Annotated in this window: 40 protein-coding genes and 2 pseudogenes; 17 read left to right on the top strand and 25 right to left on the bottom strand. The window is 74.1% G+C overall.

The window, feature by feature from the left end; translation table 11 throughout:
* Positions 1 to 53: 53 nt before the first annotated feature.
* Both ctaD and ACFXGA_RS19225 read right to left on the bottom strand, forming a co-directional pair.
* Positions 54 to 1,841 (bottom strand): cytochrome c oxidase subunit I, encoded by a 1,788-nt coding sequence (ctaD, locus tag ACFXGA_RS19230; RefSeq protein ID WP_378089645.1) that lies wholly within the window; start codon positions 1,839 to 1,841, stop codon positions 54 to 56.
* 196 nt (positions 1,842 to 2,037) lie between these two features.
* On the bottom strand, positions 2,038 to 2,826 hold the full coding sequence (locus tag ACFXGA_RS19225) for a hypothetical protein (RefSeq protein ID WP_378089643.1): 789 nt from the start codon (positions 2,824 to 2,826) through the stop codon (positions 2,038 to 2,040).
* A 253-nt stretch (positions 2,827 to 3,079) separates the two neighbouring features.
* Here ACFXGA_RS19225 and ACFXGA_RS19220 point away from each other — a divergent pair, with 253 nt between their 5' ends.
* Positions 3,080 to 3,688, top strand: a complete 609-nt coding sequence (locus tag ACFXGA_RS19220; protein WP_378089641.1) for a hypothetical protein — start codon at positions 3,080 to 3,082, stop codon at positions 3,686 to 3,688.
* On the opposite strand, the gene ACFXGA_RS19215 is transcribed toward ACFXGA_RS19220, so the two are convergent.
* The 7 genes from ACFXGA_RS19215 to ACFXGA_RS19185 form a co-directional block, all read right to left on the bottom strand.
* Positions 3,663 to 4,235, bottom strand: a complete 573-nt coding sequence (locus ACFXGA_RS19215) for an acireductone dioxygenase (RefSeq protein ID WP_378089639.1) — start codon at positions 4,233 to 4,235, stop codon at positions 3,663 to 3,665. The genes ACFXGA_RS19220 and ACFXGA_RS19215 overlap by 26 nt on opposite strands.
* Before the next feature lie 5 nt (positions 4,236 to 4,240).
* Positions 4,241 to 4,828 carry a methylthioribulose 1-phosphate dehydratase gene (mtnB, locus tag ACFXGA_RS19210; RefSeq protein WP_378089637.1) on the bottom strand — a complete coding sequence of 196 codons (588 nt, stop codon included), beginning with the start codon at positions 4,826 to 4,828 and terminating at the stop codon, positions 4,241 to 4,243.
* Positions 4,825 to 5,490, bottom strand: a complete 666-nt coding sequence (gene mtnC / locus ACFXGA_RS19205) for an acireductone synthase (protein ID WP_378089635.1) — start codon at positions 5,488 to 5,490, stop codon at positions 4,825 to 4,827. Before mtnC ends, mtnB begins: the two co-directional genes overlap by 4 nt.
* Entirely contained in the window at positions 5,483 to 6,490 is a 1,008-nt protein-coding gene (locus ACFXGA_RS19200; protein WP_378089633.1) for a s-methyl-5-thioribose-1-phosphate isomerase, read from the bottom strand. The genes mtnC and ACFXGA_RS19200 overlap by 8 nt, the downstream gene beginning before the upstream one ends.
* A complete protein-coding gene (locus ACFXGA_RS19195) occupies positions 6,490 to 7,614 on the bottom strand; it encodes an acyl-CoA dehydrogenase family protein (protein WP_378089632.1) in 1,125 nt (374 codons plus the stop codon). The genes ACFXGA_RS19200 and ACFXGA_RS19195 overlap by 1 nt, the downstream gene beginning before the upstream one ends.
* Before the next feature lie 93 nt (positions 7,615 to 7,707).
* Positions 7,708 to 8,844 carry a hypothetical protein gene (locus ACFXGA_RS19190; RefSeq protein ID WP_378089630.1) on the bottom strand — a complete coding sequence of 379 codons (1,137 nt, stop codon included), beginning with the start codon at positions 8,842 to 8,844 and terminating at the stop codon, positions 7,708 to 7,710.
* A complete protein-coding gene (locus ACFXGA_RS19185; RefSeq protein WP_378089628.1) occupies positions 8,841 to 9,935 on the bottom strand; it encodes an XRE family transcriptional regulator in 1,095 nt (364 codons plus the stop codon). Before ACFXGA_RS19185 ends, ACFXGA_RS19190 begins: the two co-directional genes overlap by 4 nt.
* Before the next feature lie 199 nt (positions 9,936 to 10,134).
* Between ACFXGA_RS19185 and ACFXGA_RS19180 the strand changes: the two genes are divergently transcribed.
* Positions 10,135 to 10,371: a hypothetical protein gene (locus tag ACFXGA_RS19180; protein ID WP_378089626.1), complete on the top strand. Its 237-nt coding sequence runs from the start codon at positions 10,135 to 10,137 to the stop codon at positions 10,369 to 10,371.
* Positions 10,372 to 10,438: 67 nt separating this feature from the next.
* Complete coding sequence (locus tag ACFXGA_RS19175) at positions 10,439 to 11,266, top strand: hypothetical protein (protein WP_378089624.1); 828 nt, start codon at positions 10,439 to 10,441, stop codon at positions 11,264 to 11,266.
* Positions 11,267 to 11,343: 77 nt separating this feature from the next.
* On the opposite strand, the gene ACFXGA_RS19170 is transcribed toward ACFXGA_RS19175, so the two are convergent.
* Complete coding sequence (locus ACFXGA_RS19170; protein WP_378089622.1) at positions 11,344 to 13,119, bottom strand: family 20 glycosylhydrolase; 1,776 nt, start codon at positions 13,117 to 13,119, stop codon at positions 11,344 to 11,346.
* Between the two features lie 515 nt (positions 13,120 to 13,634).
* The gene (locus ACFXGA_RS19165) at positions 13,635 to 15,842 is read right to left on the bottom strand and encodes a germacradienol/geosmin synthase (RefSeq protein WP_378089620.1); all 2,208 of its coding nucleotides are present in this window, start codon (positions 15,840 to 15,842) and stop codon (positions 13,635 to 13,637) included.
* A gap of 228 nt (positions 15,843 to 16,070) precedes the next feature.
* Here ACFXGA_RS19165 and ACFXGA_RS19160 point away from each other — a divergent pair, with 228 nt between their 5' ends.
* From ACFXGA_RS19160 to ACFXGA_RS19145, 4 genes are all read left to right on the top strand, one after another.
* Complete coding sequence (locus ACFXGA_RS19160; protein ID WP_378089618.1) at positions 16,071 to 16,529, top strand: SRPBCC family protein; 459 nt, start codon at positions 16,071 to 16,073, stop codon at positions 16,527 to 16,529.
* Between the two features lie 90 nt (positions 16,530 to 16,619).
* Positions 16,620 to 17,438, top strand: coding sequence for an ABC transporter ATP-binding protein (locus tag ACFXGA_RS19155; RefSeq protein ID WP_378089615.1), 819 nt, complete (start codon positions 16,620 to 16,622; stop codon positions 17,436 to 17,438).
* A 36-nt stretch (positions 17,439 to 17,474) separates the two neighbouring features.
* Positions 17,475 to 18,443, top strand: a complete 969-nt coding sequence (locus ACFXGA_RS19150) for an ABC transporter substrate-binding protein (protein WP_378089613.1) — start codon at positions 17,475 to 17,477, stop codon at positions 18,441 to 18,443.
* Complete coding sequence (locus tag ACFXGA_RS19145; protein WP_378089611.1) at positions 18,443 to 20,473, top strand: iron ABC transporter permease; 2,031 nt, start codon at positions 18,443 to 18,445, stop codon at positions 20,471 to 20,473. The genes ACFXGA_RS19150 and ACFXGA_RS19145 overlap by 1 nt, the downstream gene beginning before the upstream one ends.
* Positions 20,474 to 20,475: 2 nt before the next feature.
* Here ACFXGA_RS19145 and ACFXGA_RS19140 read toward each other — a convergent pair whose 3' ends face one another.
* Positions 20,476 to 21,741, bottom strand: coding sequence for a hypothetical protein (locus ACFXGA_RS19140; protein ID WP_378089610.1), 1,266 nt, complete (start codon positions 21,739 to 21,741; stop codon positions 20,476 to 20,478).
* A 126-nt stretch (positions 21,742 to 21,867) separates the two neighbouring features.
* Between ACFXGA_RS19140 and ACFXGA_RS19135 the strand changes: the two genes are divergently transcribed.
* Positions 21,868 to 22,410, top strand: coding sequence for a nuclear transport factor 2 family protein (locus tag ACFXGA_RS19135; RefSeq protein WP_378089608.1), 543 nt, complete (start codon positions 21,868 to 21,870; stop codon positions 22,408 to 22,410).
* On the opposite strand, the gene hisS is transcribed toward ACFXGA_RS19135, so the two are convergent.
* The 3 genes from hisS to ACFXGA_RS19120 form a co-directional block, all read right to left on the bottom strand.
* On the bottom strand, positions 22,407 to 23,705 hold the full coding sequence (hisS, locus tag ACFXGA_RS19130; RefSeq protein ID WP_378089606.1) for a histidine--tRNA ligase: 1,299 nt from the start codon (positions 23,703 to 23,705) through the stop codon (positions 22,407 to 22,409). The genes ACFXGA_RS19135 and hisS overlap by 4 nt on opposite strands.
* 63 nt (positions 23,706 to 23,768) lie before the next feature.
* Positions 23,769 to 25,142: a serine hydrolase gene (locus tag ACFXGA_RS19125; RefSeq protein ID WP_378089604.1), complete on the bottom strand. Its 1,374-nt coding sequence runs from the start codon at positions 25,140 to 25,142 to the stop codon at positions 23,769 to 23,771.
* Positions 25,139 to 26,818 (bottom strand): sulfatase-like hydrolase/transferase, encoded by a 1,680-nt coding sequence (locus ACFXGA_RS19120; protein ID WP_378089602.1) that lies wholly within the window; start codon positions 26,816 to 26,818, stop codon positions 25,139 to 25,141. Before ACFXGA_RS19120 ends, ACFXGA_RS19125 begins: the two co-directional genes overlap by 4 nt.
* Positions 26,819 to 26,954: 136 nt before the next feature.
* Here ACFXGA_RS19120 and ACFXGA_RS19115 point away from each other — a divergent pair, with 136 nt between their 5' ends.
* The gene (locus ACFXGA_RS19115; protein ID WP_378089600.1) at positions 26,955 to 27,626 is read left to right on the top strand and encodes a RibD family protein; all 672 of its coding nucleotides are present in this window, start codon (positions 26,955 to 26,957) and stop codon (positions 27,624 to 27,626) included.
* Here ACFXGA_RS19115 and ACFXGA_RS19110 read toward each other — a convergent pair.
* Positions 27,608 to 28,009 carry a DoxX family protein gene (locus ACFXGA_RS19110; protein WP_378089598.1) on the bottom strand — a complete coding sequence of 134 codons (402 nt, stop codon included), beginning with the start codon at positions 28,007 to 28,009 and terminating at the stop codon, positions 27,608 to 27,610. The genes ACFXGA_RS19115 and ACFXGA_RS19110 overlap by 19 nt on opposite strands.
* Positions 28,002 to 28,718 carry a CDP-alcohol phosphatidyltransferase family protein gene (locus ACFXGA_RS19105; protein WP_378089596.1) on the bottom strand — a complete coding sequence of 239 codons (717 nt, stop codon included), beginning with the start codon at positions 28,716 to 28,718 and terminating at the stop codon, positions 28,002 to 28,004. Before ACFXGA_RS19105 ends, ACFXGA_RS19110 begins: the two co-directional genes overlap by 8 nt.
* A 32-nt stretch (positions 28,719 to 28,750) precedes the next feature.
* On the opposite strand from ACFXGA_RS19105, the gene ACFXGA_RS19100 reads away from it, so the two are divergent.
* Both ACFXGA_RS19100 and ACFXGA_RS19095 read left to right on the top strand, forming a co-directional pair.
* On the top strand, positions 28,751 to 29,728 hold the full coding sequence (locus ACFXGA_RS19100) for a dehydrogenase (protein ID WP_378089594.1): 978 nt from the start codon (positions 28,751 to 28,753) through the stop codon (positions 29,726 to 29,728).
* Positions 29,715 to 30,398 (top strand): creatininase family protein, encoded by a 684-nt coding sequence (locus ACFXGA_RS19095; protein WP_378089592.1) that lies wholly within the window; start codon positions 29,715 to 29,717, stop codon positions 30,396 to 30,398. The genes ACFXGA_RS19100 and ACFXGA_RS19095 overlap by 14 nt, the downstream gene beginning before the upstream one ends.
* Before the next feature lie 82 nt (positions 30,399 to 30,480).
* On the opposite strand, the pseudogene ACFXGA_RS19090 reads toward ACFXGA_RS19095, so the two are convergent.
* The 4 genes and pseudogenes from ACFXGA_RS19090 to ACFXGA_RS19075 form a co-directional block, all read right to left on the bottom strand.
* Positions 30,481 to 31,239: pseudogene (locus tag ACFXGA_RS19090) on the bottom strand (lysylphosphatidylglycerol synthase domain-containing protein); the annotation flags it as partial.
* Positions 31,240 to 31,393: 154 nt separating this feature from the next.
* Entirely contained in the window at positions 31,394 to 32,179 is a 786-nt protein-coding gene (locus tag ACFXGA_RS19085; protein ID WP_378089590.1) for a class I SAM-dependent methyltransferase, read from the bottom strand.
* A complete protein-coding gene (locus ACFXGA_RS19080; protein WP_378089588.1) occupies positions 32,176 to 33,195 on the bottom strand; it encodes a glycosyltransferase family 4 protein in 1,020 nt (339 codons plus the stop codon). Before ACFXGA_RS19080 ends, ACFXGA_RS19085 begins: the two co-directional genes overlap by 4 nt.
* Positions 33,192 to 33,287 (bottom strand): annotated as a pseudogene (locus tag ACFXGA_RS19075) (6-carboxytetrahydropterin synthase); the annotation flags it as partial. The gene ACFXGA_RS19080 and the pseudogene ACFXGA_RS19075, both read right to left, overlap by 4 nt.
* A gap of 157 nt (positions 33,288 to 33,444) precedes the next feature.
* Here ACFXGA_RS19075 and ACFXGA_RS19070 point away from each other — a divergent pair.
* A complete protein-coding gene (locus ACFXGA_RS19070) occupies positions 33,445 to 33,753 on the top strand; it encodes a hypothetical protein (RefSeq protein ID WP_378089586.1) in 309 nt (102 codons plus the stop codon).
* On the opposite strand, the gene ACFXGA_RS19065 is transcribed toward ACFXGA_RS19070, so the two are convergent.
* Entirely contained in the window at positions 33,754 to 34,056 is a 303-nt protein-coding gene (locus ACFXGA_RS19065; RefSeq protein WP_378089584.1) for a SelT/SelW/SelH family protein, read from the bottom strand. It abuts the gene before it with no gap.
* Positions 34,057 to 34,214: 158 nt separating this feature from the next.
* Between ACFXGA_RS19065 and ACFXGA_RS19060 the strand changes: the two genes are divergently transcribed.
* Entirely contained in the window at positions 34,215 to 34,820 is a 606-nt protein-coding gene (locus ACFXGA_RS19060; RefSeq protein ID WP_378089582.1) for a phosphoribosylanthranilate isomerase, read from the top strand.
* 10 nt (positions 34,821 to 34,830) lie between these two features.
* A complete protein-coding gene (mmuM, locus tag ACFXGA_RS19055; RefSeq protein ID WP_378089580.1) occupies positions 34,831 to 35,742 on the top strand; it encodes a homocysteine S-methyltransferase in 912 nt (303 codons plus the stop codon).
* Here the strand turns inward: mmuM and ACFXGA_RS19050 are convergent.
* From ACFXGA_RS19050 to ACFXGA_RS19040, 3 genes are all read right to left on the bottom strand, one after another.
* Positions 35,726 to 36,469, bottom strand: coding sequence for an SDR family oxidoreductase (locus ACFXGA_RS19050; RefSeq protein WP_378089578.1), 744 nt, complete (start codon positions 36,467 to 36,469; stop codon positions 35,726 to 35,728). The two genes, mmuM and ACFXGA_RS19050, sit on opposite strands and share 17 nt — an antisense overlap.
* Positions 36,470 to 36,575: 106 nt before the next feature.
* The gene (locus tag ACFXGA_RS19045; protein WP_378089576.1) at positions 36,576 to 37,217 is read right to left on the bottom strand and encodes a hypothetical protein; all 642 of its coding nucleotides are present in this window, start codon (positions 37,215 to 37,217) and stop codon (positions 36,576 to 36,578) included.
* 231 nt (positions 37,218 to 37,448) lie between these two features.
* Positions 37,449 to 37,961, bottom strand: a complete 513-nt coding sequence (locus tag ACFXGA_RS19040; protein WP_378089574.1) for a DUF6630 family protein — start codon at positions 37,959 to 37,961, stop codon at positions 37,449 to 37,451.
* A gap of 208 nt (positions 37,962 to 38,169) precedes the next feature.
* Between ACFXGA_RS19040 and ACFXGA_RS19035 the strand changes: the two genes are divergently transcribed.
* The 3 genes from ACFXGA_RS19035 (at position 38,170) to ACFXGA_RS19025 (ending at position 47,822) form a co-directional block, all read left to right on the top strand.
* On the top strand, positions 38,170 to 41,109 hold the full coding sequence (locus tag ACFXGA_RS19035; protein ID WP_378089572.1) for a BTAD domain-containing putative transcriptional regulator: 2,940 nt from the start codon (positions 38,170 to 38,172) through the stop codon (positions 41,107 to 41,109).
* A gap of 345 nt (positions 41,110 to 41,454) precedes the next feature.
* Positions 41,455 to 44,052 (top strand): rifamycin-inactivating phosphotransferase, encoded by a 2,598-nt coding sequence (gene rph, locus ACFXGA_RS19030; protein ID WP_378089570.1) that lies wholly within the window; start codon positions 41,455 to 41,457, stop codon positions 44,050 to 44,052.
* Positions 44,053 to 44,480: 428 nt separating this feature from the next.
* A complete protein-coding gene (locus tag ACFXGA_RS19025) occupies positions 44,481 to 47,822 on the top strand; it encodes a beta-L-arabinofuranosidase domain-containing protein (RefSeq protein ID WP_378089568.1) in 3,342 nt (1,113 codons plus the stop codon).
* Positions 47,823 to 47,894 lie beyond the last annotated feature (72 nt).

Raw genomic sequence — 47,894 nt, 5'->3', positions numbered from 1 at the left:
ACCCGGGACGGTCGTCGGGGCTCGCCGGTGAACCTGCGTCCAGGTTACAAGCGCTACTTGTGGTCGCCCTCGGTCCCTTCCGACGCTGTGCCGGATTGCACAGCGGCGGCGGCCGCCTCGGACGGGGCCTTCGGGGCGTCCTCGTGCGCGATCGCCTTGCCGGTGAACGTCACGTGCGCCTCGCTGTGCAGCCGCTCGATCATGTGCGGGTAGTGCAGCTCGAAGGCCGGGCGGGCGGAGCGGATGCGGGGAAGCTCGGTGAAGTTGTGCCGCGGCGGCGGGCACGAGGTGGCCCACTCCAGCGAGTTGCCGAAGCCCCACGGGTCGTCCACGTGCACGGTCTCGCCGTAGCGGTAGCTCTTGAACACGTTCCAGATGAACGGCAGCGTGGACGCGCCCAGGATGTACGCGCCGATCGTGGAGATCGTGTTCAGCGTGGTGAAGCCGTCGCTGGGCAGGTAGTCCGCGTACCGGCGCGGCATGCCCTCGTTGCCCAGCCAGTGCTGCACCAGGAACGTGGCGTGGAAGCCGAGGAACGTGGTCCAGAAGTGGAGCTTGCCCAGGGGCTCGTCCATCATCCGGCCGGTGATCTTCGGGAACCAGAAGTAGATGCCCGCGAAGGTGGCGAACACGATCGTGCCGTAGAGCACGTAGTGGAAGTGCGCGACGACGAAGTACGTGTCCGACACGTGGAAGTCGATCGCCGGCGCGGCCAGCAGGATGCCGGACAGGCCGCCGAAGAGGAACGTGACGATGAAGCCGATGCTGAACAGCATGGGCGTCTCGAACGTCAGCTGCCCCTTCCACATCGTGCCGATCCAGTTGAAGAACTTGATGCCGGTCGGCACGGCGATCAGGAACGTCATGAACGCGAAGAACGGCAGCAGCACCGCGCCGGTGGCGTACATGTGGTGCGCCCACACCGCCACGGACAGCGCCGCGATGCCCAGCGTCGCGTAGACCAGGCCGTTGTAGCCGAAGATCGGCTTGCGGCTGAACACCGGGAAGATCTCCGACACGATGCCGAAGAACGGCAGCGCGACGATGTAGACCTCCGGGTGGCCGAAGAACCAGAACAGGTGCTGCCAGAGGATCACGCCGCCGTTGGCCGGGTCGAACACGTGGGCGCCCAGGTGGCGGTCGGCCAGCAGGCCCAGCAGCGCGGCGGTCAGGATCGGGAACGCCAGCAGCACGAGCACCGAGGTCACCAGGATGTTCCAGGTGAAGATCGGCATGCGGAACATGGTCATGCCGGGCGCGCGCAGGCACACCACGGTGGTGATCATGTTGACCGCGCCGAGGATGGTGCCGAGACCACCGACGACCAGGCCGGAGATCCACAGGTCGGCGCCGACGCCGGGCGAGTGGATGGCGTTCGACAGCGGGGTGTAGGCGAACCAGCCGAAGTCGGCCGCGCCACCCGGCGTGAGGAAGCCCGCCATCACGATCAGGCCGCCGAACAGGTACAGCCAGTACGAGAAGGCGTTCAGGCGCGGGAACGCCACGTCCGGCGAGCCGATCTGCAGCGGCAGGACGAAGTTGGCGAACCCGAAGACGATGGGCGTCGCGTACAGCAGCAGCATCACCGTGCCGTGCATGGTGAAGAGCTGGTTGAACTGCTCCTGCGACAGGAACTGCATGCCCGGTCGGGCCAGCTCGGTCCGCATCAGCATGGCCATCGCGCCGCCCACCATGAAGAAGGCGAACGAGGTGACCAGGTACATGATCCCGATCTGCTTGTGGTCCGTGGTGCGGAACATCCGCAGCAGGAACGAACCCTTGACCGCCTGGCGAGTCCCGAAGGGCCGCGTTGCGATCGGCTGCGGGGCTACGGCCGTCACGGTGCCTCCTGCACTGTCTGGTTCTGGCTTCGCCGGCGGGTGGCGCCGCCGGCTCATCGGATCGTAGACGGCTGCGTTCCGGGGGTCTGCGCTGGGCCGGCCCCTGGATCAAGTGAGGTAGCGCAGGTCACAACCGTCGTGAGCGCCGAGGGCCGCCCCCGCGGGGGTGCGGGGGCGGCCCTGTGCGGCGGCGGGGTCAGCGGCGCAGCAGGCCGCGCAGCTTCGGCGAGGCGACGAACGCCGCGCCCGCGGCGACCAGCCCGAGGCCGACGACGAGCAGCCAGCCGCCGTCGAAACCGGTGTTGGCCAGGTCGTTGTCGTCGGCGACGGGCGCCGCGACCGGGGCGGAGGTGCTGGTCGGGGTGACCGCGACCGAGGTCGTGGACGTCGGCGTGACCTCCACCGTCTCCTCACCGGGGTTCTCCCCGCCGGGGTTCTCGCCGCCCGGGTTCTCGCCACCGGGGTTCTCCCCGCCCGGGTTCTCACCACCCGGGTTCTCGCCGCCGGGGTTCTCGCCGCCGGGCTCCTCCGACGTGGTCTTCTCGGCGCAGAAGAACCAGTGGCTGATGCCCGCCGGCTTGCCGTTCGGGTTGAGCGGCGAGTGCAGGCCCTCCCACGGCAGGTCGCCGAGCGGCTTCGTGCCCTCCGGCGGGGTCGTGAAGTAGACGTTGTAGCCGTCGCCGCCCTTCACCACGACGCCCGTCACGGTGTAGCCCTCCAGGCCGCCCGTGATCGTGACGTGGGTGTCGGTCTGGGTGCTCGGCAGGGTCGGCGTGCCCTCCTCGTCGAACGCCTGCCCGGCCAGGCCCGCCCTGGCGCACGCGTTCTCGTGGTTCCACTCCAGGTTCTTGGCGTGCGGGACGGCGCGGTCGTCCCCCGCGGCCGGGGTGCCGCCGGAAGGGGACGCCGTGGCGGTGCCGCCCAGGAGGCCGGAGGCGCCCAGGGCCAGGAGGGTCGCTGCTCCGAACAGGCGACGGGAGGTCATGCGCATGGTGCTGCTCCGCAGGTGTCGAGGGCTGACCGGGGGATCGAACTACACCGGCTGTCCCTCTATCGAGGTAGCCCATTCAGATGACTTGGGTTGCGGTCCATTCGTTATGCGGTGGTGACGTTACCGATCGGTAACGGCTCGGCGACGTCAGTGCGCACCGCTGTCGGGTCGTGGCGCACGGCCACCGGGATGGCACGATCCAAGGCACGCGTCCGACGACGGCGCGACCGGCACGGTGGGGGGTGCGATGCTGACCGAGCGCTGGCACGAGGCGGTCCGCGTGCTGGGCGGCACGCACGGTCCCGGCGACCTCGCCGAGCGGTACGCCGAGCCGCACCGCCGCTACCACGACGCCGATCACGCGCTGGCCGTCGTGCGCGACGCCGACGCGCTCGCCGAGGCCGACGGCCGCACGGCACGGGAGCGCGCGGTGCTCACGCTCGCCGCCCTGGCGCACGACGTCGTCTACGACGGCCGCCCCGGCGAGGACGAGCGCCGCAGCGCCGAGTGGGCGCGGGCCCGGCTCGCCGGGCTGGCCGAGGCCGACGCGGTGGCCGGGCTGGTGCTCGCCACCGCGGACCACACCTCGGACGACCCGTTGACGTGCCTGCTGCTGGACGCCGACCTGGCCGTCCTCGGCGCGGACCCGGAGACCTACGAGCGGTACCGGTCCGCCGTGCGGGCCGAGTACGCGCACGTGCCGGACGACGCGTGGCGGGCCGGGCGCGCCCGCGTGCTGCGGTCGCTGGCCGGGCGCGACCGGCTGTACGTCACGCCGCGTGCCCGCGCCCGCTGGGAGGACCGGGCCAGGGCCAACCTGGCGGCGGAGCTCAGCTCGCTCGGTGACCCGCCATGAGCGCGTCGAACGTCGGGAACGCCTTGGCGATCTCGCTGCCGGTGAAGTTGCCGACCCAGCCGTCGTCGTCGTGGAAGAACCGGATCGACACGTAGTCGGGCCGGGTGCCCATGTCGAACCAGTGGGTGGTGTTCGCCGGCACGCTCAGCAGGTCGCCCGCCTCGCACAGCACCGCGTGCACGCGCCCGTTGACGTGCAGGTAGAACACGCCGGCGCCGCGCGCGAAGAACCGGTCCTCGTCGTCGTCGTGGGTGTGCTCGGCCAGGAACTTCAGCCGCGCCTGCCCCGCCGACTCCAGCCACTCCGGGTCGTCCGACGGCGTCATCTCCATCGCGTCGACCAGGGTGTAGCCCTCGGTCTCCGTCACCCGGGCGACCTGCTCGGCGTAGACCTCCAGGGCGTTCTCCTTCGTCACCCCCGGCGCCACCGGCCACCGCTCGTAGCGGACGCCGAGCTGCTTCAGCTCCACCGCGATCTCGGCGGGGTCGGCGGTGCGCACCAGAGCGGTCCCCGGGTCGGTGTCCGACCACACGGTCAGCAACGTCATCGCGCCTACCTCCTGTGGGTTTCGGCCTTGAAGCGGAGCAGCCACTCCAGGCACTCCAGCCGGTGCCGCGCCTGGTAGAGGTCCTCACCCCACACGTACACCCCGTGCCGGGCCACGATCAAGGCGGGCACGTCCTCGGCGTAACCGGCCTCGAACGCGTCGCCCAGCACCTTCATGTCCTGGCTGTTCGGCACCACGGGGACGACGACCACGTCGTCGTGCGCCCGGCGGCCGAAGCCCTTGAGCATCTCCAGGTCGCGCAGCTCGACGCCGTCAGGCCACAGCTCGCCCGCGACCACGGGCGCGAGGGCGTGCACGTGCACCACCGCGCCCGCGCCGGACACCGCCGCGATCCGCCCGTGCAGGCCCGCCTCGGCCGACGGCACGCGCACCGGGTCGTCGGTGCGGCCCTCGGCGTCGACCAGCACCACGTCGTCGGGGGTCAGCTCGCCCTTGTCCTTGCCGCTGACGGTCACCGCGAGCCGCAGCGGGTCGCGGTCCACGACCACGGACAGGTTGCCCGACGTGCCGCGCATCCAGCCCATCGCGGTGTACCGGGCGCACTCGGCGGCCAGCGCCTCGCCGGGCGTCACAGGGACCGCACCGTCCGGTGCGGGCCGAAGTCGGCGTCGCCGTAGGGCTCGCCGGGGCGCGCCACGCCCACCGTCGCCCAGCCGGCCTCGGCGGCGGCGTCCAGCTCGGCGGGCACGTCGGAGTAGAACGTGATGTCGGTCGAGCCGAGCACGGAGGCGATCTTGAGGTACGACCCGGCCTCGCGCTTCGGGCCGGCGTTGGCGGTGTCGAAGTGGTGCTCGAACAGCGGCGTGAGGTCGCCGTCGGTGGTGTGGGCGAAGAACGCCACCTGGCCCGCCACCGAGCCGGACGAGAACACGGCGAGCCGCACGCCGTCCGCGTGCCACCGGCGCAGCGCCGGGACCACGTCCGGGAAGAACTCGGCCACCAGGTCGCCCACGGCGTAGCCGCGCTGCCAGATCAGGCCCTGCAACGTCTTGAGCGGGGTGGCCTTGCGGTCGGCGTCCATCCAGCCGTGCAGCACGCGCACCAGCTCGTCCGTGCCGCCGTCCACACCGGACAGCTCGCGGATCTGCGCCACGGCCTCGACCACGGCCGGGTCGTCGGCGTGCGCGTCGAGCCACGGGCCCAGGCGCGGCCGGGCGTAGTCGTACAGCGTGACCAGGACCTGGTCGGTGGCGCTGAGCGTGCCCTCGATGTCCAGCACGACCCACTTAGTCATGAACGTCCCCAACGTAGTAATCGGCCAACCCGTGCGGAGCGTACGCACCGCGGTCGGTCACCACCTGCGTCACGAACCGCGGCGGCGTCACGTCGAACGCCGGGTACAGGCCCCGGGCGCGGTCGGTGGCCGTGCGGCGGCCCAGCGTGTGCCGCACCTCGTCGCCCGGCCGGTGCTCGATGGGCACGTCGGCGGCGGTCGGGGCCAGGCGGTCCGGGGCCTGCACCATGGCCAGGAACGGCACGTCGAACGCGTGCGCGGCGACCGCGAGGCCGAGCGTGCCGACCTTGTTGACCACGTGCCCGTCCATGGTGACCCGGTCGGCGGCGGTGAGCAGCACGTCCACGTCGCCGGTGGACATGACGGCCGCGCCCATGCCGTCGGTGATGAGGGTGGTGTCCACGCCCATCTCCCCCAGCGTCTCCGCGGTGAGCCGGGCGCCCTGGAGGTACGGGCGGGTCTCCGTGCAGACGAACCGCAAGCGCTTGCCCATCGCGCGGGCGGCGGTGACGGTCTCGGTCAGGTACAGGTCGGCCCAGCAGTGCGTGAGCACCGCGCCGTCGTCGGGCAGCAGCTCGGCGGTGTGCGTGCCGAGCCGGCGGCTGCGGTCGCGGTAGCGCCGGTCCCCCGCCTCCGCGCCGGCCAGCGCCCCGGCTTCGAGGTCGTCGTGCGCGTCCACGCCCGCGAGCACCGCGGCGACCGCCTTGCGCAGGTGGTTGTTGGTGGGCCGGGTCGCGACCAGGAGCCGGCCCGCCCGGTCGAGGCGGGCGCGGGCCTCGTCGCGCGGCAGGCCGCGGGCCTCCCGGGCGGCCAGCACCATGCCGTACAGCGCGGCGAAGTACGGCCCGGAGGACTGGGTGACCATGTCCTCGATGGCCTTGGCGACCTCGGCGACCGTGGCGCACCGCACCCACGTCTTCTCGAACGGGAAGTTGCGCCGGTCGAGCACGTGCACGCCGTCGTCCTCCAGGCGCACGCTGCGCGCGAGCAACGGCTCCATCAGCTGTACCCGGTCAGCGGGGCGCGCTCGCCGGTCAGGTAGTGCGCGCCGACCTCGCGGGCCTTGTACGACACGGGGTCGTGCAGGGTGAGCGTGCGGGCGTTGCGCCAGAACCGGTCGAAGGCGTAGCCGGCGGCGGTGGCGCGCGCGCCGCACAGCTCGAACACCCGGCTGGTGGTCTGGTTGGCGACCCTGGTCGCGACGACCTTGGCCGACGAGATGGCGGCGGCGGTGTCGGCGCGTTCGTCGGCGGTCAGCGCGGCGCCGCGGGCACTGGCCCGGTCCAGCCGGTCGGAGGCGTGGTCGGCGAGGAGGCCGGCGGCCTGCGTCTCGGCCACCAGCTCGCCGTAGGCGGCGAGGATGTACGGGTCGGCGGTGGCGCTGTCCACGCCGCTGAGGAACCACGGGCGGGTGGTCGTGCGGGTGTAGCGGGCGGCCTCGGCCAGCGCGCCCTCGGCCATCGCCACGTACAGCTGGGCCAGCACGGCCTGGAAGCCGAGCGCGGCCAGCGACAGGCGTTGGTCGTTCTCGTCGTGCGCGCCCAGGACCTGCTCCTCCGGCACGTGGACGCGGTCGAACACGACGCCGCCGCTGGCGGTGAGGCGTTGGCCGATGTTGTCCCAGTCGCCGGCGTAGGTGATGCCGGCGGCCTTCGCGTCGAGGGTGAAGGTCACCTTGCCGCCGGTGTCTGTGCGGGTGGCGCTGACCACGAGCCGGTCGGCGACCGACGCGCCGGTGGCGAACGTCTTGCGCCCGGACATTTCGAACCCGCCGGTCACGGGCCGCAGCTCCAGGGCGGCGTCCAGCGGGTTGCTGACCCCGGCCCAGAACAGGTTGTCGCCCGCGTCGAACGCGGGGTTGTCGAACAGGCCGCTGCGCCAGACCTGGAGGTAGTGGTAGCCGAGCAGGTGGCCGACGTTGGCGTCGGCCGCGCCGACGACCCGGGTCACGGCCTGCTGCGTGCCCCAGTCGGCGACGGTCAGCAACCCGGACCGCCGCAGCGCCTCCACCTCGGCCACGGGCTCCGCACCGCGCCGGTCCCGTTCCGCCGCGTCCACCCGCAGCGCCTCGGCCAGCTCCTCGGCGACGGTCAGCCACTTCCGCCGACCATCGGTGCTCGTCATGCGCCCTGCCTCCCGCTCGTCCGCGTCCCAGCAGGCGAGCCTAATCGCCGGCGCGGGCGGCGGGCTGAGCGTTCCGCCACATGGGAGGCGCGGTCAGGGCGCGACGTAGGTGGCGTGCCCGACCAGCCGCAGCTCCGTCACGGCGCCGCGCAGGTCGGCCGCGCCGCGCGGGAAGGTCCCGACGTGCGCGGCCCACGCGCGCCGGTCCTGGGCCAGCGCCTTCAGGTACCGCACGCACAGCGACGGCGGGATGGCCTCGCACCGCTTGCGGGCCGCCCGCAGGGCGATCTCCATCAGCATCGCCTCGTCGTCCGGCCGCCCCCGCGACCGGATGCGGCCGAGGATGCCGTCGATCAACGCCACCCGGCTGTGCAGGAACTTCTCCCAGTAGCCCTCGTCCCCCGCCGCCTCGAAGCCGCCGTCGTCGTCCAGCAGCGCGAACACGCCCTCGGCGAGGCAGTCGCCGAACTCCTCCATCTCGGCCCGCTGCTCGGTGGCGAAGGGGTCGTACGGCTTCTGCCGCACCCGGCCCGTGACCGCCGAGCGGCGCAGACCGGCCTCGTCGAGCAGGAAGAACCAGTCCTCGTTGTAGATCGTCGGGAAGAACGAGGTCATGGACTCGCGGCCGATCACCAGCGCGCCGCCGCCGATGAACGTGCCCTGGTCGCCGCCGGTCTCGCGGTGCGCGTGGCAGACCACCGAGTTGTCCGGGAAGCCGCCGACCTCCAGCCCGACGGCCGCGTAGCCCTCCGAGACCAGGCCGGCCGCCGCGTCCAGGTCGGCGGGCGCGGGCACGGTGATGTCGTCGTCCAGGAACGCCACCCGGTCCCACCCGACCACCCGGGACACGAGCAGGCCGAGGTTGCGCTTGAAGCTCGTGTCGGTGTGCCGCACGAACTCCGTGGGGCTCAACACCTTCGCGGTGGCCGACAGGCGGGGCATCAGCGAGGCGGGCAGCGCGCGGACGTCCACCACCAGCGCCTCGACGCCCCGGGTGCGGGCGAGCTTCGCGGCCCGGTCGGGCGCGGCGGCGCCGCTGGCGAGCACGACGAGGGGCCGGCCGAGGTCGGCGGCGACCCCGACGGCCTTCTCGAGGTGGCGCCACGGGCGGTTGGTCGGCACGACGATGGCGTCGACCCGGCCCGGCGGGCAGTCGGCGACGTCCACTCTGGTCAGCAGCTTGCCGTGCGACGCGTGGTGCGCCACGGGGGCGGGCGCGGTGGTGTTCACCCGGTGTTCTCCGGCCATTCGAAGAGGCGGGACTCGGGCAGGTTCCAGTCCGGGGTGACCACCCGGCCGTTCACCACCAGCACCCGGGTGAGGACGCTGTAGGAGTCGAGGCCCGGGAATCGCCGGGTGAGGTACTCCGCGTTGCGGTCGCGGAACCTGCCGTCGGTCAGTGCCCGCACGACGCCGAGGGTCCCCCGACCGTACTGGCCGTTGCAGATCGTCACCGTTCGCTTGTGGTTGAACGGGTTCGTGCCGCGGTAGAAGTGGGCGACGTCCTCCAGCAGGACCTCGCGGTCGCCCTTGCGGGCCAGCCTGGGCGCGTAGAGGCGTTCCTCGCCGCCGGGCGTGCGCACCACGAACCCGCCCGCCTCGGACTCGTCGTGGCGGGCGACCTGCGTGACGGGGAGGTCGACGCGGTCGAGCAGCTCGCGCGTGACGAGGTTCCAGTCGACGCCGCCGAGCAGCACGAGGTGCGTGGTGTAGTCGTCGGGCGCGAGGTCGGACGCGATGCGGAAGTTGACCTGGCTGCGCGGGTTGACCGAGCGGATGTGGCCGTGCAGCTCGATCAGGGCGTCGAGGTCGGCGTAGGTGTACAGCTCGACGTAGTCCGGCTGGGTCGGGTCGGAGTAGGGCATCCGGGCGCGCATGTCGGCCGGGAGCTGGGCGACCACGATGGTGATGTCGTGCCGGTCGTCGAAGTACCAGAAGCCGCGGTTCGCGCGGTCCCCGACCGGGGACGTGCCGTCCTGGCGCTGGTCGGCGGCGCGCAGGTCGGTCAGCTCGCGCAGCAGCTCGTCGCGGTGGCGCAGCTCCTCGGGCGTCAGCTCTTCGACCGGCAGCAGGCGGTAGGGGCGGGTGGCGACGGAGCGCCGGGTGGCGAAGAACGTGGCGTAGGCGGCGAGGCGGTGCAGCGGCGGGGTCTTGGGCTTGCCGCGGCTCTCCCACGACGACAGCAGGGGCACGCTGGCGGGCTTCTCGGCGCTGAACGCCTGCGCGAGGTCGCTCTGGGTGATCGTGACGTCCGGCCAGCGCTCCTCGCGCAGCGCCCGCAGGCGGTGCGCCAGGCGGTGGGAGTCCTCGGAAACGACCACGTCCGCGCGCCCTTCAGTGAACTTCAGCGTATCCGCTGAAGCGTGAAACATACACGATGGCGACGAAAAGTCACGAGCTGATACGCCCGGACGGGCCTTGTCAGTGAAGTACAGCGCCACTTACCCTCATCTTGCTGAGGTTCAGTCAACTTCAGTGAGTCAAGGTGAAGTCCACCCAGGAAGCCATCCGGGGGTCGCCATGTACCTGCTCACCGCGTTAGCCCAATCCTCCGAGACCGCCGAGTGGACGCCGGTCGCGCTGGTGGTCCTGATCGGCGCGTTGGCGCTGGTCATGGGCCTGGCCAGGCTCCTGCGCCGGATGCTCGGCCTGGTGACCAAAGTCCTGCTGTCGGCCGGGGCGGCCATGACCGGGATCGCCTCGATGCTCATCCTGTGCACCGCGCTGACCACGGTCCTGCTGGTGTACGCCCGGTGAACCACCGCGTGCGGAGCACCCCCTTCGTCTACGGTATGCGGGCCTGTACCGAAGGGGGAGCCGCACGATGGACCTGTCGCGCAGATCGTTCTCCGGGGGGACCGCCGTGGCCGCGGGGGCGCGGCCGACCCCCGGTGCGACCGCCGCGCCGGCTCGGGCGCTGCCGCGTCCACACCGGACGTCCACACCGCACCTGCTGGAGGCGGAGCAGCTCGTCGGCTACCTGTCGCTGCCGACGTGCCCGCTGGCGAACAACACGTACAAGGAGCCGGACCAGCCGAACGTGGTCCGGTGGGGCACGCCGGGCGACGCGTCCGACTGGGTCAACCGGAGCCAGTGCGCGTCGTTCCTGACCGCCGTGCTGAAAAGGACGTACCGGTGGGCGACGTCGGCGTTCTTCACCGCCCACTTCGGGGTGGCGAGCCCGTTCGCGCGCGACTACCGGGCGGCGTTCGCGGAGCGGGAGATCCCGCACTTCGAGCGCGTCACCAGGGTGGCGGACCTCCGACCGGGCGACCTGATCGCGATCGACTACCGCAACGACCAGGACACCAACACCGGGCACGTGGTGATGGTGCGGTCGGTCAAGGGCGTCTACACCGCGCCCGGCTCCGGCCTGAACTTCCCCGGCGAGACGCAGTACGCGGTGGAGGTCGTGGACTGCACGGCCGTGCCGCACGGCGTGTACGGGGTGGGCAACTACTTCCGGTTCCCGGACAACCGGATCTTCAACGCGACCGCGTCGACCGACGGCGCCGGGTACGGGCACATGATGTTCTACGCGTCCGACGCGACCGGCGCCTTCAGCCGGTACCGGTGGAGCGTGAACACGTCCTCCGCGGGGGCCTACACGATGGCCCAACGCCCCGTGTCGGCCGCCCGCGTCACGTCCTGAGCGTTCAACTCGGGGTACCTGGACGTAGGACACACGCGACCTGGACGTAGGACTCACGCGCGTGTCCTACGTTCGGGTCAGAGGCGCTGCCAGAGGGCGGGGACGTTCGGCGGCTCCCAGCCGGGTTGGGACGTGTGCGCCTGGCGGCACTGGTAGGTGACACCGTTGTAGGTGACCTGGGCACCCACCGCGTACGCACGGTTCGGGGCCCAGGTGCCGGACGGCTGCGTGGTCGTGGTGGTCGTGGTGGTCGTGGTGGTCGTGCCGCCGTTGTCCCACGGCACCTGCGGTGAGCGGTAGAAGTCGATGCCCATCGCGGTCCAGCGCGGGCCCTGCGCGCCCAGCCGGAGGCGGAACGCCTCCCAGTCGTGCGTCGACCACGGCGACCAGCCCAGCTCGGCGATCGCGGCCAGGCGCGGGAACGCCATGAAGTCGAGGTGCGCCGGCGTCACGATCGTCTCCGTCCACAGCGGGGCCTCGACGCCGCGCACGGCCGACTCCGGCACCCCGCTCACGTGCGTGCCGGGGTTCCAGTTGTAGGCGTCCCGGACCTCGACCAGCCCGGCCCAGCTCAGCCCGAGCGGCGTGCCCGAGTGGTACTTCATGTCCAGGTACGCCTTGTTCGCGGGCGACATCAGGATCTTCTGGCCGCGCGCGGCGGCGTTCTGCACCACGGCGTTGGACGTCGTCGTGCCCCAGTACTGCGCGACCGCGCCCGGGTCGGTGGTGGTCTTGACGAACTCGTGCCAGCCCATCGCCTTCTTGCCGTACTTGCCCACCAGCGGCAGCACCCGGTCCATGAACGTCCGGTACTCCTGGTCGGTGGTCGCGTTCGCCTCGTCGCCGCCGATGTGGAAGTACGGGCCGGGCGTCAGCGCGGCGATCTCGCGGATCACGTCCTCCACGAACGTGTAGGTGATGTCCTTGGACACGCACAACGACGAGTAGCCGACCGCGATGTCCGTGCGCAGCGCGGGGGCGACGCCGTTGCAGTTCAGCTCGGCGTAGGAGGCCAGCGCCGCGTTGGTGTGGCCGGGCAGGTCCACCTCGGGCACGACGGTGATGTGCCGGGCCGCCGCGTACGCCACGATCTCCTGGTACTGCGCCTTGGTGTAGTACCCGCCGGGGCCGCCGCCGACCTGCGTGCTGCCGCCGTAGGTGGCCAGCCGGGGCCAGCTGTCGATCGCGATGCGCCAGCCCTGGTCGTCGGTCAGGTGCAGGTGGAAGTAATTGACCTTGTAGAGCGCGAGCTGGTCGAGGTACCGCTTGACCGTGGCCACGGGGTGGAAGTGGCGCGCCACGTCCAGCATCGCGCCGCGGTGGGCGAACCTCGGGTAGTCGGTGATCGTCGCGCCCGGCACGGTCCACGGCCCGGCCTGCGCGGTCCGGCTCTCGACCTTGGCGGGCAGGAGTTGGCGCAACGTCTGCACGCCCGCGAACAGGCCCGCCGGGGTGTTGGCGCGCAGCTGCACGGCCGCGGCCGTGACGACGAGGTGGTAGCCCTCGTCGCCGACGGACGCGGGCGCGCCGCCGAGGAGCAGCGAGATGCCGTCGGCGGGCGTGCCGGTGGTGTCGGTGACGGGCAGGGCGTAGCCGGTCGGGGGGCGCAGCAGGGCGGCCAGCCGGTCGCCGACGGCGTGCGCCGCGGGTGAGGTGTAGATCTTCGCGTCGGCGGCGACGGTGTGCGTGACACCGGCGGCGGGCTGCACCGAGACCGGCACGGGCACGATGCCGCGCAGCGGTTCGGCGGCCGAGGCCGCGATGGTTCCTGAGGCGGCGTTCCACGTGACGGTCGCGCCGACGACGGTCACCAGGACGGCGAGCGCGCGGGCCGTCCTCGCTGGGAGTTTCACCGTTGGACCTCCTCGGGGGCGGGGCGGCGGCCGGCTGCGCCCAGCGTGCGGACGCCCGGGAGGGTCTGTCAATGGGTCTAGACCATTTGCGCCCGAAGTCCGCCCCTTGGCCCCCGGGACCGGCAGGTTCAAGGTTCGTCCCAGGTTCGTCCCCGGTCGCCCGGGCAGGGTGGCCCCATGACCGCGGACGGGTGAGGGAACACCGGCGCACCCCGCGGTCCACGAGGGGTCGGCGGGCCCCCCCGGGCCCCCCCCCCCCGGCGGGCCCCGCGGCCGACCGCGCCCCCCCCCGGGGCCCCGGGGGGGGCGGCCCCCCCCCCGGCCCCCCCCCGGGGGGGGGGACGTCGCGTCGTCCGTGCCCGGGGACGGTCGGCCGGGGGTGCGGCGGTCCGCGGGCGAAGGGGCGTGGGAGTCAGCTCCCGGACCCGCGCCCGAGCTGCCCGCCGGCACCGGAGGGCGGCTCGCTGTCGCGGGGAGTCCCGTGCATCAGGTCGACGGGGGTGTCGGGTGAAGCGTCACCTGTTCACCAGGATGCGGGTCGACGCGGTGCCCAGGCCCGTCGGGCCGCGCAACGTCTGCGGGGTGAACGCCAACTCCGGGACGCCGAAGTGCTTGGCCAGGTCGGCGTCGTGGTAGCGGACCACGCTGCGGTGCCAGTTCAGGATGCCGGACAGCCAGTCCTCGAGTTCGCGGACGTAGGCGTTGAGCGCGTCCTGCGCCTCCCGGTCCAACCGGAACTCCTCGAACAACGCGGGCAGCTCCACCGCGACCGAGTGCCGGAACTGCGCCAGCCGCGCGTTCGCGAGGTCGGTCGCGATCGTCCACGCCCGGTCCGGGTCCACGTCGAGGAACTGGCGCACGACGAGCACGAGGTTGTGCACCTCGCCCTCGAACTGGATCTCCTTCCGGTACGAGAACAGGTCGTTGAGGATGATGGCGTAGTCCATCGCCGAGTTCTCGATGTTGCGGATGGTGCGGGTCCGGTAGATCTCGTCGGGCACGAGCCGGCCGTGGCCGAGCCGGGCCAGGCTCATGGTCAGCTCCGAGCCGAACGTGTGCCGCCGCATCTCGATGTAGTCGACCGGGTCGGGCACGCGGTTCTCGTGCTGGTTCTTCAGCTCCCACATCCAGCTGTCGAGCATCAGCTCCAGCGCGTGGCGCAACTGCCGGCGGTTGTCCTGCGGCATCGGGGCGGTGGTGCGCTGCCACACGTCGGCGAGGCCGCGTTCCAGCGGGGTCACGGGCGACGGCGGCGCGCCCTCCAGCGGCATCATCTGCTTGAGCCGGTCGGTGACGGCCTTGGCCACGGCCAGGTCGGGGGTCCGGCCGAACGCGACCGGGTAGTAGTCGTCGCCGTAGGTGCCCCAGGTCAGCCACAGCGCGTTGATCTCCAGCTCGTCCGCGGTGGCGTCCGGGTCGATGCCCGCCGAGCACAGCGCGAGGTCCATGTCGCGCAGCCGCTCCTCGGTCCACACGCGCGGCACGTCGTCGAACATGCCCATCTCGCGCGCCCAGGCGACGCTCTTCTCCCGCGCGTGCGCCCAGTGCGGGCTCACCGACAGCTCGAACGGCATGTCGAGCGCCGGTTCGGGCATCGACGGCACCTCTTCGAACGGCACGTGGCTGAAGCTGCGCAGCCGTTGCGGCGCGGTGGCGATCAGCGCGCGGGCGGCGCTCGTGCCCAGGCCGGTCGGACCGCCCAGCACCGGGTTCGCGGTGTCCAGGCCCTGGTTCATGTAGCGGCTGGAGCGGGCGTGCCACTCGTGGCCGCCGGACTGCCAGTCCTGCAGGCCCTTCACGTACGCCAGCACGGCGAGCCGGCCCGCCGGGTCGATCGCGTGCTCGTCGAGCAGCAGCGGCACCTCGGTGACGGCCGTGTGCTCGAACTGGTGCAGCCGGGACGTGAGCAGGTCGTTGACCGCCTCGGCGGCCTCCTGGGTCGGCAGGTCGAGGAACTTCTCCAGCACCAGGACGCCGTTGCTCAGCTCGCCCTCGTCCAGCACCTCGCGCTCGTAGGAGAACAGGTCGTTGCGCAGGTGCACGGCGTCGGCGAACGTGTCGCGCAGGACGCCCATCGGGCGGGTGAGGGCGATCCGGGCGGGCACCTCCATGCCGGTGACGTGCTCGACCAGGTTCGCCGACCACGGCGCGCCGCCCACCTTGCGGCGCATCTCGATGTACTCGATCGGGTTGGAGAGCCTGCCCTCGGAGATGTTCAGCAGCTCCCACATGGACTCGTCCAGCAGGTGCTTGGTGTTGTCGGCGAACCGGCGGCGCCAGTCCTCGGAGTGGCTGCCGACCGTGCGCGTCCACAGGTCGGCGAGGCCCTTCTCGACCGGGTTCGTCGGCTCGGCCGTGATCGCGCCGTCGACCGGCATGAACAGCGGCAGCCGGTCGAGGTACGCCTTCGCGCCCGCCACGTCCGGGTTGCGCTTGTACAGCTCCACGAAGTGGTCGTCGAAGTAGAAGACCCACACGTACCAGTCGGTGACGAGGTCGAGGTCGTCGGGCGTGGCGTCGGGGTGGGTGTAGGCGCAGAGCAGGGCGTAGTCGTGCGAGTCGAGGTCGTGCTCGGTCCAGATCACCGTGCCGTGCTGCGGCACGTCGATCATGTCCATCTCGCGCGCCCACGCCTTCGTGTGCGCCCGCGCGCGTTCCAGGCTGGGGTTCAGCCGTGCCGGGTACGGCGTGTAGAAGTCCGGCAACTGGAACGGCTGCGGCATCGGGTCGCACCTCTCGTCATGACCTGTCCGGTGTACGGAACCAGTGCCGGGGCAAGGCGGCCAAGACCCACCGCCGTGATCCACACGTTCGGGCGTTCGGTCCCCCCGACCGGCGCAACCGCGTGCTGCTTTGGGTGGCGTCCGCGGACCGCGACCGCACCGGTGCGGCTTCCCCGCGACCCGGCCGGGCGAGCGGTGGAAACGCACCGGAGGCGGCACACTGGACCCGTGCCCCGCCTGGAGCCGTTCGAGGTCGGTTTCTTCGAGTCGGCGCCGCAGCGCCACAGCTACGTGCTGGACCTGCCGGTGTCACCCGAACGTGTGTGGCGTGGGCTGACCGCGTCCAACCCGCTGTGGTGGTGCCGGCTGCTGTCGTCGTCCGAGTACACCTCGCCCCGCCCGTTCGGGGTGGGCACGACGCGCCGGACCTCCGTGCTGGGCGTGCTGCGCCTGCACGAGCGCTTCATCCGCTGGGAGGAGGGGCGGCGGCAGTCGTTCGCGGCAGACCGGGCGTCGCTGCCGGTGTTCCGCCGGTTCGGCGAGGACTACCTGGTGGAGCGGGCGGACGGCGGCTCGCGGCTCACCTGGACGTTCGCCTACGAGCCCGCCCTCAAGGTCGGCGGCCGGCTCAACGAGGTGGTGTTCCGCTCGCTCGTCGCGGACACGCGGCGGCACTTCGAGGGCTGATTTCGACCGCGCAGCGTTACGAGCTGGGCCGGAAAGTGCAGTAGATCACGCCCATATGGGTGATTAGCGAGATTAGGTTAGGCTCCCCTCATGTCTAAGGGAGACGCGCTGCTCGCCGGTGAGGAACTGGTTCTCGCGCACCACGACCGCGCGGTGGTGCACGGTGTCTCGCTCGGACTGCGCGCGGGCGCCGTGACGGCGCTCGTCGGCCCCAACGGGTCCGGCAAGTCGACCGTGCTGCGGTCCCTGGCGCGCCTGCACCGGCCGCGCGAGGGGCAGGTCCGGGTCGGCGGGCGGTCCGTGTGGGGGCACTCGCCGCTGTCGGGCAAGGAGTTCGCCCGCAACGTCACCCTCCTCACCCAGCAGCGGCCGACGCCCTCGGGCGTGTCCGTGCGCGACGTCGTCTCCTACGGCCGGTACCCGTACCGGACGGGGTGGCGCGGGGTGGACCTGGAGGGCGGCGCGGCCGTCCAGCGCGCCATGGACCTCACCGGCGTGACCCCGATGGCCGACCGGGGCGTGGACGAGCTGTCCGGCGGCGAGCTGCAACGCGTGTGGCTCGCGTCGTGCCTGGCGCAGCAGACCTCCGTGCTCCTGCTGGACGAGCCGACCAACCACCTCGACCTGCGCTACCAGGTGGAGGTGCTCGACGTGGTGCGCGACCTGGCCAACGACCACGACGTCGCGGTCGGCGTGGTGCTGCACGACCTCGACCACGCCGCGATCATCGCCGACGAGGTCGTGCTGCTGTCCGAGGGCCGGGTCGTCGCGGCGGGCGGGGTCCGCGACGTCCTCACCGCCGAGCACCTGACCCGCGCCTACGGCGTCACGGTGCACGTGGCCGACGACCCGGTGACCGGCGCGATCCACTGCCGCCCGCTGGGCAGGCACACCCCGCGACCGGCCTGACCGCCCCATCCCCCTTCACCCTGAGAGGTTCCAGCCATGCGCTTGCTCGCCCCTGCCCTCGTGACGGCGGCCGTGCTGCTGTCGGCGTGCGGCACGACGGAGACCCCGGCGTCCACCGCCCCGACCGGGTCCGCCGGCGGCCCGGTGACCGTGACCGACGCCCGCGGCAAGGAGGTCAAGCTCGACTCCCCGGCCGCGAAGGTCGTCACGCTGGAGTGGGCCGAGACCGAGACCGTCGCCTCCCTGGGTGTCATGCCGGTGGGCGTCGCGGACGCCGCCGGTTACAAGACGTGGGACGCGGCCGTGCCGCTCGCGGACGACGTGAAGGACGTCGGCAAGCGCAACGAGCCCAGCGTCGACTCGATCGTCGCGCTCGACCCCGACCTGGTGATCATGGCCAAGGGCCGGGACGAGACGCTGGTCGGCCAGTTGGAGAAGTACGTGCCGGTGATCGTCACCCAGGCCAGCGACGCCTCCCGCAACCTCGACCGGCTGCGCGAGGACACGAAGCTGATCGCCCGGGCCATCGGCAAGTCCGCCGAGGGCGACGCGCTGCTGTCCGACCTGGACGCCGCGATCGCCGACGGCAGGAAGGCGGTCGAGGCCAAGGGCGCGACCGGCACGCCGTTCGTCATGGCCGACGGCTGGCTGGAGGGCAGCACGGTCAACATCCGCCCGTTCGGCAAGGGCTCGCTGGTCTCCGACGCCGCCGAGGCGATCGGCCTGAAGAACGCGTGGACCGGCGAGGTGGACCCGCAGTGGGGCCTGGGCGCGACCGACGTCGAGGGCATGACCGCGGTCACCGACCCGAAGACCATGCTGTTCTACAGCGCCTCCGAGGAGGACGTGTTCACCACCGGCCTGGCCGCGAACCCGGTGTGGCAGCGGCTGCCGTTCGTGGCGAACGGGAAGATCGTCAAGCTGGAGCCGGGCACGTGGACGTTCGGCGGGCCGAAGTCGGTCGTCGGCGTCGTCGAGCAGTTCGTGAAGGCTGCCACCGCCTGATGCGCACCGCCGTCGTGACGGCGGGGATCGTGGCGCTCATCGCCGTGCTCTCCGCCGTCCACCTCACCCAGGGCACCGCGTCGACCGGTGTGCTCGACGTGCTCAACGCCGTGGTGGGCAACGGCGACGCGCAGACGCTCGCCGTGCTGGAGGGGTCGCGCGTGCCGCGCCTGCTGGCCGCGTTGCTGCTCGGCGTCGCGCTCGGCGTGGCCGGCGCGGGCATGCAGTCGGTCGCGCGCAACCCGCTGGCGTCGCCGGACACGCTCGCCGTCAACGCGGGCGCGCACCTGGCCGTGGTCGCGATCGCGGCGTTCGGGCTGAGCCTGCCCACGCTGCCCGCGGGCGGGGCGGCGTTCGTCGGCGGGCTGGCCGCGTCGGTGGTCGTGCTGGGGTTGTCCGGCGGCGGTTCGACCAGCCCCCGGCTGGTGCTCGTCGGCTCGGCGGTGATGCTCACGCTCCAGTCGGGGACCATGTTGCTGCTGCTGATGTACGAGCAGGAGACGACCGGGCTGTTCGCCTGGGGATCCGGGTCGCTGACCGTGAGCGACCTGGACGCGACCGCGCAGATGACGCCGGTCGTGCTGGTCGCGGTGGCGGTGTTGCTGGTGATGGGCCGGTCGCTCGACATCCTCGCGCTGGGGGACGACAACGCGACCGTGCTGGGGTTGAGGGTGCGGCGGACGCGCGTGGGCGCGGTGCTGCTGACCGTGGCGCTGACCGCGGCGGCGGTGACGATCGCCGGTCCGATCGGGTTCGTCGGGCTGAGCGCGCCGGTGATCACCCGGCTGCTGACGCCGTTCGTGCCGGGGCTGGGCAGGCACCGGGCGCTGCTGCCGGTGTCCGGGCTCGTCGGCGTGGTGATCGTGCTCGGCGCGGACGTGCTGCTGCGCGCGGTGATGGGTTCGGCGGCGGCGGTGCGGGTGCCGACCGGGGTCATGACGACGGTGCTCGGCGCGGTCGTGCTGATCTGGCTGGCCCGGCGGGGTCGGTCCGGGGGCGCGCCGCGGCAGGCCCCCGCCGGGCGGGTCGGGGTGGCCACGTCGTCCCGCCGGCTCGTGGTGACGTCCGCGGTGCTGGCGGTGCTGCTGGTCGTCGCGCCGACCGTCGGGCTGATGCTCGGGGACCGGGTGGTGCTGCTGGGCGACCTGGCGAACTGGTTCGCCGGGCGCACGGGCACCGCGTTGACGTTCGTGCTGGACCAGCGGCTGCCGCGGGTGCTGGCGGCGCTGGTGGCGGGCGCGGCGCTGGCCGTGGCCGGGTGCGGCATCCAGTCCGTGAGCCGCAACCCGTTGGCCGAGCCGGGCCTGCTGGGCATCACGGCGGGCGCGGGGCTGGGCGCGATCGGGTTGATCACGGCCGTGCCGATGGCCGGGGCGTGGCACGTCGCCGGGGCTGCCGGGGTGGGGGCCATGGTGGCGTTCGCGCTGGTCTACGGGCTGGCGTGGCGGTCCGGGCTGGACTCGGACCGGCTGGTGGTGATCGGCATCGCGATGTGGTCGGCCGGGATGGCGCTGATCACGCTGATGATCGTGACGTCGGACCCGTGGAACACGGCGAAGGCGTTGACGTGGATGTCCGGCTCGACCTACGGGCGGACGCTGGAGCAGGTGGTGCCGACCGCGCTCGCGCTGGCGCTGCTGACGCCGTTGCTGTGGGCGCGGCACCGGGAGCTGGACCTGCACAGCCTGGACGAGGACACGCCGCGCGTGCTCGGCATGCGGGTGGAGCGGTCGCGGCTGGTGATCCTGGTGGCGGCGGGCGTGCTGGCGGCCACGGCCGTGTCGGCGATCGGGGTGGTGGCGTTCGTCGGCCTGGTCGCGCCGCACCTGGCCCGGTCGCTGGTCGGCGGGCGGCACGCGCGCGTGCTGCCGGTCGCGGCGGCGGTGGGCGCGGTGCTGGTGAGCGCGGCGGACACGGTGGGCCGGACGGTCATCGCGCCGGCGCAGGTCCCGGCCGGTCTCGTGATCGCGTTGATCGGCACGCCGTACTTCGTGCTGGTGCTGTGGCGGACGCGGGAGATGCGCACCTGACCTCAGCGGCCGAGGACGAACAGCTGGCTCGCCTGACCGGTGCACGTGGTCTGGACGAGCTGGACGCCCGGCTCGGCGCGGCCGGAGAGGACGCCGATGCAGTACGCCGCGCCGGGCACCGAGCGGAGCCGGTAGCCGCCGTTGGCCGGTTCGAGGGTGAACCGCTGGTCGGCCCGGTTCGCGCCGCAGTTGTCGCCGGCGAGGAGGAGGCCGTCGTGCGTGCCGCCGTAGTCGACGGTGGCGCAGCCCAGGCCGTACTCGGCGTTGTGCAGCTTGATGCGGTAGGTGCCGTCGGCGAGGCGTTCCAGTTCGGTGGGCGGGGTGGCGGTGGCGCAGTCGTGCTGGCCCAGCACGATCCGCTGCGGGTTGGCCCGCTCCGGTCCTTCGCCGACGCACAGGCCGGTGTGGGCGAGACGGATCTGCTGGATGCCGTCCCTCGGCCCGGCGGCCGGGGGCGGTTGGGGGGCCGGGGGCGGCGCGGTGGCGGTGGTCGTGGTCGCGGCGGGCGGGGCTTGGGGTGCGGTGGTGGGCGGCGGCGTGGTGGGCGGTGGGGTGGAGGGTTCGGTGGTCGTCGGGTCCGCGGGCGGGGCGGTGGTGGAGGTGGCGGTCGGGGTGGTGGAGGCGGCGTTGTTCTGGGCGGGGGCCTCGGTGCCGTCGGTGAGGACGACGGCCAGGGCCACGATCGCGACCACGGCGAGCACCCCGGCCACCAGCGCGAGCCGTCGGCGGGTGGGGCGCGTGGGAACGTGGGTCGGGGGCGGGGCGGGCGGCTGCGGCAGGGGTGCGCTGGGGGCGGGCGGGGGTTCGGCGGGCTCGGACTCGACAGCCTCGGCCGCGACGGGCTCTGGCGCGACGGGCTCCGGTGCGGTCGGCGTGGGCTCGGCGGGCGTGGGCTCGGCGTTGTCGGCCTCGGTGTCGTCCGGCTCGGTGTCGTCCGGCTCGGCGATGTCCGGGGTGGGGGTGTCCGGGGTGGGGGTCGCGCCGGGAGCCAGGGAGGCCACGGCCAGGTCGGCGCGCAGGGCGGTCCAGGCGGCCACCGCCGCGTCGTCACCCCCGCACGCGCGGATGTAGGCGGCCAGCAGTTGTTCACGGGGCAGCGTGGCGCGGGACAGGGCGGTGCTCAGCGTGGACGCCGGCAGGACGTCCCCCGCGCGCGCCGCGCGGCGTTCGAGCTGCCGGTAGCTCAACCCCGACCGGACCCGCAGAGCGCGCAGGGCCGCGGTGAACTCGGCGGCGTCCCGGATTTCCGGCGGTGCCAAGCCTTCCACTGCGATTCCTCCCCCAAGGTCGGCCGACAGCATGGCACAACGGACCACCGCGCGCGGCACCCCATAACCGAACGGCATCGGCACAGGTCTTGGACACCGCGCGACCCGCCGCCCACGATCGGGACCATGACCGAGGAGCAGAACGCCCCCACCGTGTCCCGGGCCGACGTGCTGCGCGGCCTGGGCGCGACGGCGGTCGGCGTGGCGACGGGCTCGTGGCTCACCGCGGGCACCGCCACCGCCGCCGAACGCGACCACCCGCACGTGCGGCTGATCAAGGACTACTACGCGGCCTACGCCGCCGGCGACGTGGCCGCGCTGCGCCGGTTCTTCGCCGACGACATCCGGTGGACGATCCCCGGCCACCACCCGCTGTCCGGCACCAAGACCGGCGTCGAGGAGGTGCTGGCGTTCTTCGCCGAGCTGGCCAAGGCCGGGTTCCGCGCCGAACCGCTGTTCCTCGCCGCGGACGGCGACTGGGTCGTGGACCTGCACCGCGGCTGGAGCACCCGGCCGGCGGGCCTGGACATCACCTGGGCGCTGGCGTTCCGGATCCGCGGGCGGCGGATCGCGGAGGCGGTCAACTTCGCCGCCGACCAGCACGCGGCCGACCGCTTCTTCTGGCAGGCGTACCCGCTGGCGCGCATCCCGGACCGGCTGGCCCGCTAGCGACCGGGCCGGCCCCGGTCACGCGACCAGGACGCCGGGTCGGCCTCCTCCTGCACGCCGGTGGCCAGGTCCTTCACCTCGTGCGGCCGCCCGTCGGCGAACGGCGGGAACCACGCGAACGGGATGCCCTTGCGGGAGGCGTACCGGAGCTGCTTGGCGACCTTGTCCTCCTGGTGGTACAGCTCGACGGCGAGCCCCCGGTCCCGCAACGCCTTCGCGGTCGCCGTCGCGGTGCGCCGCCGGTCCTTCGGCAGCACCACGAGCACGTCCGCGGGCGAGGCGGGGCCGGTGTCGAGCAACCCCTCGGCCAGCATCTTGGCGAAGATCCGGGAGAACCCGATCGAGAGGCCGACCCCGGGCAGCCGGCGGCGGATGAACGACCCGGCCAGGTCGTCGTACCGGCCGCCCGAGCAGATCGCGCCGTACTCCGGCCAGTCCACGAACCGGCCCTCGTAGACCGTGCCGGTGTAGTAGTCCAGGCCGCGGGCGACGGAGAAGTCGGCGACGACGTTCGGCAGGTCGGACAGCTCGTCCAGCACGAAGTCCAGCTCGTCGAGCCCTTCCGCCAGCAACGCCGACTCCACGCCGAGCGCGCGCACGGCCCCCACGTCGCCACGCAACCGGGCCAGCTCCAGCACGGCCTCGACCTGCGCCGGCCGGAGCCGTTCCGCGAGCAGCGCCGCCACCCCGTCCGGGCCGATCTTGTCGATCTTGTCGACGGCGCGGACCACGTCGAGCGGCTCGGCCACGCCCAGCCCCTCGCAGAAGCCCTGGAGCACCTTGCGGTTGCTGACGGCGAGGGTCCACGGGGGCAGGTCGAGCGAGGTCAGGACGTCGTGCACGAGGCGGGGCAGCTCGGCGTCGAAGTGCGGCGCGACCTCGTCCACGTCGATCACGTCCACGTCGCACTGGGTGAACTCGCGGAACCGCCCCTCCTGCGGCCGCTCGCCGCGCCACACGCGCTGGATCTGGTACCGCTTGAACGGGAACACCAGCTCGTTGAAGTGCTGCGCCGCGTACCGCGCGAACGGCACGGTGAGGTCGAAGTGCAGCCCGAGCCGCCCCTCCTCCGCGCCCTGCGCCCGACCGAGCGAGTAGACCTCCTTCGACGTCTCCCCCTTGGCCAGCAGCACCTCCATGCGCTCCACGGACGGCGTCTCCACCGAGCAGAACCCGTACCGCTCGAACGCCGCCCGGATCACGTCGAGCCACCGCAGCTCGACCAGGCGCACGTGCGGCAGCCACTCGGGGAAGCCGCCGACGGGCACCGGACGCAGCACGGGTTGCTCGCTCATGACCGGAAGTGCACCGGAACCGCGCCCGACCCACCAACCGGATTTCCGATCGGGTGACGCGCGTCAGCGCGGCGTCGTCATGATCCGGTCGACGGCCGCGCCCAGCTTCGCGTACTTCTCGGTGTAGAGCACGGGGAAGACGCCGGGGCGGTCGGCCGGGCGGTGGCGGTCGACGTAGTCGGTGCCCAGGTTGCCGAACGCGACCACGACGTAGTGCCGTTCCGCCCCGCCCGGCAGGGACTTCACGATGCCCGCGTCGGCGGCGCTCGTGTCCACCCACCCCGTCTTGTGGCCGAACGCCACCTCCGCCACCGCGTCGCACGGCCGCACGTCGCTGTCGTACACGGCCGGCCCCACGGTCACCGTGCCGTCCGGCCCGACCCAGCGCGGCGGCGTGAGCTGGGGGATGCCCTGCGCCGGGTAGTCGCGTCCGCAGTGGTTCGTGGTGGACAGCATCTCGTTGTGGCCCTGGTCGGCCAACGACGCCAGGAACTGCGCGCGGGACGCCGCGCCGAGCCGGTCGGCGGTCACCTCCACACCCGCCTCGGTGACCCACAGGACGCCGGGCCCGCCGTTGACCAGCAGCAGCAGCTTCGCGGTGTCGATGGCGCCCATGTTCGACCCGATCCACCGGCCGCCGTTGCCCGGGTCGGTGCCGGTGACCATGAGCGTCGGCATGCCCAGCTCCGCGAACGTCCGGTTGACCTCGTCCCACGCGCCCAGGTCGTGCAGCATCTTGATCAACGCGCAGGTGGACTCGTTGCGCGACATGGTGATCATCCGGTCGAAGTGCCACCGGACCACCTCGGCGGACGGCCCGCCGCACACCGGGTGCGGCGTCACGGGCGAGTAGTCGTAGACCGCGTCCAGGTCCACCCGCCCCTGGTCGGCCAGCCGCAGCACGCCGAAGCCGACCATGAGCTTGAGCACCGACGCCGGGTACGGCGAGGTGAAGTCGATCGGCGCGCCCTCCCGGCCGGCGAGCACGTCGCGCGTGCCCCGACCGCCGTTGACGTCCCACTCGGTGTCGTCCCACCAGCGGTAGCGGACCTGGTCGGTGGACAGGGTCCGCCGGTCCAGCGGCACCACGACGCCGTTCGGGTACTGCGGGCTGAGCAGCACGTCCGCCATCGCAGCGGGCCGGCCGAGGCGGTCGAGCGCGATCACCGCCAGGTCCAGGTTCGGCGTCTGGTGCAGCGGTTTCGGCTCGGCCGGCCGGACGACCTCCCCGGCGGGCAACGGGTCGTGCTTCTCCGGCGCGCCCGCCCGTGAGGCCGTCGCCGCCGGCGGGGTCAGGTCGAGCACGTCGTTGAAGTCCTGCGCCACCACGGCCTGCCGCAGCGACTCGGCCAGGGCGTCACCGCCCGTCGCCCCGGCCGGCGTCGTCGTCACCACCACCGCGACGACGGCGATCAACGCGTGCCGAACGGTCGTCATCGGGCACCTCCGGTTGCCGCTGCGGACGGTAGTGCATCCGTCACCGCGGCGCAGTCAGGAGAACGTATGGCCAGGAACTGGTCCCGGAACGCGTTCATCGGCCGCACGGGGGCCTGCGGTGACGGCGCGAGCCCGTCGGTCCAGCCCCTGGCGGCGACCCGGGCCGTCACGGCGGGGTCGCGCGCCACGACCGTGACCGGCACGTCGCGCCCAGCCCCGGGACCGGTCACGAACGGCGCGGGTTGGTGGTCGCCCAGGAACACCAGGACGAGGTCGTCGTCCCCGTAGGTCTCGACGTACGAGACGAGGGTGTTCACCGAGTACGCGACGGTCCGCGCGTAGTCGGCGCGCACCGCCGCCGGGTCGCGGCCGAACATGTCCTCCGCCGGGGCCTCGCCCGACGTCATCGAGTGGTAGACCGAGCCGTCGCCGAGGGCGTCCCAGCCGACCGCCGCCGGGGACGGCGACCACGGCGCGTGGCTGGACAGCAGCGGGATCACGGCCATCACCGGCGCGTGCGCCCCCGCCCGCTCGAACTGCTGGAACCGCGCCAGGGTGAACTCGTCGGGCACGGCGGCGTAGCCGAAGCGCGGGCCCCGGTAGCCGAGGTCGTCGAGCGCGTAGACCCGGTCGTAGTCGAAGAACGCGCCCTCCGGCCACGCCTGCGTGATGCCGGGCATGACGCCGACCGCCCGCCAGCCCGCGCGCCGGAACGCGCCGCCCAGCGTCAGCCGGTCGCCCGCCAGCAGGGTGCGGTAGCGCTGCTGGTTGTCGACCCACAGCCCGGACAGCAGGGTGGCCTGGGCGAGCCAGCTCCCGCCGCCCGCCGTGGGCGAGGTGAGGTACGCGCTGCGCGCCGAGTACCCGGCCGCCGCCAACCGCCGCCCGCCCGCGTCGAGCGCCGGGCGCAGGAGCGGCGCGATGCCGGGGTGCTCCACCGCGGCCCGGCCGTAGCTCTCCACGAACGCCACCACGACGTCCTTGCCCCGCAACGCGGTCAGCAGCTCGCCGCCCGCCGTGCCGCCGAACGCGTCCACCGCCGACTCCGCCTCGAACTCCTCCCGGTCCCGCAGCCCCACGCCCACCTGGCGCGCGTGGTCGTAGAGGAACTCCGCCGTGCTGCCCGACGCGATCGGCCCGACGTGCGTGATCCGCACACCCGGCACGGCGAGCGCGACCCACGCGACGGCCAGCACCGCGACCGCCCGCGCGGCCGCCCCGCGCCGCCGCGCCACCACACCGCCGAGCCGCACCGCGGACCGCGCCATCAGGAACACCACCGCGAGCGCGAGCAGCACGGCCACCACCACGACCGCCACCGCCGCGAACCGCCCCGCCGTCACGTCCACGTAGTCCACCGCCGGCCCCAGCAACGGCCAGTCGAGCACCAGGTCGAACGGCCGGTACAGCACCGCGTCGAACCCGATGTCCAGCAGCTTCACCAGGAACACCACGCCGAGGCCCGCGCCGCCGACCGCCGCCGCCACGGGCCGCGCCCGTGCGGGCAGGACCAGCACCAGGGCCACGCCGAGCAGCCCCTCGACCGGGAAGCGCAGGAACGACAGGGGCGTCACCGAGTCGAAGTCGCCCGGCGTGACCAGGGCCAGCAGCACGAACACCGAGGCCAGGGCGGTGACCGCGACCCGACGGCCACGACGGTCCACGGTGTCGGTCATGCGGTCCTCTCCGGTCGTCCCACCCGGTACAACGCGAGCACACCCGGCGCGGTTCACCCGGGACCACCCGCGCCCGGGCGGACCGGCCGCAGCGCCGGAGCCACGACCGCCGCGCGGCCGTCGGTACGGTGAGGCGGTGACCCGTCCGTACGTCCTGCTCAGCGTCGCCGTCAGCGTGGACGGCTACATCGACGACCACGGCGCGCAACGGTTCCCGCTGTCCAACGCGGAGGACTTCGACCACGTCGACCAGGTGCGCGCGGAGTCCGGCGCGATCCTCGTCGGCGCGGGGACCGTCCGCCGCGACAACCCGCGCCTGCTGGTCAACTGCGCGCGCCGGCGCGCCGCCCGGGTCGCGTCCGGCCGGCCCGAGTACCCGGTGAAGGTGACCGTCACCGGCACCGGCGACCTCGACCCGGACCTGCGGTTCTGGCACCACGGCGGCGACAAGGTCGTCTACACCGCCGAACCCGGGCATCGGCGGGCGGCCGCCGCCGTCGGCCACGTGGCGGACGTGGTGTCGCTCGGCCCGTCCGTCGACTTCGGCGCGCTGCTGGACGACCTCGGCGAGCGGGGCGTGGACCGGCTCATGGTGGAGGGCGGCGGCACGATCCACACCGCGTTCCTGGCCGCCGGGCTGGCCGACGAGCTGCGGATGGCCGTCGCGCCGATGCTGATCGGCCAGGCCGCCGCGCCGCGGTTCGTGAACCCGGCCGAGTTCCCCGGCGGTCCGGCGCGGCGGTTCCACCTGGAGGACGTGACCAGGCTGGGCGACGTCGTCGTGCTGCGCTACTTCCCGAAGCGCTGAACGGCGGCGCGGACCGCGTCGCGGCGGAACCACGCGATCACCGCCGCCACCGCCAGCAGCGCCGCGGGCAGCACCGCGCCTCCGGTGTCGCGCAGGATGACCAGCTCCGTGGCCACCGCGCCCGCCATCACGCCCGCCAGGCCCGCCGCGGCGAGCCCGCACAGCCGCGGCACGAGCAGGCCGAGCGCGCCCGCGAGCTCCAGCACGCCCGTCACGTACCGCAGCCACTGCCCCAGTCCGATCCGGTCGAACTTGCCGACGAAGTCGTCCCCGAGCAACGACACCCCGCTGTAGGCGAAGTACGCCGCCAGCCCCACCTGCGCCACCCACAGGACGACGTTCCCGACACCGCGGGCGACGTCCACCCGAGCCGCGTCAGACATGGTTGATCCCTTCCACCGGGGCCGGGGCACCGCGCCACAACCGGGCGATGTCGCGGCCGAAAGACCAGACGAGCGACACCAGCGCGAGCGCGACCAGGACGCCCGCGTGCGGCATCCAACCGGAGGCGGCGGCCGTGAGCACGACGCCCTGCACCGCGGCCACGACCTTGCGCGCCCAACTCGGCGGCAGCGGACCGCGCAGCCACGCCAGACCCCAGGAGGCCGCCACGAACGCGTACCGCAGCGCGCCCACGACCAGCACCCACGGACCGAACTCCGCCGCGACGCGCACGCTCAGCACGAGGATCAGGAACGCGTCGACCTCCATGTCGAACCGCGCGCCCAGCGGGGACGCCGTGCCGGTGCGCCGCGCGACCCGGCCGTCGACGAAGTCGAGCGCGAGCGCGACGGCGGCCAGCGGCACCAGCAGGGCCGCGGGACCGCCGGCCGCCACCAGCGCCGTCACGCCGCCGACCAACAGCCCCCGGGCGAGCGTCACCCGGTCGGCCGGCCCGAGCACGCCCCGTTCCGACCGCCGGAGCGCGCCGCCGAGCAGCACCGGGGTCGCGACGGCGTAGGCGAGGCCCGCGAGCCAGCCGAGCGGCCCCAGCCCGACCGTGCCCTCCAGCACGCCCAGCAGGAGCACCTGCCCGCCCGCCCAGGCGAGGGGTTCCGCGTCACCGGCCGCGGTGTGGTGGAGTGTCGTCATCGCGCCCCTCGTCGTGTTCGGAGGTTTGACAGGTGACACGCACGGCGAGGGCCCTCTGGTTCACCGCGGCCGGGGAGTGCGAGGTGCGGCCGGTCGCGCTGCCCGAGCCCGGACCGGACGAGGTGCTGGTCCGGACGCTGCACACGGGCGTCAGCCGGGGCACGGAGAGCCTGGTGCTGCGCGGCGGCGTGCCGGCGGGCCAGCGCGCGGTGATGCGGGCCCCGTTCCAGGACGGCGACTTCCCGTGGCCGGTGAAGTACGGCTACCTCAACGTGGGCGTGGTCGAACGGGGACCGCTGCTCGGCCGCACGGTGTTCTGCCTCTACCCGCACCAGACGCACTACGTGGTGCCCGCCGCCGCGGTGACGCCCGTGCCGGACGCGGTGCCCGCCGGGCGGGCCGTGCTGGCCGGGACGGTGGAGACGGCGGTCAACGCGCTGTGGGACGCCCGGCCGCTGGTCGGCGACCGGGTCGCGGTCGTCGGCGGCGGGATGGTGGGGTGCTGCGTGGCCGCGCTGCTGGCCCGGTTCCCCGGCGTGCGGCTGCAACTGGTCGACGCCGACCCGGCGCGGGCGGCCGTGGCGGCGGCGCTCGGCGTCGGGTTCGCCTCCCCGGACGAGGCGGCGGGCGACTGCGACCTGGTGGTGCACGCGAGCGCGTCGGAGGAGGGGCTGGCCCGGTCGTTGGAGCTGCTCGCGCCCGAGGGCCGGGTGGTGGAGCTGAGCTGGTACGGCGACCGCCCGGTCGCGGTGGCGCTGGGCGAGTCGTTCCACTCGCGCCGGCTGCGGCTGGTCGGCAGCCAGGTGGGCGTGGTCGCGCGGCCCGACCGCACGCACGCCGAGCGGATGGCCCTGGCCCTGGAGCTGCTGGCCGACCCCGCGTTCGACGCGCTGATCACCGGCGCGAGCCGGTTCGAGGACCTGCCGTCCGTGCTGCCGCGGTTGGCGAGCGGCGCGCTCCCGGCCCTGTGCCACCGCGTTGACTACGGTGCCGGGCATGTACCTGCCTGACACCACCGAGGACGTGCGGCGGCGCGCGGCGACCGTGGCGGTGCTGCCCGTCGGCAGCCACGAGCAGCACGGCCCGTACCTGCCGCTGGCCACGGACACGGTCGTCGCGTGCACGATCGCGCGGGCCGTCGCGGACGCGCACCCGGTGCAGCTGCTCCCGCCGATCACGATCTCGTGCTCGCACGAGCACGCGGCCTGGCCGGGCACGGTGAGCATCTCGGCGCGGACGCTGCACGCGGTGGTGCGGGACGTCGCGGACTCGCTGCGCCGGTCCGGCGTGCCGAACCTGGTGCTGGTCAACGGGCACGGCGGCAACTACGTGCTGGCCAACGTCGTGCAGGAGGCCGAGGGGATGGCGTTGTTCCCCGGCGGCGGCGACTGGAGCGCGGCCCGCGCGGCCGCCGGGCTGGCGACCACGGCGCACGGCGACATGCACGCGGGCGAGCTGGAGACGTCGATCCTCCTGCACGCCCACCCGGACCTGGTGAAGCCCGGCTACGAGCGGGGCGACCACCTGGCCGACGACCGGCCGCACCTGCTCACGCTCGGGCTCGCGCCGTACACGTCGTCGGGCGTGGTGGGGCGGCCGTCGCTGGCGTCAGCCGACAAGGGCCGGGCCGTGCTCGCGCGGCTGGTCGAGGCGTTCGGGTCGTGCCTCGCGGTGTTCTAAAGCGGCCCAGCGCGAGCACGCCGGGCAGGCTGCCGACCATCGCCAGCACGCCGTGGACGACACCCGTCGCGAGCCCCTGGGCCGCGCCGAGCCCGGCCGCGCCGAACGCCACCGCCAGGAACGCCTCCCGCGGCCCGAAGCCGCCGACGTTCAGCGGCACGGCCATCACCAGCAGGGCGAGCACCGCCAGGGGCACGAGCCGGCCGAGGGGCGCGTCGACGCCCGCCGTCCGGGCGGCGAGGAGGAACAACGCCACGTGCCCGGCCAGCGCGGCGACGGACAGCAGGGCCGCCTTCGGCAGCACCTCGCGGTTCACCAGGCCGGCGCGGGCGTCCCGCCAGGTGGCCCGGACCGCCCGCCGGACCCGCCGCGACCGCCCGGCCACGACCGCGACCGCCACGACCAGGAGCGCGACCGCCGCGACCAGGAGCGCGGGCCCGCGGAGGTCGGGCAGCCCGACCGGCACGACCCCGGCGCAGAGCGCCACGAGCGCCGCCGCGACCAGCACGACCTGTCCCGCGCACCGCTCGAACACCACCGCCCGCACGCCGCGGCCGAGGTCGCCCGACCGGTGCCCGTGGCCGACCGCCCGGTGCACGTCGCCGAGGACGCCGGCGGGCAGCACGGCGTTGAGCAGGAGCGCGCGGTAGTAGTCGGGCACGGCGGCGCGGAGGGTGAGCGGGAGGCCGAGGCGGCGGGCGACCAGGCACCAGCGCCAGGCACTGGCCACCGTCGAGACCAGCCCGATGCCGAGCGCCCCGACCACCGCCCACCCGTCCACGGCCCGCAGGCCGGCCAGGACGGCGTCCGCGCCCCACCGCCACCCCAGGAGCGCCAACACGGCGACCGCCGCCACCACCCTCACCCACGGCCACGCGCGCCGCACCGCCGACTTCACCCCGGCACCGCGGGCCGCACCCAGGGCAACGCGCCGGACACGCGCCACCACACACGCCGCGGCACCGCGCCGAGCCGCCGAAGGTCCCCGCCCCGCCTCAACCACGGCGCGGCACCGCCAGCAGGTCGGTGTGGTGCACCACGACCAGGGGGCCGTGGTCGAGCTTGCGCCACACGTAGCCGGGCGCGTCGGCGGCCAGCCGGGGCTCCTGCTCGACCGCCGCGTCCACCCACCCGCGCAGCCACTCCCCCGCCAGCGCCGCCTGGTCCGCGCCCAACCGCCACGGGCTCGGGCTCGTCACCACCTCCGCGCCCCGCCGCGCGAACGCCTCGGCCGCCGCCTCCACCGCGTCCGGCCCGAGCAGCCGCCGCCCGTCCACCACCCGCCGCTGGTGGGCGTTGAACGCGGCCGCGAAGTCCTCGTCCAGCGGCTCGGCCGGGTCGAACTCCACCCGACCCGCCACGGACAGCGTGAACAACGCCGGGCAGCCCGCGCCGACGCACGCCGCCGCCAGCGCGTCCACCTCGCCCGCCGTCAGCAGGTCGAGCAGCGCCGACGCGGTGACCAGCGACGTCCCGGCCAGGTCGGCGGCGGTCAACGCGGTGACGTCGCCCTCGTGCGTCTCGATCGTCACCCCGCTCATGGTCGCCGCCGCGATGCTGAGCAGCCTGGGGTCGCGGTCGTGCAGCACCCAGTGCTGCGGACCGCCCAGCCGCCCGGCGAGCCACCGCCCCAACGAACCCGTTCCACACCCGAGATCACGCACCACGAGGGGGTCGCGGTTCAGATCGATCTCCCGGACCCGCTCGACCAGGTCGAGCGCACGGGCCTCGGCGTCGGCCTTCTCGCGCAGGGACAGCCATTCCGGTGCGAAGGTGCTCATGGCCGCAGGGTAGCCGGCACCGCCGCCAGGGCCTCGGCCGTCGCGTCCCAAGTGGACAGCCCGCCGCGGCGCGCCGAGGCACGGGCGCGCAGGTCACGCCGCCACGCCTCGTCCGTGAGCCAGCGCCGCAACGCGCGGCCGAACGCCGGCGCGTCGCCCGGCGGCAGGAGCAGCCCGCCGTCGCCGAGCGCGTCCGGCACGGCGCTGGCCACCACCGGCACGCCCCGCGCCAGCGCCTCGGTCACCACCATGCCGTACGTCTCGGCCCGCGACGCCAGCACGAACAGGTCCGCCGTCGCGTACGCCCGCGCCAGCGCCGCGCCGGCGAGCGGACCGGTCACCTCGATCCGCGACCCGAGGCCGTGCCGGCTGATCAACCCGTCGACCGGCTCGCGCACCGGCCCGACGAACGCGCAGGTCCACGGCAGGTCCGCCACCGAGGCCAGGGCGCGCACCAGCACGTCGTGCCCCTTGCGCGGGGTCAGCGACGCCACGCACAGCAACCGCGAGACGCCGTCGGTGCCCGTCGCGAGCGGTGCGGGGTCGGTGCCGGGCTCGGCGACGTGGACGCGCTCCAGCCCGTGCCGCGCGGCGAGCCGCCGGGCCGCGGACGGGCTCGTGGCCACGACCGCGTCGACCGCGCGCAGGCACGCCCGTTCGGCGGCGTCCAGCCGGGCCGCCACGTCGGCCGCCAGGCCCGTCTCGTCGGCCAGCGGCAGGTGCACGAGCACCACCAGCCGGAGCCGGCCGGCGTGCGGCGTCACCACGTCCGGCACGCCGCAAGCCACCAGACCGTCCAGCAGCACGACCGCGCCGTCGGCGATCGCGGCCAACGCCCGTCCCAGGTGCCGGCGGGCGTGGTCGTCCGGGCGCGGCCACGTGCCGGGCGCCGCGACCTCGCGCACGTCCGTCCCCCGCGCGCGGAGGGCGTGGATCGCGCGGCGGTCGTAGGTGTTGCCGCCGCTGGGCGAGCGCGGGTCGTCCACGCCGTCGGGCAGGACGAAGTGGAGGGTCACAGCGGCCGTTCGTAGCTCGCCCACGCGACGTGCGACTCGTGCAACGTGACCCCGATGGACGCCAGGCCCCGCGCGCCCTCGCCGCGGCGGCCCCCGGGGTGGGGGCGGTGGCGGTGGGGCAACAACACGCCCACCCCTCCCCCCCCCCCCACCCCCCCCGGGTGGGCGGGGGGGACCCCCCGCCCGTGCCCACCCCCGTTCCCGCATCTTCACGGTCGCGCCGGCCCGGTTGGCGCCAGGTTGCGGCCCATGGGAGACGTTGCCGCCCTCCGCCGGCTCGCGCGGACCTCCGGCGTGCCGGCGCTGGGTGCGGTCGCCCTGTTCACCGTGAGCGCCGGCGGCCCGAACCTGCTGTCCACCCGCGCCGCGGTCTGGCTGGACCAGTACGCCGTGGTGATGCTCACGCCGGTGTGGGCGACCCTGCTCGGCATCGCCACCGTGCTGCCGGCGGTCATCGCCGTCCTGGATCACCGGCGGCGGGGGATCGACACCCCGGACGACGCCGGTGTCGCTGACCACGCCGGCACCGCCCCGCGCGTGAGCACGGTCCTCCCTTGACTACTGCGGGGGCGTCCTGCGGTGGCGGTCGGTGTGGCCGAGGTCGCGGTCGGGGGCGATGCGGTCGCGCACCAGCTGCTTGAGCACGGCGAGGTCGGGGAAGCCCTCCCGGTCCTTGCGCGACCACAGGGTCTCGCCGTCGAGCCGGACGTCGAACACGCCGCCGGTGCCCGGCACGAGCGCGACTTCGCCCAGCTCGGTGGTGAAGGTCGTCAACAACTCCTGCGCGGTCCAGCCGGCCCGCAGCAACCAGCGGCACTGCGTGCAGTACTCGATCTCCAGGCGGGGCGCTCTCGCGGTCACGGCACCCAGTATCGCCCGGCTTGGACCCTCGCGGACCGGTGAGGCCGCCGACGGCCCGCGGCCTCCGTGGTCGGCGTGCCCGGGGGAGCGGCCCGCCGACCGAGACGACCGCGTGCCGGGCAGTGGCGGGCGGCCCGCTCGTCGCTACTGTCTGCGGCATGTACGTCAAGTTGTGCGGGCTGCGCACGGCGGCCGACGTGGCCGCGGCGGTGGAGGCTGGGGCCGACGCGGTCGGCTTCGTGCTCAGCGCGAGCGTCCGGCAGGTGGACCCCGACACCGCACGGCGGCTGGTGCGCGACGTGCCGCCGCACGTGCTCACCGTCGGCGTGGTGAGCGGGGTGGCGGCGGCGGACGTGCGGCGGCTCGTCGAGCGGACCGGGGTCGGCGCGGTGCAGTTGCACGGCGACTACCCGCGCGAGGCGTTCGAGGAGGTGGCCGCGGCGGGCAAGCCGCTGATCCGGGCGGTGTCCCTGACCGCGGACACCGACGTGCGGGTCGGCGCCTACGGCGAGGAGATGCTGCTGCTCGACTCGCCGCAGGCGGGCTCCGGGCACCGGTGGGACCTGGCCGCGCTCGACGGCGCCCGGCCGGACGGCCGGTGGCTGCTCGCGGGCGGTCTCGGGGTGGCCAACGTCGCCGAGGCCGTCTCCCGGGCGCGGCCCTGGGGCGTGGACGTGTCGAGCGGCATCGAGGCGAGCCGCGGGGTCAAGGACCACGGGCTCATGCGGGAGTTCGTCGCCGCCGCGCGGGCCGCACGCCGGTAGGGTCGGGGGCGTGGGTGGCACGCGGGAGCGGTTGTCGGACGTGCTGGCCCGTCGGGTGGTGGTGCTCGACGGCGGGCTGTCGACCGCGCTCGCGGACGCCGGGCACGACCTGTCCGACTCCCTCTGGTCCGCGCGCCTGCTGCTGACCGACCCGGACGCGATCAGGGCCGCCCACCTCGCCTACTTCCGGGCCGGGGCGGAGGTCGCGATCACGTCCAGCTACCAGGCGACGTTCGAGGGCTTCGCCCGGCGCGGGCTGGACGCGCGGGAGACGGCCGGGCTGCTGCGCGACAGCGTGGCGCTGGCCCGTGCGGCGGCGTCCGACGTGGACGGACCGCGGTGGGTGGCGGCGTCGGTCGGCCCGTACGGCGCGATGCTCGCGGACGGCTCGGAGTACCGCGGCCGGTACGGGCTCCCGCCGGCCGCGCTGGAGGCGTTCCACCGGCCCCGGATCGAGGTGCTGGCCGAGGCCGGGGCCGACGTGCTCGCGGTCGAGACGGTCCCCGACGTCGAGGAGGCCGAGGCGGTGCTGCGGGTGGTCGCCGGGTCGGGCGTCCCGCTGTGGCTCTCCTACAGCGCCCGCGGCACCCGGACGTGCGCCGGTCAGCCGTTGGCCGAGGCGTTCGCGGCGGTGCGCGGGGTGGACGAGGTGGTCGCGGTCGGCGTCAACTGCTGCGACCCGGCCGACGTGGGCGAAGCCGTGGCGATCGCGCGGCGGGTCGCCGGCAAGCCCGTCGTGGCGTACCCGAACAGCGGCGAGAGCTGGGACGCGACGGCCCGCGACTGGACCGGCGCGGCGGCCTTCGAGCCCGCCCGCGTGGCCGGGTGGGTCGAGGGCGGCGCGCGGCTCGTCGGCGGCTGCTGCCGGGTCGGTCCGCCGATGATCGGGGAGTTGGCGTCGGCGCTCAGCCCCGGCCGATGAACGGCATGGTGGTGGCCATGACGGTCATGAACTGCACGTTGGCCTCCAGGGGCAGCCCGACCATGTAGCGGACGGCGTCGGCGACGTGCGCGACGTCCATGGTCGGCTCGGCGGCGATCGAGCCGTCGGCCTGCGGCACGCCCCGGGCCATGCGCTCGGTCATGGGCGTCGCGGCGTTGCCGATGTCGATCTGGCCGCACGCGATGCGGTGCCGGCGGCCCTCCAGCGAGATGGCCTTGGTCAGGCCGGTGATGGCGTGCTTGCTCGCGGTGTACGCGACCGCGTCCGGGCGGGGCGCGTGGGCGGACACCGAGCCGTTGTTGATGATCCGGCCGCCCTGCGGGTCCTGGTCGCGCATCACCCGGAACGCGGCGCGGGCGCACAGGAACGAGCCGGTCAGGTTCGTGTCGACGACCTTCGCCCACTGGTCCAGGGTGAAGTCGGGCAACGGGGTCGCGGCGACGTTCGTCCCGGCGTTGTTGAACAGCACGTCCACCCGACCCCACCGCTCGCGCACCGCGTCGAACAGCGCGTCGACGGACGACTCCACCGTGACGTCGGTGGGCACGACCAGGACCGACCCGGCGGGTGCGCCCGCCGCCGTCGCGGTCAGCGCGTCCGCGCGCCGCCCGGCGAGCGCCACCCGGTGCCCGGCGTCGAGCAGCGCGCGGGCGACCACCCGCCCCACGCCCGAGCCTGCGCCGGTCACGACGGATACCGGGGTCATGCGTCCTCCTCGTGGGTGGGGCGCGCGTGCCTGCTCGGCGACGCGGCCGTCCGGTGAGGACGATGATGACCGACCCGACCCGACCCGCCGGTCGGCCCGGTGGCGGTCAGGACTTCCAGGTGATCGGCGACTTGTCGTAGCCGTCGCCCTTGTCGAACGTCGCGCCCGCGACCGTCGAGCCCTCGCGCGCGCCCTGCAGGACGCAGGTCTCGAACTTGGCGCCGGCGGTGGTGAAGTCCTTCTTCGCCGTCTCCGACTCGCACTGGGCGGTCTCGCCGCTGATGATCACGCCGGTGCCCTTGCCGTCCGGGCCGACGGCGCGCAGGCTCACCGAGCTGTAGGACAGGTCGGTGCCGCCGACGTTCTCCACCGAGACCCTGATGTAGTACGGCGTGATGCCCTTGGCCTTGTCGCCGAAGGCGGCCAGGTCGGCGTTCGCGCCCTGCTCGATCGCGGTGACCACGATCGCGATCGTGCCGGTCTTGTCGGTGCCGTACTTGAACGGCACCACGGCGCGCTCGCCCACGCGGAGCTGCGTGCCGGGCGGGGTGACGTCCCCGGCGGACGCGTCGGCCGAGGGCTTGGCGGACGCCTCGGTGGTCGTGGTCTCCGCGGCGGCGCTGGACGTGGTCTCGGCGGCCGGTTCGGTGGTGCCGGGCGCGGCGGTGCCCGCGGTGTCGTCCGAGCAGGCCGTCAGCAGCAGCGCGAGCGCGCCGACAGCGGTGACCAGACTGCGATTGACCTGCATGAACGAATCTCCTCGGTGACGCCCGGACGTGGCTGCGCGTGCGATCGCGACGACCGCACGGCCGCACGTTAACCGCAGTCGGGGCAACGTGCTGTGGTCCGTTCGCACCACAACCGCTCCGGCTCGGCGACGATCCGCGACGGCCACCGGGGATTGCGGTGGCGCCGTGACCGGCTCCGGGCTGCGTCGCCGCGGTCACCCGGGAACCGGGGGCCGGGGAGCCGCGTGGCGTCAGGCCGGGTCGCCCAGGACCGCGGCGGTGAAGCCCGTCGCGCCGGCGAGCGAGCGCAGCTCCTCGGCGTCGGCGTTGGGCAGCAGCACGAGCGGGTAGCAGTCGGACTCGATGTCGAGCACGGCCAGGGTGGTGCCGGCGGCGCGCAGCTCCGCGCCCGCCCGGCCGAGGAAGTCGTAGGCGGGCAGGTCGCCGGCGACCCGGTCCGCCCACGCCCACGCCCCCGCCGGGCTGGAGCGCAGGTCGCGCAGTTGGGCGACGATCTCGTCCGCCGCTTCCTTCCAGTCCACCTCGGCCAGCAGGCCGTGGTCGGCGAGCGCGTCCACCAGCGCGATCCACGCCAGCTCGGGGATCGGTTCGTCGATGCCGCGCTCGTCGAGCCGGTCGGCGTGCTCCCGCACGTATCCCTCGGGATCGTCGTGCGCGGCGACGACGCGACGGGCCACGTCCGGCTCGCCGGGTGCCAGCAGCGCGGCCAACGAGGCCAGCGCGTCCCGAACCGACGACGTCACGTGGGCCTCCCGAACCGGTTGCGCGGAGCGGCGATCGTAGCAATCGGGTGCGGCCCACCGCCGTGGTCCGGAACCGGCGACCCGGACCGGCCGCGGCGCGCTCCCGGGCGGGCCACCGATCGTGTGAATTCGTCGGGAAACCCCTCGACGGCTGGTCGGGAGCGGTACCCATGGCTCGCCGGGGGGCGTTCGGGGGCGGGGGGAAGCGGTGCTGGAGGTGCGATTGCTGGGCGAGGTGGCCGTCCTCGTGGACGGCCGGCCGGTCGACGCCGGCTCGCCCAGGCAGCGTTGCGTGCTGGCGGCGTTGGCGGTGGACGGCGACCGGGTGGTGTCGGTGGACCGGTTGATGGCGCGCGTCTGGGGTGACGCCACACCGCCCAGGGCGCGCGCGACGCTGGTCAACTACCTGTCCCGGCTGCGCGGGACGGTCGGGGCGGCGGGGACGGCGGGCGTCGTCCGGGGCGCGGGCGGGTACGCGTTGAGGATCGGGCACGGCGTCGTCGACCTCCACCGGTTCCGCGACCTGCGCGCTCGGGCCCGGACGTGCGCCGACGGCGACGGGCGGGTGGCGGACCTGCTCGCGGAAGCGCTCGGGCTGTGGCGCGGGGACGCGTTGACCGGCGTGGACGGGGACTGGGCCGCGGCGGAGCGCGCCCGGCTGCACCGGGAGCGGGCGGACGCCGAGTCCGACCTGACCGACGCGCTGCTGCGGTTGGGGCACGGCGAGGACCTGGTCGCCGAGCTGGCCGACCGGGTCGCCGAGTGGCCGTGGGACGAACGGGTGGCGGGCCGGTTCATGCTGGCGCTGCACCGCGCCGGGCGCACCGCCGACGCCCTGGCGCACTACCGCAGGCTGCGGGACCGGCTGGTGGACGAGCTGGGCAGCGACCCCGGCGCGGCGCTGCGGGAACTGCACCGGCGGATCCTCGCCGACGATCCCGCGCTGCGCCCGGGCTCCCCGGTCGACGCCCCGCGCCCCCGGGCGACCGCCGTGCCGGTGACGCCGTCCCAGCCACCTGCCGTGCCGGTGACGCCGTCCCAGCCACCTGCCGTGCCGGTGACGCCGTCCCAGCCACCTGCCGTGCCGGTGACGCCGTCCCAGCTGTCCGCCGTGCCGGTGACGCCGCGGCAGTTGCCCGCCGCGCCGGCGTCGTTCGTCGGCCGGCGCGCCGAGCTGGACCGCCTGGACGCCGCCCGCCGCGCCCCCGCCGGCGCGGTGTCGGTCACCTCGATCGCGGGCGCGGGCGGGATCGGCAAGACGTGGTTGGCGCTGCACTGGGCCCACCGGCGCCTGGACGAGTTCCCCGACGGGCAGCTCTTCGTGGACCTGCGGGGGTTCGGCCCGGACTCGCGGCCGATGGAACCTGCGGCGGCGGTCCGGGGTTTCCTCGACGCGCTCGGCGTCGCGCCCGACCGCCTCCCGGCCGACCCGCACGCCCAGGCCGCGCTGTTCCGCAGCCTGGTGGCCGACCGGCGGGTGCTGGTCCTGCTCGACAACGCGGCCACCAGCGACCAGGTCGCACCGCTGCTGCCCGGCGGCGGGAGCTGCACCGTGGTGGTGACCAGCCGCCACCGGCTGCCGGGGCTGGTCGCCCGCCACGGCGTCCGGCCGCTGTTGCTGGACGTGCTGACCGACGCCGAGGCCCACGCCGCGCTGGCCGCGGCGCTGGGGGCGGCGCGGGTGGCGGACGAGCGCCGGGCGGTGGCCGAGCTGGTCCGGGCCTGCGGCGGCTTCCCGCTGGCCCTGGGCGTGATCGCGGCCCACGCCCGCACCCGGCCCGAGGTGCCGCTGGACGAGGTCGTCACCGAGCTGCGCGAATCGGGCCTGGACGCGCTGGCGGACGACGACCCGACCGCCAGCCTGCCCGCAGTGCTGTCCTGGTCCCTGCGGCACCTGACGCCCCGGCAACGGGAGGTGTTCGCGCTGCTGGGGATCGCGCCCGGCCGCGACACCGGCGTGCCGGCCGCCGCCTGCCTGACCGACCTGCCGCCGGCCGCGGCCCGCCGGGAGCTGAAAGCCCTGCAGGACGCCTCCCTGGTGGACCGGGACGCCCGCGGCCGGTACGCGATGCACGACCTCGTCCGCGCCTACGCCACGACCCTGGCCCAAGACCTGGCGGAACCGGTGCGGCAGGCGGCGCTGCGCCGGGTGGTCGACTTCTACCTGCACAGCGCGCACCACGCCGCCTGCGTCCTGGACCCCCACCGCACGCCGGTCCCGGTCGGCAAGCCCGCCGCCGGCGTCCACCCCGACCGACCGGCCGACGAAGGCGCGGCGACGGCGTGGCTGGACGTGGAGCGCCCCAACGTGCTGGCCGCCCAGCACACCGCCGCCGCCGCAGGGCGGGCCGACGTGGTGTGGCAGCTCGCCGGGGTGCTGAGCACCTTCCACGACCGGCGGGGACACCTCCGTGACGACCTGGTCGTGTGGCGGACCGCGGTGGAGGCCACCGCCGACCTGCCCGACCCGGCGACCCGCGCCCTCGCCCACCGCCGCCTCGGCCGCGCCTGCTCCCGGTCCGGGCGCCACGAGGAGGCCGTCGACCACCTGCGGCAGGCCCTCGACCTGGCCGGGCGGGCGCGCGATCCCGCCGAGCAGGCGAACGTCCACCACACGCTCGCCATGGCGTGGGAGCGGCAGGGCGACGACCGCCGCGCGCTGGAGCACGCCGAGCGGGCGCTGGCCCTGCACCGCGCCGCCGGCCACCCGGTGCGCGAAGCCCTCGCGCTCAACTCGGTGGGCTGGTACGCCGCCCGCTGCGGCGACCACGACACCGCCCGCGAGCACTGCCGGGCCGCCCTCGCTTTGCACCGCGACCACGACAATCCCACCGGCGAAGCGGCGACGCTGGACAGCCTGGGCTGGATCGAGCACCACACCGGCCACCACCGGGAAGCCGTCGAGCACTACCGACACGCCCTGGACCGCTATCGCGGGCTCGGCGACACCTACGAGATCGCCGGCACCCTCGACCGCCTGGGCCACCCGCTGGCCGCGCTGGGCCGGCACGACGAGGTCCGCCGCGCGTGGCGGGAGGCGCTGGAGCTGTACCGGGACCAGGGCCGCGACGCCGACGCGGAGCGCGTGCGCCGGCAACTCGACGCCCTGGACGACGGCCCCGCCCACCGACACCCGCACGGCCCCTGACCCCGCGAAAGCCCTCGGAACCGGGAAGGGATCCCTCCCGCGCCGCCCGGCGGACTTCCCGCCCGGCGGCGATGATGGCGGCGACGTCGTCCGGGACAAGGGGGTGAATCACCGCGGGCAAAGAAAAGGGCACGGAGAGCACCCTCTCCCTGCCACTCTCAACATATAGCAGACAGGGGGTCTTGCGGCAAGGCCCCGGTCATGCCGCAGAATCTCCCGGCCAAAGCCGAGACCTGCGGAAATGGTGCCAATCGGGCATCGCAGGGCGAACGCGCGCCCGAGCCCGGGGGACCGGGCGCGCCGAACGCGGGAAGCCCGACAGGGCGGACGGGGGACAGTGACCGGATGGGCAACTACGTGCTCGGTTTCCAGGACATCGACCAATCGCGGATCGCGGAGGTCGGTGGCAAGGGCGCGCACCTGGGGGAGCTTTTCCGAATCGGGGGAATCCGGGTGCCGGCCGGGTTCTGCGTGACGACGGACGCGTTCCGGCGGATCGTGCGCGACGCGCCGTCGCTGGGCGAGGCGCTGGACCGGTCGGCACGGCTGGACCCGGAGGACCGCGAGGCGGTCCGCGCCCACAGCGCGGAGATCCGGCGGATCATCGAGGGGATCGCCGTCCCGGACGACGTGGCGGCGGACATCACCGGCGCGCTCGCCGGGCTCGGCGACGGGGTGGCCTGCGCCGTCCGGTCGAGCGCGACGGCCGAGGACCTGCCGGGCGCCTCGTTCGCGGGCCAGCAGGACAGCTACCTCAACGTCGTCGGCGCGGAGGCCGTCCTCCGGCACGTCAGCCGGTGCTGGGCCTCGCTGTTCACCGAGCGGGCCGTGACCTACCGGCTGCGCAACGGCTTCGACCACCGCGAGGTCCACATGGCCGTGGTCGTGCAGCGGATGGTCTTCCCGCACGCGGCCGGCGTCCTGTTCACGGCCGACCCGGTGACGTCCAACCGGAAGGTCGCCTCGGTGGAGGCGACGGTCGGCCTCGGCGAGGCCCTGGTGTCCGGCCTGGTGAACGCGGACTCCTACCAGGTGCGGGACGACCGCGTCGTGGCGAGGGCGATCGCCGCCAAGGGGCTCGCCGTGGAGCCCTTGCCGGGCGGCGGGACGCGGGAGCGGGCGACCGACCCGGCGCGGCGGGACCGGCCCGCGCTGACGGACGGGCAGGTCGTGGAGCTGGTGCGGCTGGGCCGGCGGATCGAAGCGCACTTCGGCCGGCCCCAGGACATCGAGTGGTGCCTGGACGACGACGGCTTCCACATCGTGCAGAGCCGGCCCATCACCACCCTGTTCCCCATCCCCGAGGCCGACGACCGGGAGAACCACGTCTACCTCTCCGTCGGCCACCAGCAGATGATGACCGACGCCATGAAGCCCCTGGGGCTCTCCGTGTGGCAGCTGACGACACCGCGGCCCATGGCCGAGGCGGGCGGCCGCCTGTTCGTCGACGTCACCCGGCAACTGGCCGCGCCCGCGACCCGTGACGGACTCCTGGCGGTCTCGGGGAAGTCCGATCCGCTGATGCAGGACGCGCTGCGGACCGTCCTCGACCGCGACGGCTTCCTCCCGTCGCTCCCGGACGACACCGCCGCCCCGCCGATCCCCGGCGCGGCGCCGGCCGAGGTCGAACCCGACCCGAACCTCGTCACCGAGATGATCAAGCGAGGGGAGGAGTCCGTCGCGGCGGCGCGGCGCGAGATCAGCGCCAAGTCCGGGTCGGAGCTGCTCGACTTCATCCTGACCGACATCCAGGAGCTGAGGCGGCTGCTGTTCGAGCCGCGCAGCATCGAGGTGATCATGGCGGCGATGCAGGCGTCGTGGTGGCTGAACGAGCACCTGCGGGAGTGGCTGGGCGAGCGGAACGCGGCCGACGTGCTCACCCAGTCCGTGCCGCACAACGTCACCTCGGAGATGGGGCTGGCGCTGCTCGACGTCGCGGACGTGATCCGCCCGTTTCCGGAGGTCGTCGCCTTCCTGCGCGACGCCGGGGACGACTTCCTCGACCGGCTGGCCGACCTCGACGGCGGGCGGGAGGCGCGCGACGCCATCGTGGCCTACCTGGACAGGTACGGCATGCGCTGCGTCGGCGAGATCGACATCACCAGGCCGCGGTGGGCCGAGCAGCCCACCGCGCTGCTGCCCGTGCTCCTCACCAACGTCGCCGACGTCGAGCCGGGCGAGGCCGCGCGGCGCTTCGAGCAGGGGCGGCGGGAGGCGTGGCAGGCGGAACGGGACCTGCTGGAGCGCCTGCGGGACCTGCCGGACGGCGAGCGGAAGGCCGAGGAGACCAAGCGGAGGATCGACCTCGTCCGGACGTTCACCGGGTACCGGGAGTACCCGAAGTACGGGATGATCAGCCGGTACTTCGTCTACAAGCAGGCCCTGCTGGGCGAGGCCGGGCGCCTGGTGCGGGCGGGGGTGCTCCGCGAGGCGGAGGACGTCTTCTTCCTGCGGTTCCAGGAATTGCAGGAGGTCGTGCGCTCGAACCGGGTGGACGACGAGCTGATCCGGCGGCGCAAGGACGAGTTCAGGTCGTACCGCGCGCTCACGCCGCCGCGGGTGCTCACCTCGGACGGCGAGGCGGTCAACGGCGCGTACCGGCGCGACGACCTGCCGGCCGGCGCGCTGGTGGGCCTCCCGGTGTCCGCCGGGACCGTCGAGGGGCGGGCCCGGGTCATCCTGGACATGGCGACGGCCGACGTGGAGCCGGGCGACATCCTGGTCACGGCCTACACGGACCCGAGCTGGTCGCCGCTGTTCGTCGCGGTCGCGGGCCTGGTGACCGAGGTCGGGGGCCTCATGACGCACGGCGCGGTGGTCGCGCGCGAGTACGGCCTGCCGGCCGTCGTCGGCGTCGAACGCGCCACGCGCACGATCCGGGACGGGCAGCGCATCCGGGTGAACGGGACCGACGGGTACGTCGAGGTGCTGCCGTCGGAGTGACGGGGACGGTTGCCCGTTGGCGTGAGGTGGGCGGGTCGAGCGGCCGGGCGTTCCCGGGGGCGGGATGAGCCGGTCGGTTGCGGGACCGCTCCCGGGTCTCACGGGCGTGCCGCCTGCGGTCGCCGACCCGCTCTGTCGTCCCATGACCCGATGAGCGGTTCTCGCCGAAAGCGTTTCGACACACCGGTCCACCCACCGTTGAAGCCACACTCCGGTGGCCGGCGAACGGTGGAAATCAAGCGTTGACATCGGCGGCGACCTGTTTCAGGATCCCCGAAAAGGATTTCGACGGTTCGCCTCCGTGGAGGGGGTGCCCGCTCCATCCCGCCGAGCGCCCCGCGGCCCGGCCACCCGCATGCCGGTGGCCGGCCGCGGCACGCCGGCGGTCGCACCACGACCAGACCCCGTTCGGGAAGGGACGCCCCGCAGTGGCCGACTCCGGCAAGGTTCCGTTCAACCGACGTCTGTTCCTCCAGGTCTCCGCGCTGGGCACCGCCACCGTCGCCGGTGGCGGCCTGCTCGGCGCGCACCCCGCGGCCGCCGCCGCGCCGTTCGCGCTGCCCGACGGGGCCGGTCCGGGCGGCACCGCGCCGGTGCGCCCGTTCCCGCTGCGCGACGTGCGGCTCGGGGCCGGGCTGCTGCAGGAGAAGCGCGACCGCGTCAAGGCGTTCCTGCGCAACTACGACGAGCGCCGGTTCCTCGTGCTGTTCAACCGCCAGGCCGGCAGGCCGAACCCGGCCGGCGTCGCCGTGCCGGGCGGCTGGGAGGACGGCGGCCTGCTCAGCGGCCACTGGGCCGGGCACTTCATGACGGCCCTCGCGCAGGGCTACGCCGACCAGGGGGAGGCGGTCTACAAGGAGAAGCTGGACTGGATGGTCGCGGAGCTGGCCGCGTGCCAGGCGGCGATCACCGCCCGCATGGACTCCGTCCCCGGTGGCGGCGGCGAGCAGCCCGCACCGAAGGTCGGCCGGGTGGCGGGCCGGTTCGGCAACGCGTTGAGGCTCAACGGGCCCAGCAGCGCGCAGTACTGCACCCTGCCGCAGGAAGCGATCAACCAGCTCACCGACTTCACCATCGCCACCTGGGTCAACCTCGCCTCCACCGGCAGCTGGAGCAGGTTGTTCGACTTCGGCCAGAACACCACCGTCAACATGTTCCTGACCCCGCGCGCGGGCGTGACCGGCAACGTGCCGCGCTTCGCCATCACCGTGGGCGGCTCGGGCCAGGAGCAGCGGATCGACGGCACGTCGGCGCTGCCCACGAACCGGTGGGTGCACCTCGCGGTGACGCTGGCGGGCCGGACCGGCACCCTCTACGTCGACGGCCGGCCGGCGGGCACGAACGCGAACATGACCCTCAACCCGTCGCACCTCGGCAACCCCGGCAACCGCTGGATCGGGCGGTCCCAGTACGGCGACCCGTTCCTGGACGCGACCGTCGACGAGTTCCACGTCTTCGACCGGGCGCTGACCGAGGCCGAGGTGGGCTCCCTGCTGGAGTCCCCGGCGGGCACGACCGGCGGCGGCAACATCGCGTGGTACCGGTTCGACGAGGCCGACGGCACGACCCTGGAGGACGGCTCGCCGAACAACCGGGACGCGGGCGTCGTGGTCGCCTCCGCCGGCGGGGACGCGGACTGGGTCCCGACCTTCCCCGGCTACCTCGGCGCGATCCCGGAGGACGCGGTGCTGCGCCTCGGCCCGCCGCGCTGGGCGGTCTACGGCGGCAACGCCCAGACGAACACCTGGGCGCCCTGGTACACCCAGCACAAGATCATGCGCGGCCTGCTCGACGCGTACTACAACACCGACAACGCCCAGGCGCTCGACGTCGTCACGAAGATGGCGGACTGGGCGCACCTGGCGCTGACCATCGGCGACAAGAACCACCCGGACTACCCGGGGCCGCTGACCCGCGACGACCTCAACTACATGTGGGACCTCTACATCGGCGGCGAGTTCGGCGGCGCGAACGAGGTCTTCCCGGAGATCGGCCACCTCACCGGCGACCCGAAGCACCTCGAGACCGCCAAGTGCTTCGACAACCGGGAGTCGCTGTTCGGCGCGACCGTGGAGAACCGGGACATCCTCGTGGTCACCCCGCAGAACCGGCCGGGCCGCCGCCGCCCCGAGCGGCTGCACGCCAACACCCACCTGCCGCAGTTCATCGGCTACGTCAGCGTCTACGAGCGGGGCGGCGGGGACGAGTACCTCACGGCGGCGAAGAACTTCTTCGGCATGGTCGTGCCGCACCGCATGTTCGCCCACGGCGGCGTGGGCGGCAACTACCCCGGTTCCAACAACAACCTGGAGCTGTTCCAGAACCGCGGCAACATCGCCAACGCGATCGCCACCAGCGGCGCGGAGACCTGCACCACGTACAACCTGCTCAAGCTGGCCCGCAACCTGTTCCTGCACGAGCACGACCCGGCGTACATGGACTACTACGAGCGCGGCCTGTTCAACATGATCACCGGGTCGCGGGCCGACACCACCGGCACCGCCGACCCCCAGGTGACCTACTTCCAACCCGTCGCCCCGGGCGCCACCCGCAGCTACGGCAACACCGGGACGTGCTGCGGCGGCACGGGCCTGGAGAACCACACCAAGTACCAGGAGACCGTCTTCTTCCGCGACGCCGACGGCAGCGCGTTGTGGGTCAACCTGTACGTGCCCGCCACGCTCACGTGGGCCGAGAAGGGCTTCACCGTCACGCAGGAGACCGCCTTCCCGCGCCAGGACCGCACCAAGCTCACCGTGGACGGCGCGGGCCGGCTGGACCTGAGGCTGCGGGTGCCCGCCTGGGCGCGACGCGGCTTCTTCGTCACGGTCAACGGTCGGGCGCAGAGCCTCGACGCCCGACCCGGCACGTACGTGACGCTCAGCCGCGACTGGACGCGCGGCGACGTGGTGGAGATCCGGATGCCGTTCGCCATCCGGATCGAGCGGGCCCCCGACCGGCCCGACACCCAGGCGGTGTTCTGGGGGCCGGTGCTGTTGCAGATCACCGGCAACCCGGGCGGCGGCGGGTTCCGGGAGCTGTCGCTGTACCGCCACCTCAAGCGGGACGGCGACTACGGCCGCGCCGCGATCACGGCGGCGTCGGTCACGACGGCCGGGGACCAGACGTTCACCGCGGGCGGGTTCACGCTGCGGCCCTACTACATCAGCGACAACCAGCCGGCGTCCTCCTACTTCCGCCGGGTCGAACCCTCGATCGTGTTCGGCTCGATCGACACCGGCGTGCCCAACCGCAAGCGCGACGACGGCCTGCCGAACTACGACGTCCCGGTCCAGGGCATCACCTCGCCCGGCGACGACGGCCCGACGTTCCTGGACCTGCTCTGGGACCAGGCTCCGTTCGCCGACCACGGCGCGTTCGTCGCCGCGGTCACGGCCCTCGCCGACGCCTTCGTCGCCGCGGGCACGTTCACGGCGGCCGAACGGGCGGTGGTCGTGTCCAAGGCGGCCTCCGCCAACCGGGAGCTGTCGACCACGCGGCTGCTCGACGTCGAGGCGTCCACCCGGCGCATCGGCGCCAACACCTACGTCGCGGTCAACGCCGTGAACACGGCGGACGTGCCCCTCACCGTCGAGATCGCCACGGCGTACGGCTCGCGGACGGTCACCGACGTGGCCCCCGGCAAGGCGGCGTACCAGTCGTTCAACACGCGGGCCGCGTCGGTCCCGGGCGGCACCGTGACCGTCAAGGCCACCGGCACGGTCGACAACGCGACGGTGACCGACGAGTTCACCGCGACCTACGCCTGAGGGTGGGGGGCGGGGGGGGGGGGGGGCGGCCCGCGCCCCCCCCCCCCCCCGCGCACGACCCGCCCCCCCGCC

Origin of the sequence: Actinosynnema sp. NPDC059335 (assembly GCF_042752395.1) — a bacterium.
Taxonomy (GTDB): Bacteria; Actinomycetota; Actinomycetes; order Mycobacteriales; family Pseudonocardiaceae; genus Actinosynnema.
Note: the sequence above shows the minus strand (reverse complement) of the source record. Positions and strands in the feature narration are given on the sequence as shown.

Excerpts from the sequence above, each read along its gene's own strand:
- ACFXGA_RS19060 (WP_378089582.1), top strand. The coding sequence starts at position 34,215 with ATGTACGTCAAGTTGTGCGGGCTGCGCACGGCGGCCGACGTGGCCGCG.
- ACFXGA_RS19135 (WP_378089608.1), top strand. The coding sequence starts at position 21,868 with ATGACCGAGGAGCAGAACGCCCCCACCGTGTCCCGGGCCGACGTGCTG.
- ACFXGA_RS19150 (WP_378089613.1), top strand. The coding sequence starts at position 17,475 with ATGCGCTTGCTCGCCCCTGCCCTCGTGACGGCGGCCGTGCTGCTGTCG.
- ACFXGA_RS19180 (WP_378089626.1), top strand. The coding sequence starts at position 10,135 with ATGTACCTGCTCACCGCGTTAGCCCAATCCTCCGAGACCGCCGAGTGG.
- ACFXGA_RS19215 (WP_378089639.1), bottom strand. The coding sequence starts at position 4,235 with ATGACGTTGCTGACCGTGTGGTCGGACACCGACCCGGGGACCGCTCTG.
- ACFXGA_RS19225 (WP_378089643.1), bottom strand. The coding sequence starts at position 2,826 with ATGACCTCCCGTCGCCTGTTCGGAGCAGCGACCCTCCTGGCCCTGGGC.
- ACFXGA_RS19175 (WP_378089624.1), top strand. The coding sequence starts at position 10,439 with ATGGACCTGTCGCGCAGATCGTTCTCCGGGGGGACCGCCGTGGCCGCG.
- ACFXGA_RS19125 (WP_378089604.1), bottom strand. The coding sequence starts at position 25,142 with ATGACGACCGTTCGGCACGCGTTGATCGCCGTCGTCGCGGTGGTGGTG.
- ACFXGA_RS19120 (WP_378089602.1), bottom strand. The coding sequence starts at position 26,818 with ATGACCGACACCGTGGACCGTCGTGGCCGTCGGGTCGCGGTCACCGCC.
- ACFXGA_RS19145 (WP_378089611.1), top strand. The coding sequence starts at position 18,443 with ATGCGCACCGCCGTCGTGACGGCGGGGATCGTGGCGCTCATCGCCGTG.
- mtnC (WP_378089635.1), bottom strand. The coding sequence starts at position 5,490 with ATGACTAAGTGGGTCGTGCTGGACATCGAGGGCACGCTCAGCGCCACC.
- ACFXGA_RS19095 (WP_378089592.1), top strand. The coding sequence starts at position 29,715 with ATGTACCTGCCTGACACCACCGAGGACGTGCGGCGGCGCGCGGCGACC.
- ACFXGA_RS19105 (WP_378089596.1), bottom strand. The coding sequence starts at position 28,718 with ATGACGACACTCCACCACACCGCGGCCGGTGACGCGGAACCCCTCGCC.
- ACFXGA_RS19110 (WP_378089598.1), bottom strand. The coding sequence starts at position 28,009 with ATGTCTGACGCGGCTCGGGTGGACGTCGCCCGCGGTGTCGGGAACGTC.
- ACFXGA_RS19220 (WP_378089641.1), top strand. The coding sequence starts at position 3,080 with ATGCTGACCGAGCGCTGGCACGAGGCGGTCCGCGTGCTGGGCGGCACG.
- ACFXGA_RS19050 (WP_378089578.1), bottom strand. The coding sequence starts at position 36,469 with ATGACCCCGGTATCCGTCGTGACCGGCGCAGGCTCGGGCGTGGGGCGG.
- ACFXGA_RS19195 (WP_378089632.1), bottom strand. The coding sequence starts at position 7,614 with ATGACGAGCACCGATGGTCGGCGGAAGTGGCTGACCGTCGCCGAGGAG.
- rph (WP_378089570.1), top strand. The coding sequence starts at position 41,455 with ATGGGCAACTACGTGCTCGGTTTCCAGGACATCGACCAATCGCGGATC.
- ACFXGA_RS19200 (WP_378089633.1), bottom strand. The coding sequence starts at position 6,490 with ATGGAGCCGTTGCTCGCGCGCAGCGTGCGCCTGGAGGACGACGGCGTG.
- ACFXGA_RS19085 (WP_378089590.1), bottom strand. The coding sequence starts at position 32,179 with ATGAGCACCTTCGCACCGGAATGGCTGTCCCTGCGCGAGAAGGCCGAC.
- ACFXGA_RS19070 (WP_378089586.1), top strand. The coding sequence starts at position 33,445 with ATGGGAGACGTTGCCGCCCTCCGCCGGCTCGCGCGGACCTCCGGCGTG.
- ACFXGA_RS19165 (WP_378089620.1), bottom strand. The coding sequence starts at position 15,842 with ATGCCGCAGCCGTTCCAGTTGCCGGACTTCTACACGCCGTACCCGGCA.
- ACFXGA_RS19155 (WP_378089615.1), top strand. The coding sequence starts at position 16,620 with ATGTCTAAGGGAGACGCGCTGCTCGCCGGTGAGGAACTGGTTCTCGCG.
- hisS (WP_378089606.1), bottom strand. The coding sequence starts at position 23,705 with ATGAGCGAGCAACCCGTGCTGCGTCCGGTGCCCGTCGGCGGCTTCCCC.
- ACFXGA_RS19045 (WP_378089576.1), bottom strand. The coding sequence starts at position 37,217 with ATGCAGGTCAATCGCAGTCTGGTCACCGCTGTCGGCGCGCTCGCGCTG.